The organism is Kitasatospora sp. NPDC056531, from assembly GCF_042794375.1.
Taxonomy (GTDB): Bacteria; Actinomycetota; Actinomycetes; order Streptomycetales; family Streptomycetaceae; genus Kitasatospora.
The window spans coordinates 501,046-541,891 of the sequence record NZ_JBHTTU010000001.1 but is presented as its reverse complement, the minus strand read 5'-3'; the positions used below and the strand labels follow the sequence as shown (position 1 = coordinate 541,891).

The 40,846-nt window shown below is 71.7% G+C and carries 37 protein-coding genes and 1 tRNA gene; 22 read left to right on the top strand and 16 right to left on the bottom strand.

Annotated features, from left to right (window positions below; genetic code table 11):
• The 8 genes from ACFQ87_RS02660 to ACFQ87_RS02625 form a co-directional block, all read left to right on the top strand.
• A partial coding sequence (locus ACFQ87_RS02660) for a hypothetical protein (protein ID WP_380608714.1) occupies positions 1 to 304 on the top strand: 304 nt, incomplete at its 5' end.
• A 137-nt stretch (positions 305 to 441) separates the two neighbouring features.
• Positions 442 to 2,517, top strand: coding sequence for a transglycosylase family protein (locus ACFQ87_RS02655; protein ID WP_380608713.1), 2,076 nt, complete (start codon positions 442 to 444; stop codon positions 2,515 to 2,517).
• A gap of 1,198 nt (positions 2,518 to 3,715) precedes the next feature.
• Complete coding sequence (locus ACFQ87_RS02650) at positions 3,716 to 4,117, top strand: WXG100 family type VII secretion target (protein ID WP_380608712.1); 402 nt, start codon at positions 3,716 to 3,718, stop codon at positions 4,115 to 4,117.
• Between the two features lie 4 nt (positions 4,118 to 4,121).
• Positions 4,122 to 5,831 carry an alpha/beta hydrolase gene (locus ACFQ87_RS02645; RefSeq protein WP_380608711.1) on the top strand — a complete coding sequence of 570 codons (1,710 nt, stop codon included), beginning with the start codon at positions 4,122 to 4,124 and terminating at the stop codon, positions 5,829 to 5,831.
• Positions 5,828 to 6,358, top strand: coding sequence for a hypothetical protein (locus ACFQ87_RS02640; RefSeq protein ID WP_380608743.1), 531 nt, complete (start codon positions 5,828 to 5,830; stop codon positions 6,356 to 6,358). Before ACFQ87_RS02645 ends, ACFQ87_RS02640 begins: the two co-directional genes overlap by 4 nt.
• A 245-nt stretch (positions 6,359 to 6,603) precedes the next feature.
• The gene (locus tag ACFQ87_RS02635) at positions 6,604 to 7,542 is read left to right on the top strand and encodes a DUF3631 domain-containing protein (RefSeq protein ID WP_380608710.1); all 939 of its coding nucleotides are present in this window, start codon (positions 6,604 to 6,606) and stop codon (positions 7,540 to 7,542) included.
• Positions 7,543 to 7,713: 171 nt separating this feature from the next.
• Positions 7,714 to 8,052, top strand: a complete 339-nt coding sequence (locus tag ACFQ87_RS02630) for a helix-turn-helix domain-containing protein (RefSeq protein ID WP_380608709.1) — start codon at positions 7,714 to 7,716, stop codon at positions 8,050 to 8,052.
• Between the two features lie 63 nt (positions 8,053 to 8,115).
• Entirely contained in the window at positions 8,116 to 9,639 is a 1,524-nt protein-coding gene (locus ACFQ87_RS02625) for a tyrosine-type recombinase/integrase (protein ID WP_380608708.1), read from the top strand.
• 116 nt (positions 9,640 to 9,755) lie between these two features.
• Here ACFQ87_RS02625 and ACFQ87_RS02620 read toward each other — a convergent pair.
• The 3 genes from ACFQ87_RS02620 to ACFQ87_RS02610 form a co-directional block, all read right to left on the bottom strand.
• Positions 9,756 to 9,829, bottom strand: a tRNA-Pro gene (locus ACFQ87_RS02620).
• 100 nt (positions 9,830 to 9,929) lie between these two features.
• Positions 9,930 to 10,874 (bottom strand): metallophosphoesterase, encoded by a 945-nt coding sequence (locus tag ACFQ87_RS02615; RefSeq protein ID WP_380608707.1) that lies wholly within the window; start codon positions 10,872 to 10,874, stop codon positions 9,930 to 9,932.
• A 24-nt stretch (positions 10,875 to 10,898) separates the two neighbouring features.
• Complete coding sequence (locus ACFQ87_RS02610; protein WP_380608706.1) at positions 10,899 to 11,585, bottom strand: CGNR zinc finger domain-containing protein; 687 nt, start codon at positions 11,583 to 11,585, stop codon at positions 10,899 to 10,901.
• Positions 11,586 to 11,742: 157 nt separating this feature from the next.
• Here ACFQ87_RS02610 and ACFQ87_RS02605 point away from each other — a divergent pair, with 157 nt between their 5' ends.
• Positions 11,743 to 12,195, top strand: coding sequence for a GatB/YqeY domain-containing protein (locus ACFQ87_RS02605; protein WP_380608705.1), 453 nt, complete (start codon positions 11,743 to 11,745; stop codon positions 12,193 to 12,195).
• A gap of 157 nt (positions 12,196 to 12,352) precedes the next feature.
• Here the strand turns inward: ACFQ87_RS02605 and ACFQ87_RS02600 are convergent, their stop codons facing one another.
• Positions 12,353 to 14,677, bottom strand: a complete 2,325-nt coding sequence (locus tag ACFQ87_RS02600; RefSeq protein ID WP_380608704.1) for a transglycosylase domain-containing protein — start codon at positions 14,675 to 14,677, stop codon at positions 12,353 to 12,355.
• A 424-nt stretch (positions 14,678 to 15,101) separates the two neighbouring features.
• Here ACFQ87_RS02600 and ACFQ87_RS02595 point away from each other — a divergent pair, with 424 nt between their 5' ends.
• Positions 15,102 to 15,425, top strand: a complete 324-nt coding sequence (locus ACFQ87_RS02595) for a WhiB family transcriptional regulator (protein WP_195911063.1) — start codon at positions 15,102 to 15,104, stop codon at positions 15,423 to 15,425.
• Between the two features lie 46 nt (positions 15,426 to 15,471).
• On the opposite strand, the gene ACFQ87_RS02590 is transcribed toward ACFQ87_RS02595, so the two are convergent.
• Together ACFQ87_RS02590 and ACFQ87_RS02585 are read right to left on the bottom strand one after the other, a co-directional pair.
• A complete protein-coding gene (locus tag ACFQ87_RS02590) occupies positions 15,472 to 16,689 on the bottom strand; it encodes an ArsA family ATPase (RefSeq protein ID WP_380608703.1) in 1,218 nt (405 codons plus the stop codon).
• 73 nt (positions 16,690 to 16,762) lie between these two features.
• Positions 16,763 to 17,836, bottom strand: a complete 1,074-nt coding sequence (locus ACFQ87_RS02585; protein ID WP_380608702.1) for an ArsA-related P-loop ATPase — start codon at positions 17,834 to 17,836, stop codon at positions 16,763 to 16,765.
• Positions 17,837 to 18,218: 382 nt separating this feature from the next.
• On the opposite strand from ACFQ87_RS02585, the gene ACFQ87_RS02580 reads away from it, so the two are divergent.
• The 5 genes from ACFQ87_RS02580 to ACFQ87_RS02560 all read left to right on the top strand — a co-directional run bounded on the left by ACFQ87_RS02580 (position 18,219) and on the right by ACFQ87_RS02560 (position 20,936).
• Positions 18,219 to 18,377, top strand: a complete 159-nt coding sequence (locus ACFQ87_RS02580; protein ID WP_360227045.1) for a DUF4177 domain-containing protein — start codon at positions 18,219 to 18,221, stop codon at positions 18,375 to 18,377.
• A complete protein-coding gene (locus ACFQ87_RS02575; protein WP_380608701.1) occupies positions 18,374 to 18,841 on the top strand; it encodes a RidA family protein in 468 nt (155 codons plus the stop codon). Before ACFQ87_RS02580 ends, ACFQ87_RS02575 begins: the two co-directional genes overlap by 4 nt.
• A gap of 63 nt (positions 18,842 to 18,904) precedes the next feature.
• Positions 18,905 to 19,771 carry an NUDIX hydrolase gene (locus ACFQ87_RS02570; RefSeq protein ID WP_380608700.1) on the top strand — a complete coding sequence of 289 codons (867 nt, stop codon included), beginning with the start codon at positions 18,905 to 18,907 and terminating at the stop codon, positions 19,769 to 19,771.
• Between the two features lie 84 nt (positions 19,772 to 19,855).
• Entirely contained in the window at positions 19,856 to 20,029 is a 174-nt protein-coding gene (locus tag ACFQ87_RS02565) for a hypothetical protein (RefSeq protein ID WP_380608699.1), read from the top strand.
• A 73-nt stretch (positions 20,030 to 20,102) separates the two neighbouring features.
• Positions 20,103 to 20,936, top strand: a complete 834-nt coding sequence (locus ACFQ87_RS02560; protein WP_380608698.1) for an MBL fold metallo-hydrolase — start codon at positions 20,103 to 20,105, stop codon at positions 20,934 to 20,936.
• A gap of 122 nt (positions 20,937 to 21,058) precedes the next feature.
• Here ACFQ87_RS02560 and ACFQ87_RS02555 read toward each other — a convergent pair whose 3' ends face one another.
• Together ACFQ87_RS02555 and ACFQ87_RS02550 are read right to left on the bottom strand one after the other, a co-directional pair.
• Positions 21,059 to 21,733 carry a Crp/Fnr family transcriptional regulator gene (locus ACFQ87_RS02555; RefSeq protein WP_380608697.1) on the bottom strand — a complete coding sequence of 225 codons (675 nt, stop codon included), beginning with the start codon at positions 21,731 to 21,733 and terminating at the stop codon, positions 21,059 to 21,061.
• Between the two features lie 152 nt (positions 21,734 to 21,885).
• The gene (locus ACFQ87_RS02550; RefSeq protein WP_380608696.1) at positions 21,886 to 22,923 is read right to left on the bottom strand and encodes a winged helix-turn-helix domain-containing protein; all 1,038 of its coding nucleotides are present in this window, start codon (positions 22,921 to 22,923) and stop codon (positions 21,886 to 21,888) included.
• A 110-nt stretch (positions 22,924 to 23,033) separates the two neighbouring features.
• Here ACFQ87_RS02550 and ACFQ87_RS02545 point away from each other — a divergent pair, with 110 nt between their 5' ends.
• Positions 23,034 to 23,873 (top strand): isocitrate lyase/phosphoenolpyruvate mutase family protein, encoded by an 840-nt coding sequence (locus tag ACFQ87_RS02545; protein WP_380608695.1) that lies wholly within the window; start codon positions 23,034 to 23,036, stop codon positions 23,871 to 23,873.
• Positions 23,874 to 23,939: 66 nt separating this feature from the next.
• Here ACFQ87_RS02545 and ACFQ87_RS02540 read toward each other — a convergent pair whose 3' ends face one another.
• Together ACFQ87_RS02540 and ACFQ87_RS02535 are read right to left on the bottom strand one after the other, a co-directional pair.
• Complete coding sequence (locus tag ACFQ87_RS02540; protein ID WP_380608694.1) at positions 23,940 to 24,566, bottom strand: RraA family protein; 627 nt, start codon at positions 24,564 to 24,566, stop codon at positions 23,940 to 23,942.
• A 128-nt stretch (positions 24,567 to 24,694) separates the two neighbouring features.
• Positions 24,695 to 25,483: an alpha/beta fold hydrolase gene (locus ACFQ87_RS02535; RefSeq protein ID WP_380608693.1), complete on the bottom strand. Its 789-nt coding sequence runs from the start codon at positions 25,481 to 25,483 to the stop codon at positions 24,695 to 24,697.
• Between the two features lie 166 nt (positions 25,484 to 25,649).
• Between ACFQ87_RS02535 and ACFQ87_RS02530 the strand changes: the two genes are divergently transcribed.
• From ACFQ87_RS02530 to ACFQ87_RS02505, 6 genes are all read left to right on the top strand, one after another.
• Positions 25,650 to 27,281 carry an FUSC family protein gene (locus tag ACFQ87_RS02530; RefSeq protein ID WP_380608692.1) on the top strand — a complete coding sequence of 544 codons (1,632 nt, stop codon included), beginning with the start codon at positions 25,650 to 25,652 and terminating at the stop codon, positions 27,279 to 27,281.
• Between the two features lie 41 nt (positions 27,282 to 27,322).
• A complete protein-coding gene (locus ACFQ87_RS02525; RefSeq protein ID WP_380608691.1) occupies positions 27,323 to 27,823 on the top strand; it encodes a MarR family winged helix-turn-helix transcriptional regulator in 501 nt (166 codons plus the stop codon).
• 191 nt (positions 27,824 to 28,014) lie between these two features.
• Positions 28,015 to 28,977, top strand: a complete 963-nt coding sequence (gene nth / locus ACFQ87_RS02520) for an endonuclease III (protein WP_380608690.1) — start codon at positions 28,015 to 28,017, stop codon at positions 28,975 to 28,977.
• A complete protein-coding gene (locus ACFQ87_RS02515; RefSeq protein WP_380608689.1) occupies positions 28,974 to 29,708 on the top strand; it encodes an NUDIX hydrolase in 735 nt (244 codons plus the stop codon). The genes nth and ACFQ87_RS02515 overlap by 4 nt, the downstream gene beginning before the upstream one ends.
• Before the next feature lie 46 nt (positions 29,709 to 29,754).
• Positions 29,755 to 30,939, top strand: coding sequence for a MarP family serine protease (locus ACFQ87_RS02510; protein ID WP_380608688.1), 1,185 nt, complete (start codon positions 29,755 to 29,757; stop codon positions 30,937 to 30,939).
• Between the two features lie 201 nt (positions 30,940 to 31,140).
• Complete coding sequence (locus tag ACFQ87_RS02505) at positions 31,141 to 31,842, top strand: metal-dependent hydrolase (RefSeq protein ID WP_380608687.1); 702 nt, start codon at positions 31,141 to 31,143, stop codon at positions 31,840 to 31,842.
• A gap of 37 nt (positions 31,843 to 31,879) precedes the next feature.
• Here the strand turns inward: ACFQ87_RS02505 and ACFQ87_RS02500 are convergent, their stop codons facing one another.
• The 6 genes from ACFQ87_RS02500 to ACFQ87_RS02475 form a co-directional block, all read right to left on the bottom strand.
• Entirely contained in the window at positions 31,880 to 32,089 is a 210-nt protein-coding gene (locus ACFQ87_RS02500) for a hypothetical protein (protein WP_380608686.1), read from the bottom strand.
• 176 nt (positions 32,090 to 32,265) lie between these two features.
• A complete protein-coding gene (locus ACFQ87_RS02495; RefSeq protein WP_380608685.1) occupies positions 32,266 to 33,297 on the bottom strand; it encodes an alpha/beta fold hydrolase in 1,032 nt (343 codons plus the stop codon).
• A gap of 99 nt (positions 33,298 to 33,396) precedes the next feature.
• A complete protein-coding gene (locus ACFQ87_RS02490) occupies positions 33,397 to 33,873 on the bottom strand; it encodes a phage holin family protein (protein ID WP_380608684.1) in 477 nt (158 codons plus the stop codon).
• A 232-nt stretch (positions 33,874 to 34,105) separates the two neighbouring features.
• Complete coding sequence (nhaA, locus tag ACFQ87_RS02485; RefSeq protein ID WP_380608683.1) at positions 34,106 to 35,482, bottom strand: Na+/H+ antiporter NhaA; 1,377 nt, start codon at positions 35,480 to 35,482, stop codon at positions 34,106 to 34,108.
• Between the two features lie 319 nt (positions 35,483 to 35,801).
• Complete coding sequence (gene acs, locus ACFQ87_RS02480; RefSeq protein ID WP_380608682.1) at positions 35,802 to 37,757, bottom strand: acetate--CoA ligase; 1,956 nt, start codon at positions 37,755 to 37,757, stop codon at positions 35,802 to 35,804.
• Positions 37,758 to 37,999: 242 nt separating this feature from the next.
• On the bottom strand, positions 38,000 to 40,375 hold the full coding sequence (locus tag ACFQ87_RS02475; RefSeq protein ID WP_380608681.1) for a SulP family inorganic anion transporter: 2,376 nt from the start codon (positions 40,373 to 40,375) through the stop codon (positions 38,000 to 38,002).
• Between the last annotated feature and the right edge of the window lie 471 nt (positions 40,376 to 40,846).

Below are 40,846 nucleotides of genomic sequence, written 5' to 3'. Positions count from 1 at the left end.
GTCGCCTTCCGCGGTGGTCGACAACAGCGGTGGGATCCACGTGTTCACCCGGAAGGCGAACGACGGGAACCTGATCGAGACGGTCGACTACAAGGCTGACAACAACTGGGGCGAGGAGATCCTGAACAACCGGGCCAACTACACCTACGCCATGACCGGTTCGGCCGCGGCCACCGTCGACGCCACCGGTGGCATCCACGTCTTCACCCAGAAGCCCAACGACCGCGACCTCATCGAGACCGTCGACTACAAGGGCGACAACAACTGGGCCGAACAGGCCCTCACCGGCCAGACCGGCCTGTAACAGCAAGCATCCAGGACTGATCAGAGCCCCGGGCGGCGCCGCCACCACCTCACCGCCCGGGGCTTCCCTTTGCCCAACCACCTGAACCCACTCGCCGGTGCTGCCCTTGCCCGGCTGCACCCCCAAGGAGATCAACCGTGGCCACCAGGAAGTCGATGCTTCTGCGCATCGCCGTAGCACTGCCGACCATCGCGATCGGCACGCTGACCGCGGCGACCCCGTCCATGGCCGCGTCGGTCGCGACCTGGGACAAGGTCGCGCAGTGCGAGAGCACCGGCAACTGGAGCATCAACACCGGCAACGGTTACTACGGCGGACTGCAGATCAACATGCAGAACTGGCAGTCCTACGGCGGCACCGCGTACGCGTCCCGCCCCGACCTGGCCACCAAGCAGCAGCAGATCCTGATAGCCGAGAAGATCCTCGCGGACCAGGGCGCAGGTGCCTGGGGCTGCGCCCCGGGCACTGGACTGGACACCGACAAGTCCCAGCCGTACCCGGACCCGCCGGCGGCGCCTTCGGTGAGTGTGAGTCAGTTGGTCGGGGATCAGTCGGGGGCGGTGTTCCTGTCGGCGTCCGCGTCGGGTTCGGGTGGGGCGTCGTTGTCGACGCAGTTCTTCGTGGACGGTCGGGCGGTGGGGTCCGACACGGGTAGCAACCCTGTCGTGGTCTGGGACACCACCAGCGTGGCCGGCGGCACCCACCAGGTCACGGCTGTCACGACTGCGAGCAACGCGGGTGGCAGTGCCTCCACCACTTCCTCGGCCGTTGCCGCGAGTGTCGAGAACTATTCGATGATGTCGACGTCGTCGGTCACGGACAAGGCCGGAACGGTCCATGTCTTCCGTATCAACCAGGGCAATGGCCACCTCACCGACTCCTACCGTCCCAAGGGCGGTAAGTGGGCCGCGCAGGACCTGAACACCAAGGCCGGATTCACCTATGCGCAGGCCGGTGCTCCGGCTGCGGTGGTCGACAACAGCGGTGGGATCCATGTGTTCACCCGGAAGGCCGACGACGGCAGCCTGATCGAGACGGTCGACTACAAGGGCGACAATAACTGGGGCGAGGAGATCCTCAACTACCGGGCGAACTACACCTATGCGATGAGTGACTCCCCGGCGGCGGTGGTGGACAAGACCGGTGGGATCCACGTGTTCACCCGCAAGGCGAACGACGGCAGCCTGATCGAGACCGTGGACTACAAGGGCGACAACAACTGGGGCGAGGAGATCCTGAACAACCGGGCGAACTACACCTACGCGATGGGCGGGTCGCCTTCCGCGGTGGTCGACAACAGCGGTGGGATCCACGTGTTCACCCGGAAGGCGAACGACGGGAACCTGATCGAGACGGTCGACTACAAGGGCGACAACAACTGGGGCGAGGAGATCCTGAACAACCGGGCCAACTACACCTACGCGATGAGTGACTCCCCGGCGGCGGTGGTGGACAAGACCGGTGGGATCCATGTGTTCACCCGGAAGGCCGACGACGGCAGCCTGATCGAGACGGTCGACTACAAGGCTGACAACAACTGGGGCGAGGAGATCCTCAACTACCGGGCGAACTACACCTACGCGATGGGCGGGTCGCCTTCCGCGGTGGTCGACAACAGCGGTGGGATCCACGTGTTCACCCGGAAGGCGAACGACGGGAACCTGATCGAGACGGTCGACTACAAGGGCGACAACAACTGGGGCGAGGAGATCCTGAACAACCGGGCCAACTACACCTACGCGATGAGTGACTCCCCGGCGGCGGTGGTGGACAAGACCGGTGGGATCCATGTGTTCACCCGGAAGGCCGACGACGGCAGCCTGATCGAGACGGTCGACTACAAGGCTGACAACAACTGGGGCGAGGAGATCCTCAACTACCGGGCGAACTACACCTACGCGATGGGCGGGTCGCCTTCCGCGGTGGTCGACAACAGCGGTGGGATCCACGTGTTCACCCGGAAGGCGAACGACGGGAACCTGATCGAGACGGTCGACTACAAGGCTGACAACAACTGGGGCGAGGAGATCCTGAACAACCGGGCCAACTACACCTACGCCATGACCGGTTCGGCCGCGGCGACCGTCGACGCCACCGGTGGCATCCACGTCTTCACCCAGAAGCCCAACGACCGCGACCTCATCGAGACCGTCGACTACAAGGGCGACAACAACTGGGCCGAACAGGCCCTCACCGGCCAGACCGGCGCCTGAGCGGACACCGACGAGCTGGACGAGCTCGCATGAGGGGCTCTTCCTGAGAGCCCCAACTGAGAGAACTTCGATGGAACAGCCTTGCGGGCGGCCACCAAGCTGGTGCCCCCCCGCAGGGCTTCGCCGGCCCAGTTCCAGGTCGTCCGGCGTCGGGTGGCGCCGTCGGACGCCTGCACGGGATCCGCGGGATGCGATGTGCCTACTGCCTGACGGCCTGGAACTGATCGACATCGACCAGTTCCTCCCTCGTCCCGCCTTACGGCGGCCGGTCGGCGGTGAGCCGCCCTCGTCACCCGAAGGCCCGGCACGGGCAAGGAACCGGGGCCGGTCATGGAACGCCGCCCGGTTCGGCGTTCCTCCTGATCGTCTTCGATCACGACCCGGCCCTGACCTCGCGGCTGACCGGGCAGCCATGGGCCCGGATCTTCCCGGCCGGTGACCCGGGCGCCCTCTCCGAGATGCCGGGCCGGTTTATGGCCAGGGCGCCCGTCCGGCCGGGTCCGCAGAAGCCAGGGGTACGGGGCACGGCAACACGTCCCACATGCCTGCAGCCTTCTGACGACCCCCGATAAGTGCTGATCACCGCACTGGGCTGTGTCCTGAATCACATCGCGACGTCAGTGGAGCGCCCGGGCTCGCCGGCGCTTCTTCAGTAGCCGTTGCTGGCTGTCGGGGAGGGGCAGAGCGGTTGCTGTACTTCGCGCCGGCAAATACGCCAGAGGCCCTGCCGGATTTCTCCGGCAGGGCCTCTGCACTGGGTCGGGGTGGCGGGATTTGAACCCACGGCCTCTTCGTCCCGAATGAGGTCACTGTGTGGCCGCACTCAGGAGGAAGCCCTGAACATCCACGTGAGGGCGTTGGTCGACGTTGGCCCCACGCGGTTGAGCGGGGTTGCCGATTCAAGATCCACTCCCTGCTCACTCCCCAGCTCTACCGTCTCCGCTTCGGTCGATGGCGGCGGTTGGCTAACGTCGCCACCCACTTCAACGGGGAACGGTCCGGGGAACCGAGAGCAGGGGCGGGAAAAATCGCGGATTCTCATCACGTCGGGGGCCTCGTTCGTTCTGCCCGCATCCCGGCCGCCCGTCCGCCACCCGGTCGGTTCCGCTCTGAAGTGATCAAAGATCCGTTAAAATCGGCATCGAACGATCTCGGGCCGGGGGGCATGCGGGGTCCGGAGACAACGGGGGAAGAGAGCGTGGCAGATCCTGATGCGAGCCTGCAATTCAAGGTCAACCCTGCCGAACTGGACGGCTGCGGGCAGAGCGCGCAGCACGTCGGGGGTCTGATACCGGGTGAGACCGAAAAGATCGCGGAGCCGTGCAACCAGGCCGCCGGCACGCTGCAGGGGTGGCTGACGGCCGCGGCGGTGCGCGACTGCGGGGCCAACTGGAAGACGCTGCTGGACAAGCTGGCGGGCGACATGGGCGACGTCGGTACCAAGCTCGCGACGACGGCCGCCTACTACCGCCAGGTAGAGAAGGACATCCACACGAGCATGCGGAATCCGGCCGCCCCGGTCCCGGACGAGCCGGACCCCTTCGGTACGACCGTCGTCCCGGGCCCCGTGAAGCCCTCGAGCGCGAAGGCGGCCGAGTAGCCCGATGGACATCAAGACGCTGTACGACGCCAACATCATCAACATCACCATCGCGAAGAACGCCTTCGACGCGCTCTACTCGGCGTTCGGCCGGCACATCGAGTCCTGGCAGCACGAGGTCGCCGACCGGCTGGCCAACTCGCACTGGACCGGCACCGCGTCCGACCACGCCCAGGCCCGGATCCGGTTCCTGGGCACCGAACTCCAGTCCGCGCACAGTGAGCTCGACTTCGTCAGCAAGGCGCTTGCCAAGGCCGCCGAACAATTCGCGCTGGCCCAGTCCCACTTGGTCTACGCCCTCGACGACGCCAAGAACGCGAAACTCGACGTCGCCCCCGACGGCGGTATCACCTGGGACAAGGAGCCGACGTCCGCGAACTACGCGGGCGCCGGCGCCGAGACGACCGCCATCGCCATCAGCAACCGCATCGCCGCCGCGCTCAACGAGGCCGACCACGCGGACCAGGAGATCAGCGCGCGGCTGAACCACTTCGCGAGCAACGCGAGCAACGGCCTCGGCCTGGACGCCGCCATGGTGGCGAAGGACCAGGCCGCCGAGAACGCCCGCGAGCAGATACCCGCCGCGGGAACCGACCCGAACAGCGTCAAGAAGTGGTGGGACGGCCTCACCGACACCGAGCGGCAGAAGTTCATCCACGACGCCCCCGACCGGATCGGCAACCTCGACGGCGTCCCTGCCGCCACCCGCGACCAGGCGAACCGCCTGAACCTGACCAAGGCCCAGACAGACCTCCAGAAGCAGCTCAGCGACCTCGAGAAGTCCGAGCCCCCCAAGGTGGTGGGAACCCAGTACGGGACCGCGCAGAATCCGGACCACGTGATCTGGGAGGCTGAGCGCGACGCCCTCAACGGCAAGTTGCACGGCCTCAAGACGCTCCAGGACCGGCTGGACATGCCCGTCACCGAGAAGGACCCGCGGCCGTTCCTGCTCGGACTCGACGCCGCGGCGCCGAACGGCCGCGCGATCCTCGCGCTGAACGACCCGGACACGGCCGACAACGTGGCCACTTTTGTCCCGGGCACCGAGTCCAAGCTCGCCGGCGTGGGCGGCACCATGGACAAGGCGAAGGAGATGTACCGCAGCGCCCTCCTGGCGAGCCCCGGTAGCAAGGTCTCCACGATCGCCTACGTGAACTACACGGCACCACAGTCGGCTATGCCCAGTGTCGTGCAGCCGATGCCGGACGCGTCCGACGAGAAGTACGCCAAGGACGCGGAGAAGAACCTCTACAACTTCCAGACCGGCCTGCGCGCCACCCACCAAGGGACGCCCTCCCACAACACCATCATCGGGCACAGCTACGGCAGCACGGTCGTCGGCTACGCCATGCGCGACAAGGGACTTCCGGTCGACAGCGTGATCTTCGCCGGAAGCCCCGGAGTGGGAGTCGAGAAGGCGGGCGACCTCAACGTCGACCTGGCGAACGGCACGAAGATGGACCCGTCCAAGGTCTACGCTGTGAAAAGCAGCGGTGACTCGATCGACACCTGGACGACCGACCCTCTCGACCCCGACAACTACAACCCCGCCAGCGACGACGACCATCTGCGCTTCGGCCGCAACCCGATGAACCCGGCCTTCGGCGCGCAGCACCTGCCGTCCCAGAACACCGACCACGACCACTACTGGATTGAGAAGACGCCGTCCTGGAAGGCGTTCGGCCAGGTCATCGCAGGAAAGCCGGTCACATGAGCCGATCCTCTCAGTCGGTACCGCACGGACGATCCGCGCGCGCGGCCCTGCTGTGCCTGCTGCCCGCAGGCCTCCTCGCCCTCGCCGCCTGCGGAAGCAGCACCCCGGCAATGAACCTCGGACAGGCCGGGGAGAAGGTCAAGGCGTACGCCTCCGACGCGCTGGCGGTGCTCCCCGACAAGGACACCGTGAAGATCGCCGAGCCGCTGGTGGACAAGGACGAGTGCGAGGCCGGGCCGGTCGGCTCGACCCCGACGTACATGCCGTACATCTCGTACGACCTACACGGGATCCCTGGGCCAAAGGTGCACGGCGTCTTCGAGGCGGTTCGGCAGCGACTGAAACAGGACGGCTTCTCCGTCGAGCGCAGCGACGACCAGCGACTGGACCTGTCCAACGATGCGAACAAGTTCACCGCCTCGGTTGTGGTGGGCGATCCCGACACGGCGCCTGACACCCTGTATCTCACCGTCGTTGCCCCCTGCGTCAAACCCGGTGCCAGCCCGGGGGCTTCCGCGAACGGCTGACCGCGAACCAGTCGAAGCCCATACGACTCGGTCCAGGAGCCGGGCAGGTACAGCTCGCGGTCGATCAACGCCCGTCCCCTGTTGGAGGCGTAGGCCAGGAAAGTCCCGGTCTGGCAGTCTTCGGTGCGGCCGGAGGCTTGTGTCTGAATAACTGTCAGAGTTGATCTGCCCGGTGGTCCTCGCCAGACAAGCGGGCGCGTAACTGTTCCAGGGCGCGGGCTGGCGATCCGGTCAGCCCGGCCGCGTTGTTCCGCACCGTCTCCGACGCCGACGCCCGCCCGACCGTGCTGTTCGACGAGATCGACACCGTCTTCGGCCCCAAGGCCGCCGGGAACGAGGACCTGCGCGGCCTCATCAACAGCGGGCACCGCCGCTCCGGCGTCGTCCTGCGCTGCGTCGGCGACGGCGGCAGCCAGACCGTGCAGCCGTTCCCCGTCTACGCCGCGCTCGCGATGGGCGGCCTCGGCGACCGGCCCGACACCATCATGAGCCGCTCCGTCATCATCCGGATGCGCCGCCGCGCACCCAACGAGGACGTGGAGCCGTGCCGCGAGCGCGTCCACAAGCCCCAGGGCAACGCCCTGCGCGAGCGCCTCGCCGCCTGGGCCGACAGCGTCCGTGATCAGCTCCACGACGTGTGGCCGGAGCTGCCCGAGGGCATCAGCGACCGCCCCGCCGACGTGTGGGAGCCCCTGATCGCCGTCGCCGACGCCGCAGGCGGCCACTGGCCCGAGCGCGCCCGCACCGCCTGCGTCCAGCTCGTCACCGCCTCCAAGGCCAACGACAAGGGCAGCGTCGGCATCCGCCTCCTCACCGACCTGCGGGACATCTTCGGCGGCGCCGAACGGATGCTCAGCGCCGAACTGCTGAGCAGGCTCGCCGAGCTGGACGACGCACCGTGGGCCGACCTCGACGGCAGGCCCATCACCGCCCGCGCCCTCGCCAGGATGCTCGGCGACTACGTCACCGCCGACAACGACCCGATCAAGCCGCGCAACATCAAGACCGGCCCCAAGAGCAGCGCCAAGGGCTACTACGCCTCGGACCTGTCCGACGCGTGGCTGCGGTACTGCCCGCCTCGCTCCGAGGAATCCGCTACCGCCGCTACCGCGCAGGTCAGGGCCCTGTTCCCGGTAGCGGATACGGATCCGCTACCCGACGCCCCGGCCGCCGCCGCACCGTAGGCCGCCCGCCGCTCCCACCCGCCCCGGCGGGAGCGGCACCAATCCGCTACCGCTACCCAATCCGCTACCAAAAACATGCCCCTGACCAGGGAGGTAGCGGCAGTAGCGGCAGTAGCGGATCCCAGAGAAGGAAGGGGCGAAGCCCCGCCATCGTCGATCTGGAGGTTCCCCATGTTCAAGGACCGGGGCGAACTGCCGACGCTCTTCCGCCCGGCGGACGTCGCCAAGGCCCTCGGCATGTCCGAGTGGTGGGTGAAGGAGCAGGCCCGTCGCGGGCGCATCCCCTTCACCAGGCCCGGGCGCGCCTACCGCTTCACGGCTGAGCAGGTCGCCGAGATCGTCCGCATGTACGAGGCGCGGCCGACGATCGTCGCCGTGTCTCAGGCCCGGGCCGTCGCGGCTGCGGCCCCGACGAAGCCGACCCGCGACCCGCAGCCGAGTCGGTCGACCACCCGACTTCGTGCGCGGATTCCGCGCCGGGCGGTGCTCCACCAGCAGGACGCTGCCTGATCACACCCCACCCGCCCCGCTCGGTGTCGTCACCGGGCGGGGCCCTGTCGTAGAGGGACCACTTTGGGATACGGCGAGAACCGTGGCGACTACTGGCGCGCCCGGTACAAGATCGCGCCCGGCAAGTACGGGACCGTCCTGGACGCCAACGGGAAGGCAGTCCGCTACAAGACCAAGCGCGCGGCCGAGAAGGCTGCCGGGATCGCAGAGGAGGAGGCCGCCAAGGAAGCCGCTCAGCCGCCCGCCGCTCCGGAGCCCGAGCGGACGACCTTCGGCGAGTACGCGAGCAACTGGTACGAGGAGCAGGACCTCGCTGCCTCCACCATGCAGAACTATCGCCGCCACATCGAAGAGCACTTGCTCCCCGAGTTCGAGGATGCCCTGATCGGCGAGATCAGCAAGAGCGCCGTCGACGCCTGGGCGCGCAAGGAGCGCGAGCGCGGGTACGCCGCCAGCAGCATCAAGACGTGGCGGAGCACCCTGCACCTGATCCTCGGCGACGCCGTGGACGAGGGGCTGCGGGACTCCAACCCGGCGGCCCGCCGGCGCGGCCGAGGCAAGCGAGCCGGCCGCTCGCGCAACCGCGGCCCCGAGAAGGTGGTGACGAACGCGCTCGGTGTCCTGCTCATCGCCGAGCGGGCGGCGCTGCTCTCAGGCCGTGATGACGAGTTCGTCGCGGTCGTGCTCAAGGGCTACACCGGCATGCGATGGGGCGAAATCGTCGGCCTCGAAGCGGAGTTCGTCCGCCCGGCCGCCGTCCGGGTGGAGCACCAGCTGTACGAGCTGGACTCCGGCGAGATGCACCGCTGCCCGCCAAAGGACGACTCCTACCGCACGATCGACTCCCCGGGCTTCCTCTCCGCCCTGCTCGCCGGGCAGCTGGCGCGGACGAGGCAGGCGCCGTGCGAGTGCCATGACCTGCGGTATCTGTTCAGCGGGCACGGTGCCGCCAACAGCGCGGCCCAGCGACCCGGCGCGAAGCTGACCGACGTCGCCCGGGCCGCCGGCGTTTCCACCGGGACCGTGTCCAACGTGCTGAACCGCCCGGCGGCGGTCGCCGAGGGCACCCGGGCGAGGGTGGAGAAGGCCATGGCCGATCTCGGCTACATCCGGTGGCAGGCCTCCGGGGAGAACGCGGCGCACTGGCCCAGGAGCGGGTTCGCCACCTGGCTGTTCCACCCGGCTGCCACCGGCTGGTACCCGAAGAAGGCCCCGGAGGAGGCGCGCCCGGTGCCGCTGCTGGCCGACCCATGGCCTGGCATCCCGGCCCGCGGCCGAGGCGCCACCGCCTGCGCCCAGGCCAGCTGGCTGCCGATTGCGCGCGGCCTCACCCCGCACGGGCTGCGGCACTCGCACAAGACGATGATGGACGAGCTGCGGACGCCGGTGAAGCTCAAGGACGAGCGGATGGGGCACGAGGACGGCTCCGTCCAGGCCCGGTACTCCCACATCACGCCGGAGATGCGCCGGGACCTCATGGAGGGACTGACCCGGATGTGGCTCGGGTCACTCGAAGTCCGCCGGCGGATGTCGCCCGGCTCGCCCGTGGCGGTTCTCGATGCCCTGCTGAGGAAGCCTCAGCAGTAGCCCCCGGGAGAAGGAATCCCGGCGGTTTTCTCCCAGGATTCTCCCGAGAGCGCCGGGAGAAACAGTCAGAGCCGGTGTCCCTTGCGGGACACCGGCTCTGAGCTGGTGTTACTGGGTCGGGGTGGCGGGATTTGAACCCACGGCCTCTTCGTCCCGAACGAAGCGCGCTACCAAGCTGCGCCACACCCCGGTCTTGCGTTTTGTTGCTCTGTCTCCGTCGCAACGAGTAGAACTCTACCGGACGCTCGCCGAGACACGAAATCCGGTTTCGTGCGGGCGTCCGGTGCTGGTCAGCGGGGGGCCGGGGTCAGGGTGAGGAGGGTGGCCTCGGGCGGGCAGGCGAAGCGGACCGGGGTGTAGCGGTTGGTGCCGCAGCCGGCCGAGACGTGGAGGTAGGAGCGGTGGCCGCCGGCCTGGTGGGTGGAGAGTCCCTTGACCCGGCGGGTGTCGAGGTCGCAGTTGGTGACCAGGGCGCCGTAGAAGGGGATGCAGAGCTGGCCCCCGTGGGTGTGGCCGGCCAAGATCAGCGGGTAGCGGTCGGCGGTGAAGGCGTCGAGGACGCGCAGGTAGGGCGCGTGGACGACAGCGAGGGAGAGGTCGGCGTCGGCGGAGGGGCCGCCGGCGACCTCGGAGTAGCGGTCGCGACGGATGTGGGGGTCGTCGAGGCCGGTGAACTCCAGGTCGAGGCCGCCGACAGTGAGGCGGCCGCGGGTGTTGGTGAGGTCGAGCCAGCCGGCCGCGTCGAAGCCGTCGCGGAGCTTCTCCCACGGGTTGTGGACGGCGCCCGTGATGCCGCGGCGGGCGGTGCCGTCGGGGTTGTTCATGCCGTGGGCGCCGCTGCGCATGGCCTGGAGGTAGCGGGCCGGGTTCTTGCGGGCCGGGCCGTAGTAGTCGTTGGAGCCGAAGACGTAGACGCCGGGGAACTCCATGAGCGGCCCGAGCGCGTCGAGGGTGGCCGGGACGCCGAGCGGGTCGGAGAGGTTGTCGCCGGTGTTGACCACCAGGTCGGGGCGCAGGCCGGCCAGGCTCTTCAGCCAGCGCTGCTTCTTGCCCTGCCCGCTCACCATGTGGATGTCGGACACCTGCAGGACCCGGATGGGCTTGGCGCCGTGGGGTAGGACGGGGACCTCGACCCGGCGGAGCCGGAAGGCACGTACCTCGTACCCGACGGAGTAGGCGAGGCAGGCGGCGCCGGCGGCGGCAACGCCGAGCGGAACGGAGTACAGCGGTCGCATCAGCCCATGCTCTCAGACGGTGGATCAGCTGGTGAACGTCCGGTGGCCCGGTACGGGAACGGGACCGGTGGACGGCCCCGGGGACGGAACGGGAGCCGGTTCCCCGGTCTCCCGCCGGGCCCGCAGGGCCCGGACCTTGTTCCGGTTGCCGCACCGCTCCATCGAGCACCAGCGCCGCCGCCCGGGCCGCGAGGTGTCGACGAACAGCAGCTGGCAGTTGTGCGCCCCGCACTCGCGGATCCGGTCCGCGTACGGCCCGGTGAGCAGGGCGATCGCGTCCCGGGCGAGGGTGGAGACCAGCTGCGCCCCGTCGGCGGGCAGTGGGGCGGCCGGGGTGCCGTCCGGGGCGATCTGGGGGACGAGCGGGGGGTGGACGGCGGCCGTGTTGAGTACGGCGAGGTCCTCGGCGGCAGCCTCGTCACCGTGGGCGCGGGCCGTGGCCAGCCGCCAGAGGGCGTTGCGGAGGGTGCGGGCGGCAGTGAGCTGGTCGGCGGAGATCCGTACGGCCTCGGCGGGCAGCCGTAGCCGTGACTGCGGGAGCCAGTCGGCGAGGTCGGAGGGCTGGTGCAGCACCTCGTACCGGGCGTAGTCGCCGGGGCCGCCGGTGGGGAGCAGTTCGAGGCAGAGGGCGCCGGGGTCGAAGAGGAAGCGGCTGCCGCCGGGGGTGGTGAGGACCAGGCCGGTCGTCGGCTCCTGCTCTCCATCGATCATGTAACCAGGATAAATGGTTACAGAGTGTTCCGGGACTCCGGACGGGAACCGGCCAGACCCCGGCCAGACCCCGGCTGGACGCCGGACCGACCCCGGCCCGACGCAGGTCCCGGTTAATGGCAAGCGACCGAACGCCGCAGGTGGGAGACTCGTGCCCATGACCACGCTCAAGGAGCAGCTGCAGGAGGACCTCACGGCTGCCATCAAGGACCGGGACGAGCTGCGCTCGTCCACCATCCGGCTCACGCTGGCCGCCGTCACCGCCGAGGAGGTGGCGGGCAAGGAGAAGCGCGAGCTGTCCGACGCCGAGGTGCTGAAGGTGATCACCCGAGAGGCGAAGAAGCGACGGGAGGCGGCCGAGGCCTTCGACAAGGGTGGTCGGGCCGAGCAGGCCGAGCGCGAGCGTGCCGAGGGCGAGGTGCTGGCCGGGTACCTGCCCAAGCAGCTCTCCGACGAGGAGTTGGCCGCGATCGTGGCCGCCGCCGTGGCCGAGAGCGGGGCGAGCGGCCCGCAGGCGATGGGTGCCGTGATGAAGCTGGTCAAGCCGAAGGTGGACGGCCTCGCCGAGGGCGGCCGGGTCGCCGCCGCCGTGAAGGCCGCCCTGGCCTGAGCTGTAGCGGGCCCCGGAGCGGGCCAGCTGTAGCGGGCCCCGGAACGAGCCGGCCGTAGCGGGCCCGACACACGCCGAAGGGGCGCCCCCGGATTACCGGAGGGCGCCCCTTCACCGTTGTGCGGTCACTACACCGCGCGGTCACGCGGACGGCCCGTCAGCCGTTGCCGCCACCGTGCTTGCCGCCGTTCCCGTTCCCGTTGCCGCCGCCGATGAGGCCGGGCGGGAGGTTGAACCCTCCTCCTATCACCCCACCGGGGTTCGGGTTGGCCGGAGGCGGCGGCGGGTTGCCGGCCGGCGGCTGCGGCTGGGCGTTGGGGTCGGCCGGCGGGGTGGGGTTCGCCGGGGGCGCGGCCGGCTGGGGGTCCGGGATGTCGGTGGTCTGGATCGGCTCCAGCGGGGTGCCCTTGAGCGCCTGGTTCATCGCCATCTGCCAGATCGGGCCGGGGCCGGTGGCGCCGAACACGTCGTCGAAGTGCTTGCCGCCGATGTTGATGTTCTTCATCTTGACGCCGCCGGCGGGGCCGCCGAGCCAGACCGCGGTGGCCAGCGACGGGGTGTAGCCGTCGAACCAGGCGGCCTTCTTCTCGTCGGTGGTACCGGTCTTACCGGCGATCTTGCGGCCGTCGTCCAGGCCGAGGGCGGCCGCGGTGCCCTTCTCGGTCACGTTGAGCAGGACGGTGTTGAGCGAGTCCGCGGTCTGCTCGGAGAAGGCCTGGCTGCACTGGGACTGCGGGACCTTGATGTCCTTGCCGTCCACTGTGGTGATCTTGTTGATCGCGACCGGGGTGCAGTACTTGCCGCGGGCGGCGAAGGTCGCGTAGACGTTCGCCATGGTCAGCGGGGAGAGTTCCATGGTGCCCAGGACCATCGAGGGCACCTCCTGGAACTGGTCACCCTTGGCGGACTGGGTGATGCCCAGCTTGTTCGCCATCTGCTTCATCGCGCAGAGGCCGACCTGCTGCTCCATCTGGACGAAGTAGGTGTTGACCGAGCGGGCCATGGCCTCCTTGAGCTGGTACGGGCCGACCTCGCTGTCCTGCTCGTTCTTCACCGTGGCCTTGGGCTTGTCGGTGTTCTTCCAGGTGCCCGCGCAGGTGGTCATCTGGGGGTAGTCGATCTTGTTCTGGGACGGGAACGACTGGGTGTTCGACATGCCCGCCTCCAGCGCCGCCGCGGCGAGGATCGGCTTGAAGGTCGAACCGGTCTGGAAGCCGTTGCCGCCGCCCATCGAGGCGTCGACGTTGAGGTTGACGACGGTCTGGTTCTTGTTCGGGTCCAGGCCGTACGGGCGGGTCTGGGCCATCGCCAGGATCTTGCCGGTGCCGGGCTCCATCATGGTCGCCGCGGCCGACACCTGGTCGGTCACATTGACGTTCTTGGTGACGGCGTTCTGGGCGGCGGCCTGCTTGTCCGGGTCCAGCGTGGTGTAGATGTTCAGACCGCCGGTGTCCCAGAGCTTCTTGCGGTCGTCGGCGTTCTTGCCGAAGGCCGGGTCCTGCTTGACCACGTGGCGGACGTAGTCGCAGAAGAAGCCCATGCCGGCCTGGGCGGTGATGCAGCCGTTCTGCGGGTCCTTGTACTTCAGGCCCAGCGGGGCGGCCTTCGCCTCCTTCGCCTGGTCGGCGGTGATGTGCTTGTTCTCCACCATCTTGTCGATGACGACGTTGCGGCGCTTGACCGCGTTGTCGGGGTAACGCACCGGGTCGTACTGCGACGGGTTCTGGACCAGACCCGCCAGCGTGGCGGCCTCGGCGATGGTCAGGTCCTTGTTGCTCTTGCTGAAGTAGCGCTGGGACGCGGCCTCGACCCCGTAGGCCTGGTGGCCGTAGAAGGTGATGTTGAGGTAGTTGGTGAGGATCTGATCCTTGGTCAGGTCCTCCTCCAGCTTGATCGCGACCTTGAGCTCCTGGATCTTGCGGCCCAGGGTCTTGCGCTGGGCTTCCAGGACGGCCGCCTGGTCGTCGCCGGCCTTCTCCACGTTGACGTTCTTCACGTACTGCTGGGTCAGCGTGGAGGCGCCCTGGGCGGCGGTGCCGCTCTCCGCGTTCTTGCCGACCGCGCGCAGGACACCCTTGAGGTCGACGGCGCCGTGCTCGTAGAACCGGGCGTCCTCGATGTCGACCTGGGCGTGCCGCATGAACGGCGACATCTGGTCGGCGGTGAGGACGGTGCGGTCGCGCTCGTAGACCTTGGCGATCAGGCCGCCCTTGGCGTCGAAGATCTGCGTCGCCTGGGTCAGCGGCGGGGTCTTGAAGTCGTCGGGGATGTTCTGGAAGCTCTCCGCCGTGTCCTTGGCGGTCAGTCCCATGGCGCCGACGGCGGGCAGAGCGAGGCCTGCCAACAGGACTCCGGAGAGCACGCTGACGCCCAGGAACTTCACGCCGTTGCCGACGTGGTCCAACGGTGATCCGCTGCGCTTGCGGCGCGGAGCTCCGGTGTTGCCTGGGGGCTGGGATGCCTGTGGGCGCTTCGGTGCCATGAGGAGAACCCTACGTCCCCGAATCCCGCACATAGGGGCAGGTGTTCGCCTAGGCTTGTCACAAGCTTGCGACAGCTTCGGTGCGTCAGCATCACTCACTCTTGTGGGTGGGGAGACTTGCCCGGATTGCCCGTTCTCGTCCGGATTTTGAGGCGGCTGGGGCCCGCCGCGCTCGAGTGAATGGTGGCGCTCCGTGACGACGCCTGTGGCGAGAGTGCGGGCACTGAACTTGGCAAGGCTTGCGACCTGCGATCACTCCAACGAGTGAGCTGACCGATACCCATAGTCCAATCGGGTCATTCGAGATTGAGCCCGAAGGGGCTGTTGCAAGCTGTCGTTCTTCCGTAACGTCCTCAACTGGCAACGGTGAATATGCCGTTGCCGCCGTGGGGGAGCCTCGAATACGGGAGAGGACGGCGCCGGGATGGGCTGGGTTGACGACTGGAGTGCGCAGGCCGCCTGCCGCACGAGTGATCCGGACGAACTGTTCGTCCAGGGGGCGGCACAGAACCGCGCGAAGGCGGTGTGCAGCGGTTGCCCCGTCCGCACGGAATGCCTCGCGGACGCGCTGGACAACCGGGTGGAGTTCGGTGTGTGGGGCGGGATGACGGAGCGCGAGCGGCGGGCGCTGCTGCGCCGTCGTCCGACGGTCATCTCGTGGCGGAAGCTGCTGGAGACGGCCCGCACCGAGTACGAGGAGTCCCTCGCGACCGGCGTGATACTGACGGACTACGCCCAGGCGGGCTGAGCCCGGCGGCAGTCGGGCCGGACCGCGCCGGGCACCCCCGGGGTGACTACGCCGCGCCGCTCAGCCGGTCCCCGATGGCCCGCAGTCCGTCCAGGTCGTGCACGTCACCCGGCAGCGCCGGGACCTCCACGATCGGCACGTCCGGGTACACAGACACGAAGCGGTCGCGGGTGCGGCGCTCCCGCCCCATGATCAGCATCCGCTCGGCGTGCAGCCGCAGCAACCCGGCCGCGAGCAGTTCCGCGTCGGGAGAGGAGTGCTCCGAACCGTTCTCCTCCAGGGCCTCGGCGGCCGCCAGCGCCCGCTCCGCGGTGAGCTGCGGCGCCCCCGTGCTGTGCACCCGGTTGAGCACCAGCCCGGCCAGCGGCATCCGGTCCGCGGCGAGCCGGTCCACGAAGTACGCCGCCTCGCGCAGCGCGTCCCGCTCCGGCGCGGCCACGACCAGGAACGCCGTGCCCGGCGCCTTGAGTAGCTGGTAGGTGCGGTCGGCGCGCTCGCGGAAGCCGCCGAACATCGAGTCCATGGCGCTGACGAAGGTCTGTACGTCGGTGAGCAGCTGGGCGCCGAAGATCTTGCCCAGGGTCCCGGTGAGCAGGCCCATTCCGGCGTTGAGGAACCTCATCGCGCTGCGGCCGCCGACCTTGGCCGGCGCGGTCAGGATCCGGATCACCCGGCCGTCCAGGAAGGACCCGAGCCGGTTGGGCGCGTCCAGGAAGTCCAGCGCCGAGCGGGACGGCGGGGTGTCCACGACGATCAGGTCCCACTCCTCGGCGGCGCGCAGCTGCCCGAGCTTCTCCATCGCCATGTACTCCTGCGTGCCCGCGAAGCCGGCCGACAGGGACTGGTAGAAGGGGTTCTCCATGATCGCCCGGGCCCGTTCGGGTTCGGCGTGGGCCAGCACGACCTCGTCGAAGGTCCGCTTCATGTCGAGCATCATGGCCTGGAGCTCTCCGGCCCGCCGCCCGCCACCACCCTCGTCCGACCCGCAGAGCGGCGCCCCCTCCATCGCGGTGACGCCCTTGACCACCCGCGGGGTGTTGTCGAGCTCGGTCAGGCCCATCGACTGGGCCAGCCGCCGGGCCGGGTCGATGGTCAGCACCACGACCTTGCGGCCGCGCTCGGCGGCCCGCAGGCCGATCGCCGCGGCGGTGGTGGTCTTGCCGACGCCGCCGGAGCCGCAGCAGACGATGATCCTGGTCTTCGGGTTGTCGATCAGCTCGTCCACCGCGAGCCGCCTTCCGGTGCTCCGTACCCCGTTGCTCATGCGCCCGCCTCGCTACGCTCGGCAGGCGCTGCGCCCATGCCGCACCGCTTGATGGTTCGCTCGCTCCGCTCGCTCATGCCGCCCCCTGCCGCTTCAGTTCGCCCGCCAGCCGGTACAGCCCGCCGAGGTCCACGCCCTCGCCGAGCAGCGGGAGTTCGTACGTCGGGAGCCGCAGCTGCTGCAGGTCGGCGCGTTGCTCGCGCTCCAGCTCGACCCGCTCGGCGTGCTCCCTGGCCTGCTCCAACAGCGGGTCGAGCAGCGGCTCCACCGCGGCCCGGACGGTCTCCGGCTTGCGGGAGCGGCCGCCCAGCCCGGCCTCGCCGAGGGCCAGCGCCACCTCCTCGCGGTGGTCCCCGTCCACCGCGTCCACCGCCGCCGCGTCCAGCACCGGCGGCCGGACCATGTTGACCATCACCCCGCCCACCGGCAGCTTCGCCTCGCGCAGCTCCGCGATGCCGTCGACGGTCTCCTGCACCGGCATCTCCTCCAGCAGGGTGACCAGGTGCACCGCGGTCTCCGGCGACTTCAGCACCCGCATCACGGCCTGCGCCTGAGTGTGTATCGGGCCGATCCGGGCCAGCCCGGCGACCTCGGAGTTGACGTTCAGGAACCGGGTGATCCGCCCGGTCGGCGGGGCGTCCATGACCACCGCGTCGTACCGGCGCCGACCGTCCGGACCCTTGCGGCGGGCCGCCTCGCAGGCCTTGCCGGTGAGCAGCACGTCCCGCACGCCGGGGGCGATGGTGGTGGCGAAGTCGACGAAGCCGACCTTCTGCAGCGCCTTTCCGGCCCGGCCTAGCTTGTAGAACATCTCCAGGTACTCGAGCAGCGCCTGCTCGGTGTCGATGGCCAGCGCGAAGACCTCGCCGGGCGCGCCCTCCCCGGCGGGCAGCCCGAGCTGGGGGCGGGCGACCGAGGCGATCCGGCGCTCCTCGTACGGCAGTGCGGCGATGCCGAACAGCTCGGCGATGCCCTGTCGTCCCTCGACCTCGATCAGCAGCACGCGCCCGCCGTCGGCGGCCAGCGCCAGCGCCAGCGCGGCGGCCAGCGTGGTCTTCCCGGTGCCGCCCTTGCCGCTGACCACGTGCAGCCGGACACCCTCCCAGTCGGGGTCGCGCCGGGCCGCCTGGCCGGGGGTGCGTGCCACGCTCCGTCTCCGTCCGTCTCCGTCCTACGGGCGTCCCCTCCGCCGAGGATGCCCCTGAGACGAGGGTGCCCCTACCGACAGAGGCGCCCCTCACGAGGGTGCCCTCTCGCGAGGGTAACCAGGGAGCGCTCCCGATGCCCGGAGCACCTGGGGTGCCGGGACCGAATCATGCCCCCTTTGTGCCCCACCTCACACGCCGTCCGACAGGACCTGTCCTGCGAGCCCGCCCGGGATCGCGACGCTCCCCCGGCCTCCGGCCGGGAGGCGCCCCCACCTCCGCCTTGCGATGCACGCACCCGACACCGCGGCCTGATCCGACCCGGCCCACCGGACGGGCCCCGTGCGGCGGCGATCGCCGGGACGGCTCGTCTAGAGTCTGGCCATGACCAAGTGGGAATACATGACGGCGCCCCTGCTCGTGCACGCCACCAAGCAGATCCTGGACAACTTCGGCGAGGACGGCTGGGAGCTCGTCCAGGTCGTGCCCGGCCCCAACACGGAGCAGCTGGTGGCCTACTTCAAGCGGGAGAAGAACGCATGAGCAAGGTCGAGGAGAAGCTCGCCGAGCTGGGCCTGACCCTGCCGCCGGTGGCCGCCCCGGTCGCCGCGTACGTGCCGGCCCTGCAGTCGGGCGAGTTCGTGTTCACCTCCGGCCAGCTGCCGGTCGTCGGCGGCAAGCTGCCGAGCACCGGCAAGGTCGGCGCCGAGGTGTCCCCGGAGGAGGCCAAGGAGCTCGCGCAGATCTGCGCGCTGAACGCCCTGGCCGCCGTCAAGTCGGTGATCGGCGACCTGGACCGGGTCGAGCGGGTCGTGAAGGTCGTCGGCTTCGTCGCCTCCGCCCCCGACTTCACCGGCCAGCCCGCCGTGGTCAACGGCGCCAGCGAGCTGCTCGGCCGGGTGCTGGGCGACGCCGGTGTGCACGCCCGCAGCGCGGTCGGTGTCGCGGTCCTGCCGCTGGACGCCCCGGTCGAGGTCGAGCTCCAGGTGCGCGTCAAGACCGGTTGAGTGTGATCGCGAAGGCGGGGTCGGGCCTGTCCAACCCCGCCTTCGTGCGCTTAGCATCCGGGCATGGACCATCGAGCAACGACGCTCCCGATGCCGCCCGGCTGGCCCGCCCGGATCCGGGCGGTCGACTCCGGCGAACTGACCCCTCCGGTGCCCAGGCCTGCCGCAACGGTCGTGCTGCTGCGCGACTCCGCCGCCGGGCCGGAGGCCTACCTGCTGCGCCGCCGCACCTCGATGGCCTTCGCGGCCGGGATGTACGCCTACCCGGGCGGCGGGGTGGACCCGCGGGACGCCGAGGTCGAGACGGGCTGGGCGGGCCCGACGCCCGAGGAGTGGGCGCACCGGCTCGGGGTGGACGCCCGGACGGCGCGGGCGGTGGTCTGCGCGGCGGTGCGCGAGACCTTCGAGGAGGCCGGCGTGCTGCTGGCCGGCCCGGACGCCGACAGCGTCGCCGAGCCGCGCGACTGGTCCGCCGAGCGGGCCGCGCTGGAGGCGCACGAGCTGTCCTTCGCCGAGTTCCTCCGTGACCACGGCCTGGTGCTGCGCAGCGACCTGCTGGGCGGCTGGGCCCGCTGGATCACCCCGGAGTTCGAGGAGCGGCGCTACGACACCTGGTTCTTCGTCGCCGCCCTGCCGCCCGGCCAGCGCGCGGCCCTGGAGGTCGGCGAGGCCGACCGGGTCGCCTGGCTGACGCCGGCCGAGGCGGTCAAGGGCCACCAGGACGGCCGGTTCGGCATGCTGCCGCCGACCGTGACGGTGCTGCGCGAGCTGTCGCCGGTCCGGACCGCCGCCGAGGCGGTGGCCGCGGCCGCCGACCGGGTGCTGGAGCCGGTGCTGGGCCGGGCCGAGGTCCGGGGCAACCGGATGACGGTCCGCTGGCCCGGGTATGACGAACTGACCATCGACGGGGAGTTCCCCGAGGATTCCTGAGCCGAGGACTCCTCACCCGAGGAGCCCTCGCAGGAGGACTCCCGACCACACCGAGAGATGCCGACCAGAAAGGACCGACACCCGATGAACCACAACGACGTGGCTCGCCGGACGGCCCCCGAGCTGCCCGCCCGCCGACTGATCCCCCGTTCCACCGGCTGCGACAGCCAGGTCCCGTTCGTCGAGGTCGCCCAGCGCGCCCTCGTCCGGGCCCTGCCGCTGCGGGTCCTGCATCGCGACGGCGAGGGCGGCCGGTGAGCGAGCGGAGTGAGCGAACCGTCGAGAGGTGCGCGTTGCGCGAAGCGCCTGCCGAGCGGAGCGAGGCGGGCGCATGAGCGGACTCCTGCCGGGTGACCCCGCCGCCGCGATCGGCGGCGAGGCCACCCCTCGGGCGCTGTGCGTGCTGGCGCCGAACCCGTCGCCGATGACGCTGGACGGCACCAACACCTGGCTGCTCGCCGAGCCCGGTTCGGACCTCGCGGTGGTGATCGACCCGGGCCCGCTGCACGAGGGCCACCTGCACCGGGTGGTCGAGCTCGCCGAGGAGCGGGGCCAGCGGATCGCGCTCACCCTGCTCACCCACGGCCACGCCGACCACTCCGAGGGCGCGGCCCGCTTCGCCGAGCTGACCGGCAGCGAGGTGCGGGCCCTGGACCCGGCGCACCGGCTGGGCTCCGAAGGCCTGGTGGGAGGTCAACGCCTGGACGTCGGCGGCCTCGACCTGCGGGTGGTCGCCACCCCCGGCCACACCTCGGACTCGCTGACCTTCCACCTGCCGGACGACGGCGCGATCCTCACCGGCGACACCGTGCTCGGCCGCGGCACCACGATGGTCGCCCACCCGGACGGCCGGCTCGGCGACTACCTGGACTCGCTGCGCCACCTGCACACGATGGCCTCCCACCACGGCGTGCGGACCGTGCTGCCCGGCCACGGCCCGGTGCTCGCGGACGCGCTCGGCGCCGTCGACTACTACCTGGCCCACCGGGCCACCCGGCTCGCCCAGGTGGAGACCGCGGTCGAGGCGGGCTGCCGGACGGCCGTCGACGTGGTCGCCCGGGTCTACGCCGACGTGGACCGGGCGCTCTGGCCTGCCGCCGAGCTCTCGGTGCGGGCCCAGCTGGAGTACCTGGAGGAGCACGGGCTCATCCCCGACCAGGGCTGACCCGCGAGCGGCCGGGGGCTGACCCGCGAACGCACGGGGCTGACCGCGAACGAGCAGGGCTGAGGCCCGCGAACGGCGAAGGGCCGGTCCGCCCGGACCGGCCCTTCAGCGTTCGTACGGTGTCAGCGCGAGCGGCGCGACAGCCGCTCGACGTCCAGCAGGACCACCGCGCGCGCCTCCAGCTTCAGCCAGCCACGGCCGGCGAAGTCGGCGAGCGCCTTGTTGACCGTCTCGCGGGAGGCGCCGACCAGCTGGGCCAGCTCCTCCTGGGTGAGGTCGTGGGCGACGTGGATGCCCTCCTCGGACTGCACGCCGAAGCGGCGGGAGAGGTCCAGCAGGGCCTTGGCGACGCGGCCGGGCACGTCGGAGAAGACCAGGTCGGACATCACGTCGTTGGTCCGGCGCAGTCGGCGGGCGATGGCCCGCAGCAGCGCGATGGAGACCTCGGGGCGGGCGTGCAGCCAGGGCTGCAGGTCGCCGTGGCCCAGGCCCAGCAGCTTGACCTCGGTCAGCGCGCTGGCGGTGGCGGTGCGCGGGCCCGGGTCGAACAGCGACAGCTCGCCGATCATCTCGCTGGGACCGAGCACGGCGAGCATGTTCTCGCGGCCGTCCGGCGAGGCGCGGTGCAGCTTGATCTTGCCCTCGGCGACGACGTACAGCCGGTCGCCCGGGTCGCCCTCGTGGAACAGCGACTCCCCACGGGCGAGGGTGACCTCGGTCATGGAAGCGCGCAGCTCGCCGGCCTGTTCGTCGTCGAGTGCCGCGAAGAGTGCGGCGCGCCGCAGAACGTCGTCCACGTGCTTCCTCCTTCTCGGCCGTGCGGCGAGTGGGCCGTCCGGCGCAAGTTCCGTTCAGTGTTCTGCATCACCAAGCATGGCGCATGTCGCTCCGATCATATGAGGAGGGGGTGTGTCCGGGGGTGCGGTGCGGGGCCATTCGTACCGGCGGGTCATCGGGCGGAGCGTCCGGCGGCGGTCGGCGTGTCGAACTCCTGTCCGTTCGGATCGAACAGGGAGTCGCCCACCGCCGTACGGGCGGAGAGGATGGTGTGCCCGGCCCGGTGCGCGCTGGTCAGGCCGGCCGTACGCAGGGCGGTGAGGTGCTGGGAGACGGCGGCCGGGGACAGCCCGGTGAGGCGGGCCAGCTCGGTGGTCGAGGCGGGGGAGTCCAGCTCGGCCAGCAGCCGGGCCCGGGAGCGGCCGAGCACGGCGGCCAGCGCGTCGGTGCGCGCGGCGGTGCCCGGGCGGTCCTCCCACAGGGTCGCCGTGCCGCGCGCCGGGTAGATCAGCTGAGGCGGGTCCGGCGGCAGCACCCGGGTGAGCACCCGGGGCCAGGCGAAGGCCGAGGGCAGGAGCAGCAGTCCGGCCCCCGCGTTCAGCCGGGTGACCGCGCAGTGCCGGCGTTCCAGCCGCAGCGCGGTGCCGTCCCAGCGGACCGTCCCGTCCAGCTCGTCCAGCATCCGGGCGGTGCCGTGCTCGGCGGCCTGCCGGGAGCGGTGGAAGACGTCCGCCGCCAGCAGCGCGCGGATCCGGGCCCAGTACGGGGCGAGCGCCAGCTCCCAGTACGCCTCGATCTCGGCGGCCAGCCGGGGCAGCTGGGCCGCCGGGTCGCGGTACAGCGACTCCAGGGCGGCCGGCAGCCGGCCGCCCGCCTCGGCGGCCAGGATGTCGAGGTCGGCCCGGACCTGTCCGGCACCGGTCGCGGTGACCACGGCCAGTTCCTCGGCGAGCGTGGGGGAGAAGCCCGCCGGGGCGGGGTTGAGGAAGTCGGGCAGGTGGCCGTCGGGCGGGACCGTCGCGGCCAGTCGGCCGCGGTCCAGCCCGGCGTCGGCGAGCCGCTCGCGCACCTGCCCGGCCCAGCGGCGGTGCAGCGCGGGGGCGGGGGAGTGCGCGAGGGCGCGCAGGCTGGTCACCACCTCCTGCATCGGGCTGACGGCGAACCGGGTCAGCGACAAGTCCTGTGCGGAGAAGTGGAGTTCCGTCCGCATCCGCGGCCCCCTTCGGAAGATTCGGCTCCAGCTTAAACACTGGTGGCCCGCCCGGCTCCGGGCGCAGGATGCCTGCGTCCCCACCGATCCGTACGAAAGCCGGTACATCCATGTCCAGCACCACCGGGCGCACGTCCACCACCGCCGAGGCCCGCGAGCGGGCGCTGCGACTGCGCGGGCTCGTCGAGGAGGGCGTGCTCGTCCTGCCCAACGCCTGGGACGCCGGCAGTGCGGCGGTGATCGCCTCGGCCGGCGCCCAGGCGATCGCCACCACCAGCGGCGGCGTCTCCTGGTCGCTCGGGCACGGCGACGGCCAGCGGATGGACCGGGCGGCGGCGGTCGAGGCGGCCCGTCGGGTCGTCGCGGCGGTGGACCTGCCGGTCACCGTCGACGCCGAGGGCGGGTACGGGCCGCTGCCCGCCGATGTGGCCGCCACCGTGACCGGGCTGGTCGCCGTGGGCGCGGCCGGGGTCAACCTGGAGGACTCGACGGCCGTCGGCGGGCCGCTGTTCCCGGTGGCCGAGCAGGCCGAACGGCTGCGCGCCGCCCGCACGGCGGCGGCCGCCGCCGGAGTGCCCGAGCTGCTGGTCAACGCCCGCACCGACGTGTTCCTGTTCGGTCTGGGCGGGCTGGACGACGTGCTGGTCCGGGCCGAGGCCTACGCCGAGGCGGGCGCGGACGGCCTGTTCGTCCCCGGGCTGCTGGACCTCGACGCCCTCGCCGAGCTGTGCAAGCGCACCCCGCTGCCGGTGAACGCGATGGCCGTCGCGGGCGGGCCGACCGTCGCCGAACTCGCCGCCACGGGGGTGCGGCGAATCAGCGTCGGCACCGGCCTCGCCCAGCTCGCGTACACGGCGGCCCGCCGCGCCGCCGTCGAGCTGCTCGGTGCCGGGACGCTGACGGAGCTCGACGGCGTGCTCGGCTTCGGGGAGCTGAACGGGCTGTACTGAGCGGGTCGGCGCGGTGGGGCCGGGCTGACCGGGCCGGTGCCCGGTGGGTCCGTACCGGCCGCAGGATCAGCCGGTGAAGCCCAGTTCGGCGAGGCTCCGGTCGATCCGCGCGCGGTGGGCGGCCTCCCAGTCGTCCAGGGTCTCGGCAGCCTCCTTGGCCAGCTTGGCCCGGGCCGCGTCCAGGGCCTTCGCCCGGTCGGCGGCGGGCACCACCACGACGCCCTCCTCGTCGGCCACCACGATGTCGCCCGGCGCCACCAGCACCCCGCCGCAGCGCACCGGGGCGCCGTGGGTGCCCAGCTGCTTCTTCGACCCGGGGATCGGGATGACGCCCCGGGCGATCACCGGGAAGCCCAGCTCCCGCACCTCGCCGAGGTCCCGGATCAGGCCGTCGGCCACGAAGGCGGCGACGCCACGGCGCTGTGCCACGGCGCAGACGTTGCCGCCGGCCAGCGCGTAGTCCAGGTCGCCGGACTCCACCACGATCACCGAGCCGGGCTCGGCCCGGTAGATCGCCGCGTGCAGCATCAGGTTGTCGCCGGGCGGGCACTGCACAGTGAAGGCCGGTCCGGCCACCCGGGGCATGCCCGCCCACAGCGGGCGCAGGCCGATGTCCATGACCTGGGCGCGGCCGAGGACGTCGGCCAGGGTGGTGGTGGGGATGTCCTGGAAGTCCGTGAAGTCCTGTTCCATGCTTCCTCGTTGCTCCCTCACTCGCAGATGATCAGATCGCGAGAAGACTAGAACGCGGATGTGAACGGGGGTTCACGGACTCCCGGGCTCTTCGGTTCCCCGACTCCCGGGCCGCCCGGCTCCGGGCCTCAGGCGTAGAACTTCAGCAGCTCCGGCAGCAGCGCCTCGGCCGCCACCTCGTGGGTCTGGTCGGCCAGCGTCCGGTACTCGGCGCCCGGCACGGCCGCCGCCACCGCGCGGGAGGGCGCCTGCAGTAGTTCCGGGCTGGCGCCGCCGTCCAGGACCAGGGTCGGCACGGTGATCCCGGCCAGGAGGCCGACCGGGACGGTCGCGCCGGTCCGCGCGCCGAGCGCCGCCGCGTCGTACGCCAGGGTCGGCGCGACCGCCTCGAACACCGGCCAGACCGGGGCGGAGCGCATCCCGTCCACCATCTCCCCGGGCATCCCGACGAAGGTCATGAAGGCCGCGACGGCGTCCCCGCGCCGCCCCTCGGCGAGCGCCGCCTCCAGCTCGGTGACGTACCCGACGAAGCGCTCGCTCTGCCCCTCCTCGGTGCTGAAGGGCGGCTCGTAGACGGCGAGTCGGGTCATGCCGACGCCCGCGGCGGCGGCCCGCAGCGCGAGCGCGGCGCCCGAGGAGATGCCGAAGACGCGGGCCGAGCCTCCGGCGGCCGCGATGACCGCCGCCAGGTCCTCGATCTCGCGCTCCACGGCGAACGGCGCGGTGTCCCCGCTGCCGCCGCGGCCGCGCCGGTCGTAGGCCCACACGGTGTGGTGGGCCGAGAGCTGCTCGGCGACCGCGACGCCCGGGTCGAACCCGCGGTGGCCGATCGCCCCGTCCACCAGGACGACGGCCGGGCCGGAGCCGGTGACGGTGCAGGCGATGGTGGTGCCGTCGGTGGAGACCACGGTGTTCATGGGGTGTTCCTTCTGTCGAGCGAGTCGGTCATGGAGGTAGACCGGGGCTCGCCGCAGAACTCATCGCTCTTGGCGGGAAATTTTTCGCCCAGTTTCGATCCGGGGGTGCGAGGGCCTCCCCGCAGGCATCTATTTCATGGATAAATTACCTGCTAACCTTTTTGGTATGGCCACAACCTCCCAGTTCCGGCAGGCACTCCGGGTCGGTCCACCCGGAGACGGTTGGCACAAGCCCGCGCTCAGCGCCGTGGCGACCCTCGGCACCCTCAACCTCACCCTGTTCGCCCTCGGCTGGCTCGACCTCGCGCTCTACACCTCGGCCGGCGGCCTCGGCGCGCTGTACGGGCACGGCCTGCCCTACCGCGCCCGGGCCCGGACGCTGGCCGCCGTGCTGCTCGGTACGGTCCTCAGCACCGGCGCCGCCCTCACCGCCGCCGCGCTCACCCGCGACGCCGTCGTGCTGGTCGTGGTGGCGGCCGCACTCGCCGCGCTGCACAAGCTGCTCTGCGACGCCGCCCGGATCGGCCCGCCCGGCAGCCTGATCATCACCTTCACCACCGCCAGCTGCGCCTTCGTCCCCCAGCGGCTGCCCGACCTCGCGCCGCACCTGGCACTCACCGTGCTCGGCGCCGCACTGGCCTGGCTGGTCTGCATGGCCCCCGCGCCGCTGCGCCCGTACGGCCCGGAGCGGATCGCCACCGCCCGCGCGCTGGAAGCCGCCGCCCGGCTGCTGCGCACCGCGCCCGGCGCCGCCCTCACCGCCGCCGCCCTCACCGCCGCCGCCCGTACCGCCCTGGTCGGCGCGGTCGACGCGGCCCGGCACAGCCTCGCGCTCTCCTCCCCGGCCCGGCGGCGCGCCCTCGGGGACGCGCCCGAGCGGCTGCTCGTCCACGCCGAGGCGGCCCTCGCCGCACCCGCCGATCCGGCGGCTGCCGAGCGGTACGCCGCCTGGGCCCGCGACCTGCGGCGCGGCCGCACCCTGCCGCTGCTGGACCTCACCGAGGCGGAGGCCGCCGACCTGCGCGCCCGCCGGCCCGGCCCCCGGCCCTCATCGCGCGCCGCGCTGCGGCCCGGCTCGGTGCTGCTGCCGATCGGCCTGCGGGTCGCGGTCGGCTGCGCCGCCGCCGGCTGGCTCTCGCTGGCGCTCGGCGTCGGCCGCCCGTACTGGGCGGTGGTCACCGCGGCCTCGGTGTTCCAGGCGAACAGCACGCTCTCCTGGCAGCGCGCGCTGCAGCGGGTGCTCGGCAATCTGCTCGGCCTGGCGCTGTTCACCGCCGCGCTGCCGCTCGCCCACTCCGGCCCGGTGGCACTGATCGTGCTCGGGCTGCTCTGCCAGTTCGGCGCGGAGGCCACGATCGCCCGCAGCTACTGGCTGGCCACCGTCTTCGTCACCCCGATGGCACTGCTGATGACGGAGTTCGCCGGCCTGCAACCCGCCCGGACCCTGGTCGCGGACCGCTGGCTGGACACCTGCGTCGGCGCGCTCACCGGGCTCGCCGCCTGCCTGCTGGTCACCAACCGTCGTACCGCAGCCCGGCTCTCCCGTGCCCTGGCCGGGGCCGAGACCGCCACCCGCGAGGCCCGGTCCGCCGTCGCGGCGGCCGGCCCCGAGGCCGCGGCCGCCCGGACCGGTCTGGCCACCGCCCTGCTGGAACTGCGCGAGGCCGCCGACACCGCGACCGGCGAGTGGTGCCGACCGGCCCTCCCGCACCAGCGCGCCGCCGACGCCGAGCGGCACGCCCACCACCTGCTGGCTGCCCTGCTGGAGCGCCGGGGCACCGGAGTGCGCGCCGTCTAGGATCGAACGAACGGGTCGGTCGCGGAACGGGAGCAGCGCACGTGGAGGACGTCGTCGCAGGTGTGCTGCGCCAGTGGGAGCGCGCCTACCCGGGCCTGGACACCGGCCCGATCGCCGTTCTCGGCCGGATCAACCGCTGCGCCGCGCTGCTCCAGCAGACCCCCGACCCGCTCACCCGGGCCGGCCTCAGCCGCGCCGAGTTCGACATCCTCGGCGCCCTGCGCCGGGTCGACCGCGAGCTGACCCCCACCCAGCTGGCCCGCGAGAGCTTCGCCTCCGGCGCCGCCGTGACCAAGCGCCTGCGGTTGCTGGAGGAACGCGCTCTGGTCAGCCGCCGCCCCGACGACCGCGACCGCCGGGTCGCCCACCTCTCGCTCACCGACGCCGGGCGGGAGCTGGTCGACGGCCTGATCCAGGAACTCGTCGCGTACGACCGCGCTCTGCTTTCCGGCCTCACCCCCGACGAGCAGGACCGGCTCGCCGAGGCGCTGGCCGGGCTGCTCAACACCCTTGAGGGCACCATCGGCCGCACCCTCCGGTGACCACCCCGGGAAGCGTCGGCCCGGGACGACCGGCCCGGCCGCACGACGGTCGTGTCCTCGGCTGACAGGACGCCTACCATCCGTTCTCCGCCCCGGCCGACCGCTGTCACCGGACGGTGGCGGCCCCGGCGGGGCGGTTCCCGTTGCTTGATCGGCCCCGAGCGGTGCACCGCTCGGCGTAGCCTTCGTGCATGGCAGAGAGCAAGGCCCGGAAGACCGCGACCAAGGCCCCCACCAAGGCGGCGGCTCAGAAGCCGACCGCCAAGAGGGCAGCCGTGAAGCAGGCCGTAGAACCGGCCTCGAAGTCGGCCGTGAAACCGGCTTCGAAGCCCGCCGTGAAGCCGAGGAAGCCGGAGTCGCAGCTGGCGATGGTGCGGCGGGCCCGGCGGATCAACCGCGAGCTGGCGGAGCTGTACCCGTACGCGCATCCGGAGCTGGACTTCGAGAACCCGTTCCAACTGCTGGTGGCCACCGTGCTGTCGGCGCAGACCACCGACCTGCGGGTGAACCAGACCACCCCGGCGCTGTTCGCCAGGTACCCGACGCCCGAGGACATGGCGGCGGCGAACCCGGAGGAACTGGAGGAGATCATCCGCCCGACCGGCTTCTTCCGGAACAAGGCGAAGTCGCTGATCGGCCTCTCGATCGCGCTGCGCGACGAGTTCGGCGGCGAGGTCCCGGGCCGGCTGGACGACCTGGTGACCCTGCCCGGCGTCGGCCGCAAGACCGCCAACGTCGTCCTCGGCAACGCCTTCGGAGTCCCCGGCATCACCGTGGACACCCACTTCGGGCGGTTGGCCCGGCGGTTCGGCTGGACCACCGAGGAGGACCCGGTGAAGGTCGAGCTGGCCGTCGCCGAGATCTTCCCGAAGTCGGAGTGGACGATGCTCTCGCACCGGGTGGTCTTCCACGGCCGCCGGATCTGTCATTCCCAGAAGCCCGCCTGCGGGGCCTGCCCGATCGCGCCGCTCTGCCCCGCGTACGGGGAGGGTGAGACCGACCCGGAGAAGGCCCGCAAGCTGCTCAAGTACGAGATGGGCGGCCAGCCCGGCCAACGGCTGAAGCCGCCGTCGGACTTCCCCGGCGAGGCGGCCGCCCGGGCCGACGCCGCCGCCCACCAGGGGCAGGTCGCGGACCTGGCGGTGGGCGCATGACGGCGGGCGCCATCGAGCGGGACGGCCTGCCGACCTGGCTGCAGCCGGTCCGGGACGCGGCCGAGCGGGTGCTGCCCGAGCAGCTGAGCCGCTTCCTGCCGCCGCGCGAGGGCGGCCGGGCGGCCGCGGTGCTGATGCTGTTCGGCGAGGGCCCGGACGGTCCGGACGTGCTGCTGATCGAGCGGGCCCGTTCGCTGCGCTCGCACGCCGGCCAGCCGTCCTTCCCGGGCGGCGCGCTGGACCCGGAGGACGGCGACCCGGACGGCCCCGGCCCGATCGCGGCGGCGCTGCGCGAGGCCTGGGAGGAGACCGGCCTGGACCCGGCCGGGGTGCAGGTCTTCGCGGAGCTGCCCCGGCTGTACATCCCGGTGAGCCGCTTCGTGGTGACCCCGGTGCTGGGCTGGTGGCGCGAGGAGTCGCCGGTGCGCCCGGTGGACCGGGGCGAGACCGGCGCGGTGTTCCGGGTGACGATCGCCGACCTCGCCGACCCGGCGAACCGGGTCCGGCTGCGGCACCCGTCCGGGCACGTCGGGCCGGCCTTCGCGGTCGCCGGGCGGCTGGTCTGGGGCTTCACCGCCGGGGTGATCGACCGGGTGCTGCACCACAGCGGCCTGGAGCTGCCTTGGGACCCGTCCCGGATCGTCGACCTCTCGGACGAAGCGCTCGCGCTGGTCCAGGGTGACCTCGAGCACTCCCGCGCCCTGCCGGGCGGCGACGCCGGTACCTCGTGACGGGCCGTCGGCGCGGCGGGTCCGCGAAGCGTGGGAGGGTGTCGGAGTGAACGTCCTGGATGTGCTGCTGATCCTCGCCGCCGTCGGATTCGCCGTTTCGGGCTACCGGCAGGGCTTCGTGGTGGGCGTCCTGTCGCTCGTCGGCTTCCTCGGCGGCGGTCTGCTGGCCGTCCAGCTGCTGCCGCTGCTGCTCGACCACCTCAGCCCCGGCACCACGGCCTCGGTGGTGGCCGTCGTGGTGGTGATCACCTTCGCCGCGATCGGCCAGGCGATCACCGCGCACTTCGGCTGGAAGCTGCGCGGGCACATCGACCGTCGCCCGGCCCGGGTGCTGGACGCGTCCGGCGGCGCGGTGGTCAACGTGATCTCGATGCTGCTGGTGGCCTGGCTGATCGGCTCCGCGCTGGCCGGAACGTCCCTGCCGACGGTCTCCAAGCAGGTCCGCTCCTCGACGATCCTCAGCGGCGTCCAGAGCGCGCTGCCCGGTGACGCGCCGAACTGGTTCTCGGACTTCTCCAAGGTGCTCGCCCGCAACGGCTTCCCACAGGTGTTCAACCCCTTCGAGCACGAGCCGATCACCCAGGTCGACACCCCGGACCCGGCGCTGGCCGGCAGCGCGGCGGTGGCCAAGGCCCGGCAGAGCCTGGTCAAGGTGGTCGGCACCGCGACCTCCTGCGGCAAGACCCTGGAGGGCAGCGGCTTCGTCTTCGCCCCGCACCGGGTGATGACCAACGCCCACGTGGTCGGCGGCGTCGACGAGCCGACCGTGCAGATCGGCGGCGTCGGCCAGCTGTACGACGCGACGGTGGTCCGCTACGACTGGCAGCGCGACATCGCCGTCCTGGACGTGCCCAAGCTGAACGCGCCCCCGCTGACCTTCGCGGGCGAGGCCAAGACCAACGACAGCGCGATCGTCGCGGGCTTCCCCGAGAACGGCGCCTTCAACGTCCAGCCCGCCCGCATCCGCGGCCGGATCCAGGCCAACGGCCCGGACATCTACCACCGCGGCCAGGTGGTGCGCGACGTGTACTCCGTGCGCTCGCTGGTCCGCCAGGGCAACAGCGGCGGCCCGCTGCTCACCCCGGACGGCCAGGTGTACGGCGTGGTGTTCGCCAAGTCCCTGGACAGCGGGGACACCGGATACGTGCTGACCTCGGCCGAGGTGCGCGAGGACGCGCAGGCGGGCAGCACCGCGAACACCCGGGTGGACACCCAGGGCTGCGCGCTCTGACGCCGGTCGTTCGGCCGGGTGCGGCGCCCGGTTGTCCTGGTTCGCCGATGCCGGTCGTTCGACCGGTGCGGCGCCGGCGCGGCGTCGGTGCGGGATCCGTCGCACCGTCAGTCCGCCCTGGTAGCCTCGGCCGCGCTCACCCGTTCGGCTCAACCGGGCGCCGTCCCCGGAGTGAGCTCAACGGGAGGTCGTGGTAGTCCGATGATGGGTCATTCGCACGCGGTGAGCGGGGCGATGCTGTACGCGGCGTCCGCTCCGTTCCTGCCCCCGCTGCTGCTGCACACCAAGCTGGAGCCGGCGGACATACTGATGGGCACGGTGCTGTGCGCTGGGGCGGCCCTCCTGCCGGACCTCGACCACCACGACGGCTCGATCGCCAACTTCCTCGGCCCGGTCTCCAAGGCGCTCTGCCGCTTCGTGGCCTGGGCCTCCGGCGGCCACCGGCACGCCACCCACTCGTTGCTGTTCGTCGCGCTGATGGGCGGCGGCACCTGGGCCGGCGTCACCTACCTGGGCCGCTACTTCACCCTCGGGCTGACGTTCTTCCTGCTGGCGCTCGCGATCAAGGCCCTGCGGCTCTGCCCGCCGAGCAACGGCCCGGAGGCGTGGATCACCGTCATCGGCCTGTCTGCGCTCGGCACCTTCGGGATGAACACCTGGATGCCCAACTCGCCCGGCTGGCTGCCGTACGCGGTCGCGCTGGGCACGCTGGCGCACCTGCTCGGCGACTGCCTGACCAAGAAGGGTGCGCCGCTGCTGTGGCCGCACAAGGAGCGCTACGAGATCGTGCTGATCAAGCGCAGTGGCAACAACGTCGAGACCAAGGTGCTGGTGCCGATCATGTCGGTGGCGACCTTCGTCCTGCTCTGGTTCACCGCGCTGTCCCCGACCATGGTGAACTGACCGACTGTTGACCAGTCTGCCGAAGCGGCGCGAGGCCTCAGGTCTCGCGCCGCAGTCGTGCGCCCACCCACCGGGCGCGCCGGCCGAGGATGCGCGGGATGCCGAGCTGCCGCTGCGCCCCGCGTTGGCGGCCGTCGAGGCCCTCGAAGCCGAGGTCCTCCGCCCAGTCCGGGCGGGGCGCGGAACGCTGAGGGCTGTTGTGGCGTCGGCCGCGCGGGGCGGCACCGCGATCGGGCATCCAGGTCATACCGGAATTGATGCCCCTGGGCCGGTGGGGGTAACCGCCCGGGTCTGTCGAAATTGGCCTATGCGATTGTCATATGAGTTTTATGGCAAGGGAGTTGTGTCGAAGATCCCTTCCTCGGTGACCCGGTCGATCCCTTAACCGATCCCGGGGCGGCCCCGGGGCGGTCACCCGGGCGTTCAATCCTTGTGGCGGCCCACCCAGTCCAGCAGCTCGGCCGTGAACTCCTCCGGCGCCTCCTCGTGCGGGAAGTGCCCGACCCCCGGCATCAGCCGCCAACGGTACGGCGCCGCCACGTACTCGCCGCCGCCGAGCGCGGTGTGCGACAGCAGCACCGGATCCGCGGCGCCCTGGACGTGCAGCGTCGGCGCGGTGATGGGCTTCTTCATCCGCCGGGCGAACTGGATGCCGTCCGGGCGGGCCATCGAGCGCAGCAGCCAGCGGTACGGCTCGATCGAGCAGTGTGCGGTGCTGGGGATCTGGATCGCCTGCCGGTACGCGTGCACCGCCGACCCGTCAAGCTTGGTCGGCCCGGTCCACTCGTCCAGGTAGCGGCCGACCAGCGCGGCGTCGTCGGCCACCAGACGGCGTTCCGGTATCCACGGCCGCTGGAAGCCCAGCACGTGCTCGAAGGCGGCCATCTGCTTGCGGTCGGTCAGCAGTGCCCGGCGCAGGTCCCGGGGATGCGCGGCGGAGACCACGGTGAGGCTCTGGATCACCGACGGGCGCATCACCGCCGCCACCCAGGCCAGGGTGCCGCCGGAGGCGTGCCCGACCAGGTGCGCCCGGCGCTCGCCGAGCGAGCGGATCACACCGGTGATGTCCAGGGCGAGGTTGCCCGGGTCGTAGCCGCGCGGGGTGCGGTCGCTGCCGCCGATGCCGCGCAGGTCGAGCGCCACCGCGCGGTAGCCGGCCTCGGCGAGCGCGGTCAGCTGGTGGCGCCAGGCCCACCAGTACTCGGGCCAGCCGTGCACCAGCAGCACCAGCGGGCCGGAGCCCAGCTCGGCGATGTGGAAGCGGGCGCCGTTGGCCGCGAGGTCGCGGTGCGTCCACGGGCCGGACTGCCGGATGCTCCAGGCCTCGGCGGGCTCCTGTCCGGGCTCCTGTCCGGTCTGCGGTCCGGTCTCCTGTCCGGGATCCTGTTCCGGGGCCGGCTCGGGGCCGGAATCGGCGGACGGCTGCGCGGGCGCGGGCTTCTGGTCAAGCGGCATACCGAGAGCGTGTCACATCCGTGCGCCGGACACGTGCCCGGCACTCGCCGTCGGCGGGTCCGAGTGCGTGCCCGGCGGGGTCCTGCGGAGTCGGGTCCGTTACGGGATGCGGCCCAGGCCCCGGTCGATCTCCTCCTGGGTGGCCGGGCGCGGCCGGACGTTCTTCAACACCTCGGCGGTCTTCTGGACGCCCTCGATGGTGCGCTCGGGCTTCTGGACCTTCTTGATGAAACGCCAGGCCAGCAACCCGACCAGCACCGCGAGGATGAAGTGGACGGCTGCCGAGAGAACGAACGACAAGCCCAGCGGCACGCCCAGCCAATGGAAGAAGAAGGCGATCGCGATGCTCACCATCGGGATGGCGGCCAGGGCGAGCACCCCGGCGACGGCGAAGAAGACGCCACCGGAGACGCCGCGCTTGACGTCCGCTTTGATCTCGGACTTGGCGAGCGCGATCTCGTCGTGAACCAGCGCGGTGAGGTCGGCGGTGGCCGCCGCGAACAGCTGCCCCACCGAACGCTCGCCCTCGTAGGGCGCCCGGCCGTTGCTGGACGGGTCTGCGGCTCCTGCGGGCATCAGCGGTTCTCCTCTGCGGCTGTTGCGGCGTGACGCCGTCGCGGGTGCGGTTCCGGTGCCGGTGGGGGTCCCGGAGGCGTCAGTGGGTTGTCGACGCTCAGAATCATGCCCCTACCGGTCAGTCGGACACCACTCCGGGGCCCCGCCGGGGGGACGTGTCCCTTCTTGCGCAAGGCGTTCCGAGCCCTCGGGGACGGGCTTCCCGCAGGCCTGCGGGAAGCCCGTCGGGGACTCAGCGGCCCGTTTCGGGGCTCTCGCCGGGCAGGTGGCGGGCGGTCTCGGAGACCCGCGCCCGCCAGGCCGGGTCGTCCTCTTGGTAGACGTCCGGGACGTCGTCGCCGTCCGAGTCCCGGTCCTCCTCGTCGCACAGCGCGCGGTAGTGCCGGTTGCGCAGCTTGAGCAGCACGGTGGCGACCAGCGCGCAGAGCAGCGAGCCGACCAGGACGGCCGTCTTGGACCGGTCGGCCAGCTCGAGGTCGTTCCGGAAGGCCAGCTCGCTGATCAGCAGCGAGACGGTGAAGCCGATGCCGGCGAGCACCGAGACGGCGAACAGGTCGGCCCACTTGAGCTGCGGGTTCAGCTCGGCCCGGGTGAACCGGGCGGCCAGCCAGGTGCCGCCGAATATGCCCACCGTCTTGCCGACGAGCAGGCCGATGACGATGCCGAGCGGGGTGGCCTGGGTGAACACCTCGCGCAGCGTCGGGCCGGAGATCGACACCCCGGCCGCGAACAGGGCGAACAGTGGGACGGCCAGCCCGGCGGAGATCGGGCGGACCAGGTGCTCGATGTGCTCGCCGGGGGAGTGCTGCTCGTCGCCCTCCCGGTGGCAGCGCAGCATCAGGCCCATCGCGACGCCCGCCACCGTGGCGTGGATGCCGCTCTCGTGCATCAGCGCCCAGACCACCACGGCCAGCGGTACGAACAGGTACCAGCCCTTCACCCCGCGCCGGTGCAGGAACCAGAACAGCACCAGGCCGGCGAAGGCCAGGCCGAGCGCCCAGAACTTGATCCCGGAGCTGTAGAAGATCGCGATGATCAGGATCGCGATCAGGTCGTCGACCACGGCCAGGGTGAGCAGGAAGGCGCGCAGCGCCGACGGGAGGTGACTACCCACCACGGCCAGCACGCCGAGTGCGAAGGCGATGTCGGTGGCGGTGGGAATGGCCCAGCCGCCGGGGTGGCCGCCGCTGCCGGAGTTGACCAGGGAGAACAGGATCGCGGGCACGGCGACGCCGCAGACGGCGGCGATCACCGGCAGCAGCGCGGCGCTCGGGGTGCGCAGCTCGCCCGCGACGAACTCCCGCTTGAGCTCGATGCCGGCCACGAAGAAGAAGATCGTCAGCAGGCCGTCCTTGGCCCAGTCGGCCAGGGTGAGGTCGAGGTGGAGCGGAGCGGACGGGCCGACGGTGTGGTCGAGCATGCTCTCGTACGCGTGCGGCCAGACGTTGGCCCAGATCAGCGCGACCACGGCGGCGGCCAGCAGCAGCATGCCGCCGACCGTCTCGGTGCGCAGGGCGTCGGTGATGAAGGTGCGTTCGGGCAGTGACAGCCGGCCGAATAGCTGCCGGCGGCGGGTCGTCGGCTCGTGGACGGGCGGCTGGTCGGTCACGCGGGACCTCCTGAGGGGCTGGGAGCGGCAACGGATGCACGGGTGGTGCAGTTGCCGACCAGACTTCCCGGCGCGCCCTGTGACGCCCGGATTCCTGCTCAAGGATCTTGATGCGTCCTTAACAGTCTAACGGGACGCGCGAGTGACTCCCGGATTGTCCTGTTCAAGGACTTAAGCCCTGGGGGCTGGTTCTGCACTCCTGAGGAGCAACCGCCCGACACCTGAATGCCCGAACCGGGCGACGACGGGGCCCCGGGCGGTGGTGTCCGCCCGGGGCCCCGGTCACCGCGTCGGCGTGTTCAGCCGGCGCTCAGGAGGTTCAGCTGTTGCCGCCCGACGGCGGCAGCTGGGCCTGGATCTGGCTCATCACCGTGCTGTCGGCGAGGGTGGTGGTGTCACCGACCTCGCGGCCCTCGGCGATGTCGCGCAGCAGACGGCGCATGATCTTGCCGGAGCGGGTCTTCGGCAGTTCACCGACCACCTTGATCTGCTTCGGCTTGGCGATCGGGCCGAGCGTGCGGCCGACGTGTGCCCGCAGCTCCTCGACCAGCTCCGGGGTCTCGGTGACGCCGCCGCGCAGGATCACGAAGGCGACGATGGCCTGGCCGGTGGTGGCGTCGGTCGCGCCGACCACGGCGGACTCGGCCACCGAGGAGTGCCCGACCAGGGCCGACTCGACCTCGGTGGTGGAGATGTTGTGGCCCGAGACCAGCATGACGTCGTCCACCCGGCCGAGCAGCCAGATGTCGCCGTCCTCGTCCTTCTTGGCGCCGTCACCGGCGAAGTAGCGGCCCTCGAAGCGGGACCAGTAGGTGTCGATGTAGCGCTGGTCGTCGCCCCAGATGGTGCGGAGCATGGACGGCCACGGCTCGGTGAGCACCAGGTAGCCGCCGGAGCCGTTCGGGACCTCGTTGGCCTCGTCGTCGACCACGGTGGCCGCGATGCCCGGCAGGGCGCGCTGGGCCGAGCCCGGCTTGGTCTCGGTGACGCCCGGCAGCGGGCTGATCATCATGGCGCCGGTCTCGGTCTGCCACCAGGTGTCCACGATCGGGCACTTGCCGCCGCCGATGTGCTCCCGGTACCAGATCCAGGCCTCGGGGTTGATCGGCTCGCCGACGCTGCCCAGCACCCGCAGCGAGGACAGGTCGAACTTCGCGGGGATGTCGTCGCCCCACTTCATGAAGGTACGGATCGCCGTCGGCGCGGTGTAGAGGATCGTCACGCCGTACTTCTGGACGATCTCCCAGAACCGGCCCTGGTGCGGGGTGTCCGGGGTGCCCTCGTAGATGACCTGGGTGGCGCCGTTGGAGAGCGGGCCGTAGACGATGTACGAGTGGCCGGTGACCCAGCCGATGTCGGCGGTACACCAGTAGACGTCGGTCTCCGGCTTGAGGTCGAAGACCGCGTGGTGGGTGTAGCTGGCCTGGGTGAGGTAGCCGCCCGAGGTGTGCAGGATGCCCTTGGGCTTACCGGTGGTGCCCGAGGTGTAGAGGATGAAAAGCGGGTGCTCGGCGTCGTGCGCCTCGGGGGCGTGCTCGGTGGACTGGCGAGCGGTGATCTCGTGCCACCAGACGTCGCGGCCCTCGGTCCAGGCGGTCTCCTGCCCGGTGCGGCGGATCACCAGGACGTGGTCGACGCCGTCGACCTTGGTGAGCGCCTCGTCGATGGCCGGCTTGAGGGCGGAGGGCTTGCCGCGTCGGTAGCCGCCGTCGGCGGTGATGACGAGCTTGGCCTGGGCGTCCTGGATCCGGGAGGCCACGGCGTCGGCGGAGAAACCGCCGAAGACCACCGAGTGGGTGGCGCCGATCCGGGCGCAGGCGAGCATCGCGACGACCGCCTCGGCGATCATCGGCAGGTAGACGGCCACCCGGTCGCCCTTGCGGACGCCGAGCTCCAGCAGCGCGTTGGCGGCCTGCGAGACCTCGTCCTTGAGCTGGGCGTAGGTGATCGAGCGGCTGTCGCCGGGCTCGCCCTCGAAGTGGATGGCGACCCGGTCGCCCAGGCCGTTCTCGACGTGGCGGTCGACGCAGTTGTAGGCCACGTTGAGCTTGCCGTCGGCGAACCACTTGGCGAACGGCGGGTTGGACCAGTCGAGGGTCTCGGTCGGTTCGACGGCCCAGCTCAGGCGGCGGGCCTGCTCGGCCCAGAAGCCCAGACGGTCCTCGGAAGCCTGCGCGTACGCGGCCGCGGTGACGTTGGCGGCTGCGGCGAGCTCTGCCGGCGGGGCGAATCGCCGCTCCTCCTTGAGCAGGTTGGCCAGGCTCTCGTTGCTCAACGCGCACTCCTCATCGAGTCATGATCTGGGGCGGTCCCGTGCGTGGGGATCGTCCCGTGTGTCCCAGCGCACAGCTCACCAGGCGAACGGGGCACTTGACAAGAGGCTCCTGATAATTGGTGTAGACCTTTGGCTGATCGTCGAACGGCCGACCGCGCGTTCCGCCGCACCAGGGCGGCAGAACGCGCAGCGGCAGGTGGGTCCGTGCCCCGGCCCGCCCGGCGGGGACACGGACCCGGCTTTCAGGCGGCCAGCTGGGGACCTTCCCCGCTGCCCTCGGCCGGAACCCGGCCGTCCTGTCTCACTCGTTCGGCCGAAACCCCGTCGGGCCGCTCCTCCGTGCGGGCCTCGACCGGGCTGAACGTCCCGGCAACCCGGTCCAGGACGTAGGCCTGGGCGGTGGCGAAGTCGAAGTACATCCCGACCAACCGCAGGGTGCCCTCCTCGACCCGGCGCTCCACCGCCGGGTTCGCCATCAGCTGATCCAGCTGCTGGACCACGTTGGTGATGCAGAGCTGCTCCGCGAGGTCCACCACCGGCCGGTCGGCGAACTCGGCCGGGGCCCGCCGGAGCCGGTCCAGCGAGCCGCGGCCGTTGCGCAGCCAGCGAGCCAGCGGGGTGGGCGGCCCGGGGCGCTCGTGCACGCCGTCCAGCAGGGCCTTCATCGCGCCGCAGCCCGAGTGTCCGCAGACCGTGATCGAGCGCACCTCCAGTGCCTCCACCGCGTACTGCACCGCGGCGGCCACCGAGTCGTCGGCCGCGCCGGGCTCGAAGGGGGCCGGCACCAGGTTGCCCACGTTGCGGACGGTGAACAGGTCGCCCGGGCCGCTGTTGGTGATCATGCTGGTGACCATCCGGGAGTCCGCGCAGGTCAGGAAGAGCTGCGAGGGCGTCTGCCCCTCCCGGGCCAGCCGGGCGAGCTCGGGCCGGATCAGTGGGGCGGTGTGCTGCTGGAACACCCGGACGCCGTCCAGCAGCCGGCCGTGCGGGTCCTCCTGCTGCTCGATGCAGTGGTGGCCGACCCAGGGCGTCCAGGCCCGGCAGCGGTGCGGGCCCGGCGAACTGCCCGCGCGGACCGTGCCGTCGGGGTCGAGCACCTCGTCGTCCGGACGCCGCGTCACCATCGAGACCCGGCCGCCCGCGGCCTGGTGTCCGGCCCGCCAGTTGTGCAGCGTCTCGTACGCGGCGTGGTCCAGGAAGGAGCCGTCGTGCACCACGGTGACCTCGGCGTCCGCGGGGATCGAGGCCAGCGCCCGGCTCAACCGGGGGACGGCGGTGAAGGTGAGCGGCCCGTGGGTCTGGACGGTGACCGAGCCGTCGGGGCCGGGCTCGACGTCCACATGGGCGCGGGTCAGCCGGTAGAGCGCGAGCAGCACGGCGGTGCCCGCGCCGAGCCCCACGCCCCACAGCACCCCGAAGCCCACCACGCCGAGCACCGTGGTCAGGTAGACCGGGAACTCCCGGTGCCGGTGCACCTTGCGGATGTGCGCGAAGCTCACCATCTGCAGCCCGACCACCAGCACCAGCGCGGCCAGGGCCGCCAGTGGGATCCGGCGCAGTCCACCGGCCAGGGCGAGCGCGGCGGCCAGCACCCAGGCGCCGTGCAGCACCGAGGCCCACTTGGTCTGCCCGCCGGCCCGGACGTTGGCGGTGCTGCGCACGGCGCCGCCGGCGATCGGCAGTCCGCCGACCAGGCCGCTGACCGTGTTGGCGAGGCCCTGCGCGCGCAGCTCGCGGTCGAGGTCGCCGGTGCGCCGGGACATCCGGTCGACCGCGACGGCGGACAGCAGTGACTCCACGCTCGCGACGGCGGTGACGTTGAGGACGGCGGCGAGCACCTCGGTGAGCGAACCGTGCGGCAGCGCGGGCACGAGCGAGCGCGGTTGCCAGGCGGGCAGTTGGATGTGGGCGAGCCGCAGGTCCAGGGCGAGGGCGAGCGCGGTGGCGACGGCCACGGCGACCAGCGGGCCGGGCACCTTGGCCAGGCGGGCGCCGAACTCGCCGGCTCGGCCCGGGAGTCGGCCGAGCCGGGGCCAGCCCAGCAGTGTTGCCACGGTCACCGTGCCGGCCAGCAGCGCGGGCGGGTGTGGACCGGCGAACTGGCTGGGCAGGGCGAGGAGGTTGGCGATCGCGGAGCTCTGCGGGGAGCCGCCGAGGACGACGTGCAGTTGCGCGATGGCGATGGTGAGCCCGACTCCGGCCAGCATGCCGTGCACGATCGCGGGCGAGACGGCGAGCGCTGTCCGGGCCACCCGGCGTACACCGAGCAGGAGTTGGAGCAGCCCGGCGGCGACCGTCACGGCGCAGGTGGCCTGCCAGCCGTACTGGGCGACCAGCCCGGCGGTGATCACGGTCAAGGCGGCGGATGGGCCGCTGACCTGGAGCGGGGTGCCACCGAACAGTCCGACCACGATGCCGCCCACGGCCGCCGAGACGAGCCCTGCGGTGAGCGGGGCGCCGGTGGCGAGCGCGATGCCGAGTGAGAACGGCACGGCGATCAGGAAGACCACCAGGGAGGCCGAGAGGTCCTGGGCCCAGCGGACCCGGGAGTTGGGGCCCGGTGGCGCGTGGTCGGTGGTGTCGGAGGCGATGGGTGCGCTGGAGATGTCGAGGGTCATGGTCTTCCCGTCTGTCCGGGGGAACGAACGCAGTCAGGTCCGGTGGTGAGTCCGGTTTGGGGCCCGGGGCGGATCGGCTGTCGTGGGTCGCGACGGTGTGGCGGGATGGCGTGGGCGCGGCGGGGGAATGAGGGTGTCACCGACCGGCGTTGACCATCAGGCCCGCCAGGGGCCCGGGCGAGGTGCGGGATGTCTCGCCGAGGGCCGTCGGGACGGACCATCAAGACTCGGTAAACCGAGAGTAATGAAAGCTTTGCACGGCGTCCTTCCCGGTGGGAAGCGGAAAGCCCATTGATTCACCCCAACGGGTGGTGTTCGAACCGACGGGAATCTGCCGGTGGCGCCGTGTGGGACCGGGACGGCGAACGGGCCGGCGCCCCCCCCCCGGTGGGGGGGGGGGGGGGGGGCACGCGCTTTTCTTTGGGGTTTTGGGGGTGGTCCCCCCAAAGGGGTGTGCCCCCCCGCTGGGCC

Excerpts from the sequence above, each read along its gene's own strand:
- ACFQ87_RS02530 (WP_380608692.1), top strand. The coding sequence starts at position 25,650 with ATGGCCACAACCTCCCAGTTCCGGCAGGCACTCCGGGTCGGTCCACCC.
- ACFQ87_RS02475 (WP_380608681.1), bottom strand. The coding sequence starts at position 40,375 with ATGACCCTCGACATCTCCAGCGCACCCATCGCCTCCGACACCACCGAC.
- ACFQ87_RS02610 (WP_380608706.1), bottom strand. The coding sequence starts at position 11,585 with ATGATCGATGGAGAGCAGGAGCCGACGACCGGCCTGGTCCTCACCACC.
- ACFQ87_RS02515 (WP_380608689.1), top strand. The coding sequence starts at position 28,974 with ATGACGGCGGGCGCCATCGAGCGGGACGGCCTGCCGACCTGGCTGCAG.
- ACFQ87_RS02500 (WP_380608686.1), bottom strand. The coding sequence starts at position 32,089 with ATGACCTGGATGCCCGATCGCGGTGCCGCCCCGCGCGGCCGACGCCAC.
- ACFQ87_RS02495 (WP_380608685.1), bottom strand. The coding sequence starts at position 33,297 with ATGCCGCTTGACCAGAAGCCCGCGCCCGCGCAGCCGTCCGCCGATTCC.
- ACFQ87_RS02490 (WP_380608684.1), bottom strand. The coding sequence starts at position 33,873 with ATGCCCGCAGGAGCCGCAGACCCGTCCAGCAACGGCCGGGCGCCCTAC.
- ACFQ87_RS02575 (WP_380608701.1), top strand. The coding sequence starts at position 18,374 with ATGAGCAAGGTCGAGGAGAAGCTCGCCGAGCTGGGCCTGACCCTGCCG.
- ACFQ87_RS02505 (WP_380608687.1), top strand. The coding sequence starts at position 31,141 with ATGATGGGTCATTCGCACGCGGTGAGCGGGGCGATGCTGTACGCGGCG.
- ACFQ87_RS02645 (WP_380608711.1), top strand. The coding sequence starts at position 4,122 with ATGGACATCAAGACGCTGTACGACGCCAACATCATCAACATCACCATC.
- ACFQ87_RS02570 (WP_380608700.1), top strand. The coding sequence starts at position 18,905 with ATGGACCATCGAGCAACGACGCTCCCGATGCCGCCCGGCTGGCCCGCC.
- ACFQ87_RS02630 (WP_380608709.1), top strand. The coding sequence starts at position 7,714 with ATGTTCAAGGACCGGGGCGAACTGCCGACGCTCTTCCGCCCGGCGGAC.
- ACFQ87_RS02640 (WP_380608743.1), top strand. The coding sequence starts at position 5,828 with ATGAGCCGATCCTCTCAGTCGGTACCGCACGGACGATCCGCGCGCGCG.
- ACFQ87_RS02560 (WP_380608698.1), top strand. The coding sequence starts at position 20,103 with ATGAGCGGACTCCTGCCGGGTGACCCCGCCGCCGCGATCGGCGGCGAG.
- ACFQ87_RS02565 (WP_380608699.1), top strand. The coding sequence starts at position 19,856 with ATGAACCACAACGACGTGGCTCGCCGGACGGCCCCCGAGCTGCCCGCC.
- ACFQ87_RS02580 (WP_360227045.1), top strand. The coding sequence starts at position 18,219 with ATGACCAAGTGGGAATACATGACGGCGCCCCTGCTCGTGCACGCCACC.
- ACFQ87_RS02550 (WP_380608696.1), bottom strand. The coding sequence starts at position 22,923 with ATGCGGACGGAACTCCACTTCTCCGCACAGGACTTGTCGCTGACCCGG.
- ACFQ87_RS02615 (WP_380608707.1), bottom strand. The coding sequence starts at position 10,874 with ATGCGACCGCTGTACTCCGTTCCGCTCGGCGTTGCCGCCGCCGGCGCC.
- ACFQ87_RS02595 (WP_195911063.1), top strand. The coding sequence starts at position 15,102 with ATGGGCTGGGTTGACGACTGGAGTGCGCAGGCCGCCTGCCGCACGAGT.
- ACFQ87_RS02545 (WP_380608695.1), top strand. The coding sequence starts at position 23,034 with ATGTCCAGCACCACCGGGCGCACGTCCACCACCGCCGAGGCCCGCGAG.
- ACFQ87_RS02540 (WP_380608694.1), bottom strand. The coding sequence starts at position 24,566 with ATGGAACAGGACTTCACGGACTTCCAGGACATCCCCACCACCACCCTG.
- ACFQ87_RS02605 (WP_380608705.1), top strand. The coding sequence starts at position 11,743 with ATGACCACGCTCAAGGAGCAGCTGCAGGAGGACCTCACGGCTGCCATC.
- ACFQ87_RS02590 (WP_380608703.1), bottom strand. The coding sequence starts at position 16,689 with ATGAGCAACGGGGTACGGAGCACCGGAAGGCGGCTCGCGGTGGACGAG.
- nth (WP_380608690.1), top strand. The coding sequence starts at position 28,015 with ATGGCAGAGAGCAAGGCCCGGAAGACCGCGACCAAGGCCCCCACCAAG.
- ACFQ87_RS02600 (WP_380608704.1), bottom strand. The coding sequence starts at position 14,677 with ATGGCACCGAAGCGCCCACAGGCATCCCAGCCCCCAGGCAACACCGGA.
- ACFQ87_RS02535 (WP_380608693.1), bottom strand. The coding sequence starts at position 25,483 with ATGAACACCGTGGTCTCCACCGACGGCACCACCATCGCCTGCACCGTC.